General features: G+C 38.1%; 52 protein-coding genes. 22 read left to right on the forward strand and 30 right to left on the reverse strand.

The features are described 5' to 3' along the window. Positions 1-370: 370 nt before the first annotated feature. Positions 371-2,545 (reverse strand): BspA family leucine-rich repeat surface protein, encoded by a 2,175-nt coding sequence (locus tag FD29_RS07670; RefSeq protein WP_057888358.1) that lies wholly within the window; start codon positions 2,543-2,545, stop codon positions 371-373. A gap of 265 nt (positions 2,546-2,810) precedes the next feature. Between FD29_RS07670 and FD29_RS07675 the strand changes: the two genes are divergently transcribed. Then, positions 2,811-3,488, forward strand: coding sequence for a TVP38/TMEM64 family protein (locus tag FD29_RS07675; RefSeq protein WP_057888359.1), 678 nt, complete (start codon positions 2,811-2,813; stop codon positions 3,486-3,488). An 18-nt stretch (positions 3,489-3,506) separates the two neighbouring features. Further along, positions 3,507-4,376 carry an NFACT RNA binding domain-containing protein gene (locus FD29_RS07680; protein ID WP_083477816.1) on the forward strand — a complete coding sequence of 290 codons (870 nt, stop codon included), beginning with the start codon at positions 3,507-3,509 and terminating at the stop codon, positions 4,374-4,376. Positions 4,377-4,649: 273 nt separating this feature from the next. On the opposite strand, the gene FD29_RS07685 is transcribed toward FD29_RS07680, so the two are convergent. The 10 genes from FD29_RS07685 to FD29_RS07730 all read right to left on the reverse strand — a co-directional run bounded on the left by FD29_RS07685 (position 4,650) and on the right by FD29_RS07730 (position 13,523). Then, entirely contained in the window at positions 4,650-5,060 is a 411-nt protein-coding gene (locus tag FD29_RS07685) for a GtrA family protein (protein WP_057888360.1), read from the reverse strand. Between the two features lie 12 nt (positions 5,061-5,072). Next, positions 5,073-5,870, reverse strand: coding sequence for a metal ABC transporter permease (locus FD29_RS07690; protein ID WP_057888361.1), 798 nt, complete (start codon positions 5,868-5,870; stop codon positions 5,073-5,075). Between the two features lie 2 nt (positions 5,871-5,872). Beyond that, positions 5,873-6,541 (reverse strand): metal ABC transporter ATP-binding protein, encoded by a 669-nt coding sequence (locus FD29_RS07695; protein ID WP_057888362.1) that lies wholly within the window; start codon positions 6,539-6,541, stop codon positions 5,873-5,875. A gap of 2 nt (positions 6,542-6,543) precedes the next feature. Next, positions 6,544-7,416 (reverse strand): metal ABC transporter solute-binding protein, Zn/Mn family, encoded by an 873-nt coding sequence (locus FD29_RS07700; protein ID WP_057888363.1) that lies wholly within the window; start codon positions 7,414-7,416, stop codon positions 6,544-6,546. Positions 7,417-7,534: 118 nt separating this feature from the next. Then, the gene (locus FD29_RS07705) at positions 7,535-8,125 is read right to left on the reverse strand and encodes a hypothetical protein (protein WP_057888364.1); all 591 of its coding nucleotides are present in this window, start codon (positions 8,123-8,125) and stop codon (positions 7,535-7,537) included. Between the two features lie 73 nt (positions 8,126-8,198). Next, positions 8,199-8,936, reverse strand: a complete 738-nt coding sequence (locus FD29_RS07710) for an aspartate/glutamate racemase family protein (protein WP_057888365.1) — start codon at positions 8,934-8,936, stop codon at positions 8,199-8,201. Between the two features lie 4 nt (positions 8,937-8,940). Beyond that, positions 8,941-10,470 (reverse strand): UDP-N-acetylmuramoyl-L-alanyl-D-glutamate--2,6-diaminopimelate ligase, encoded by a 1,530-nt coding sequence (locus FD29_RS07715; RefSeq protein ID WP_057888366.1) that lies wholly within the window; start codon positions 10,468-10,470, stop codon positions 8,941-8,943. A 12-nt stretch (positions 10,471-10,482) separates the two neighbouring features. Then, a complete protein-coding gene (locus tag FD29_RS07720) occupies positions 10,483-11,718 on the reverse strand; it encodes a D-alanyl-D-alanine carboxypeptidase family protein (protein ID WP_057888367.1) in 1,236 nt (411 codons plus the stop codon). A 15-nt stretch (positions 11,719-11,733) separates the two neighbouring features. Next, positions 11,734-12,867, reverse strand: a complete 1,134-nt coding sequence (locus tag FD29_RS07725; protein ID WP_476728477.1) for a sensor histidine kinase — start codon at positions 12,865-12,867, stop codon at positions 11,734-11,736. Beyond that, positions 12,837-13,523 (reverse strand): response regulator transcription factor, encoded by a 687-nt coding sequence (locus FD29_RS07730; RefSeq protein ID WP_057888369.1) that lies wholly within the window; start codon positions 13,521-13,523, stop codon positions 12,837-12,839. The genes FD29_RS07725 and FD29_RS07730 overlap by 31 nt, the downstream gene beginning before the upstream one ends. A gap of 104 nt (positions 13,524-13,627) precedes the next feature. Here FD29_RS07730 and FD29_RS07735 point away from each other — a divergent pair, with 104 nt between their 5' ends. Then, entirely contained in the window at positions 13,628-13,825 is a 198-nt protein-coding gene (locus FD29_RS07735; protein WP_057888370.1) for a hypothetical protein, read from the forward strand. A 273-nt stretch (positions 13,826-14,098) separates the two neighbouring features. Here the strand turns inward: FD29_RS07735 and FD29_RS07740 are convergent, their stop codons facing one another. The 6 genes from FD29_RS07740 to rsmG form a co-directional block, all read right to left on the reverse strand. Beyond that, positions 14,099-14,854 (reverse strand): DUF1129 family protein, encoded by a 756-nt coding sequence (locus FD29_RS07740; protein WP_057888371.1) that lies wholly within the window; start codon positions 14,852-14,854, stop codon positions 14,099-14,101. Between the two features lie 15 nt (positions 14,855-14,869). Then, positions 14,870-15,973 carry a redox-regulated ATPase YchF gene (ychF, locus tag FD29_RS07745; protein ID WP_057888372.1) on the reverse strand — a complete coding sequence of 368 codons (1,104 nt, stop codon included), beginning with the start codon at positions 15,971-15,973 and terminating at the stop codon, positions 14,870-14,872. A 3-nt stretch (positions 15,974-15,976) separates the two neighbouring features. Continuing rightward, positions 15,977-16,240, reverse strand: coding sequence for a DUF951 domain-containing protein (locus FD29_RS07750; protein WP_057888373.1), 264 nt, complete (start codon positions 16,238-16,240; stop codon positions 15,977-15,979). A 9-nt stretch (positions 16,241-16,249) separates the two neighbouring features. Next, entirely contained in the window at positions 16,250-17,119 is an 870-nt protein-coding gene (locus tag FD29_RS07755) for a ParB/RepB/Spo0J family partition protein (RefSeq protein WP_057888374.1), read from the reverse strand. Then, positions 17,100-17,876, reverse strand: a complete 777-nt coding sequence (locus FD29_RS07760; protein ID WP_057888375.1) for a ParA family protein — start codon at positions 17,874-17,876, stop codon at positions 17,100-17,102. Before FD29_RS07760 ends, FD29_RS07755 begins: the two co-directional genes overlap by 20 nt. A 130-nt stretch (positions 17,877-18,006) precedes the next feature. Then, on the reverse strand, positions 18,007-18,732 hold the full coding sequence (rsmG, locus tag FD29_RS07765) for a 16S rRNA (guanine(527)-N(7))-methyltransferase RsmG (RefSeq protein WP_057888376.1): 726 nt from the start codon (positions 18,730-18,732) through the stop codon (positions 18,007-18,009). 167 nt (positions 18,733-18,899) lie between these two features. On the opposite strand from rsmG, the gene FD29_RS07770 reads away from it, so the two are divergent. Next, positions 18,900-19,331, forward strand: coding sequence for a GNAT family N-acetyltransferase (locus FD29_RS07770; RefSeq protein ID WP_057888377.1), 432 nt, complete (start codon positions 18,900-18,902; stop codon positions 19,329-19,331). Between the two features lie 15 nt (positions 19,332-19,346). After that, positions 19,347-19,871 (forward strand): GNAT family N-acetyltransferase, encoded by a 525-nt coding sequence (locus FD29_RS07775; protein WP_057888378.1) that lies wholly within the window; start codon positions 19,347-19,349, stop codon positions 19,869-19,871. 73 nt (positions 19,872-19,944) lie between these two features. Here FD29_RS07775 and FD29_RS07780 read toward each other — a convergent pair whose 3' ends face one another. Continuing rightward, positions 19,945-20,397 carry a CopY/TcrY family copper transport repressor gene (locus FD29_RS07780; RefSeq protein WP_057888379.1) on the reverse strand — a complete coding sequence of 151 codons (453 nt, stop codon included), beginning with the start codon at positions 20,395-20,397 and terminating at the stop codon, positions 19,945-19,947. Between the two features lie 45 nt (positions 20,398-20,442). Then, positions 20,443-21,183 (reverse strand): MerR family transcriptional regulator, encoded by a 741-nt coding sequence (locus FD29_RS07785; RefSeq protein ID WP_057888380.1) that lies wholly within the window; start codon positions 21,181-21,183, stop codon positions 20,443-20,445. 208 nt (positions 21,184-21,391) lie between these two features. Here FD29_RS07785 and FD29_RS07790 point away from each other — a divergent pair, with 208 nt between their 5' ends. Next, positions 21,392-22,045: an EAL domain-containing protein gene (locus FD29_RS07790; protein ID WP_057888381.1), complete on the forward strand. Its 654-nt coding sequence runs from the start codon at positions 21,392-21,394 to the stop codon at positions 22,043-22,045. Positions 22,046-22,133: 88 nt separating this feature from the next. On the opposite strand, the gene FD29_RS07795 is transcribed toward FD29_RS07790, so the two are convergent. Beyond that, the gene (locus FD29_RS07795; RefSeq protein WP_057888382.1) at positions 22,134-23,456 is read right to left on the reverse strand and encodes a C1 family peptidase; all 1,323 of its coding nucleotides are present in this window, start codon (positions 23,454-23,456) and stop codon (positions 22,134-22,136) included. Between the two features lie 59 nt (positions 23,457-23,515). Here FD29_RS07795 and FD29_RS07800 point away from each other — a divergent pair, with 59 nt between their 5' ends. Further along, positions 23,516-24,190, forward strand: a complete 675-nt coding sequence (locus FD29_RS07800) for a type 1 glutamine amidotransferase (RefSeq protein ID WP_057888383.1) — start codon at positions 23,516-23,518, stop codon at positions 24,188-24,190. A 708-nt stretch (positions 24,191-24,898) separates the two neighbouring features. Here FD29_RS07800 and FD29_RS07805 read toward each other — a convergent pair. From FD29_RS07805 to proC, 3 genes are all read right to left on the reverse strand, one after another. Continuing rightward, complete coding sequence (locus FD29_RS07805; RefSeq protein ID WP_057888384.1) at positions 24,899-26,083, reverse strand: acetate/propionate family kinase; 1,185 nt, start codon at positions 26,081-26,083, stop codon at positions 24,899-24,901. Positions 26,084-26,165: 82 nt separating this feature from the next. Next, positions 26,166-26,759, reverse strand: coding sequence for an ECF transporter S component (locus tag FD29_RS07810; RefSeq protein WP_057888385.1), 594 nt, complete (start codon positions 26,757-26,759; stop codon positions 26,166-26,168). A 94-nt stretch (positions 26,760-26,853) separates the two neighbouring features. After that, positions 26,854-27,621, reverse strand: coding sequence for a pyrroline-5-carboxylate reductase (gene proC / locus FD29_RS07815; RefSeq protein ID WP_057888386.1), 768 nt, complete (start codon positions 27,619-27,621; stop codon positions 26,854-26,856). Between the two features lie 118 nt (positions 27,622-27,739). Here proC and FD29_RS07820 point away from each other — a divergent pair, with 118 nt between their 5' ends. After that, positions 27,740-28,444: a DUF975 family protein gene (locus tag FD29_RS07820; protein ID WP_057888387.1), complete on the forward strand. Its 705-nt coding sequence runs from the start codon at positions 27,740-27,742 to the stop codon at positions 28,442-28,444. Positions 28,445-28,499: 55 nt separating this feature from the next. On the opposite strand, the gene FD29_RS07825 is transcribed toward FD29_RS07820, so the two are convergent. Further along, the gene (locus tag FD29_RS07825) at positions 28,500-29,027 is read right to left on the reverse strand and encodes a GNAT family N-acetyltransferase (RefSeq protein WP_057888388.1); all 528 of its coding nucleotides are present in this window, start codon (positions 29,025-29,027) and stop codon (positions 28,500-28,502) included. Between the two features lie 15 nt (positions 29,028-29,042). Next, entirely contained in the window at positions 29,043-29,801 is a 759-nt protein-coding gene (locus tag FD29_RS07830) for a MerR family transcriptional regulator (protein ID WP_057888389.1), read from the reverse strand. Positions 29,802-29,932: 131 nt separating this feature from the next. Between FD29_RS07830 and thiD the strand changes: the two genes are divergently transcribed. Further along, positions 29,933-30,745, forward strand: coding sequence for a bifunctional hydroxymethylpyrimidine kinase/phosphomethylpyrimidine kinase (thiD, locus tag FD29_RS07835; RefSeq protein ID WP_057888409.1), 813 nt, complete (start codon positions 29,933-29,935; stop codon positions 30,743-30,745). A 29-nt stretch (positions 30,746-30,774) separates the two neighbouring features. Beyond that, positions 30,775-31,842 carry a hypothetical protein gene (locus FD29_RS07840; RefSeq protein ID WP_057888390.1) on the forward strand — a complete coding sequence of 356 codons (1,068 nt, stop codon included), beginning with the start codon at positions 30,775-30,777 and terminating at the stop codon, positions 31,840-31,842. A 66-nt stretch (positions 31,843-31,908) separates the two neighbouring features. On the opposite strand, the gene FD29_RS07845 is transcribed toward FD29_RS07840, so the two are convergent. Beyond that, a complete protein-coding gene (locus FD29_RS07845) occupies positions 31,909-32,637 on the reverse strand; it encodes a DUF554 domain-containing protein (protein WP_057888391.1) in 729 nt (242 codons plus the stop codon). Between the two features lie 118 nt (positions 32,638-32,755). Here FD29_RS07845 and FD29_RS07850 point away from each other — a divergent pair, with 118 nt between their 5' ends. Then, positions 32,756-33,664 (forward strand): LysR family transcriptional regulator, encoded by a 909-nt coding sequence (locus FD29_RS07850; protein ID WP_057888392.1) that lies wholly within the window; start codon positions 32,756-32,758, stop codon positions 33,662-33,664. A 49-nt stretch (positions 33,665-33,713) separates the two neighbouring features. Here the strand turns inward: FD29_RS07850 and FD29_RS07855 are convergent, their stop codons facing one another. Continuing rightward, complete coding sequence (locus FD29_RS07855) at positions 33,714-34,235, reverse strand: helix-turn-helix transcriptional regulator (RefSeq protein ID WP_057888393.1); 522 nt, start codon at positions 34,233-34,235, stop codon at positions 33,714-33,716. A 449-nt stretch (positions 34,236-34,684) separates the two neighbouring features. Between FD29_RS07855 and FD29_RS07860 the strand changes: the two genes are divergently transcribed. From FD29_RS07860 to cydC, 4 genes are read left to right on the forward strand one after another with little or no spacing between them, the layout of a single operon-like run. Continuing rightward, positions 34,685-36,127: a cytochrome ubiquinol oxidase subunit I gene (locus FD29_RS07860; protein ID WP_057888394.1), complete on the forward strand. Its 1,443-nt coding sequence runs from the start codon at positions 34,685-34,687 to the stop codon at positions 36,125-36,127. Then, positions 36,124-37,137, forward strand: a complete 1,014-nt coding sequence (cydB, locus tag FD29_RS07865; protein WP_057888395.1) for a cytochrome d ubiquinol oxidase subunit II — start codon at positions 36,124-36,126, stop codon at positions 37,135-37,137. Before FD29_RS07860 ends, cydB begins: the two co-directional genes overlap by 4 nt. Continuing rightward, a complete protein-coding gene (gene cydD / locus FD29_RS07870; protein ID WP_057888396.1) occupies positions 37,137-38,870 on the forward strand; it encodes a thiol reductant ABC exporter subunit CydD in 1,734 nt (577 codons plus the stop codon). Before cydB ends, cydD begins: the two co-directional genes overlap by 1 nt. After that, entirely contained in the window at positions 38,867-40,606 is a 1,740-nt protein-coding gene (gene cydC / locus FD29_RS07875) for a thiol reductant ABC exporter subunit CydC (protein ID WP_057888397.1), read from the forward strand. The genes cydD and cydC overlap by 4 nt, the downstream gene beginning before the upstream one ends. A gap of 80 nt (positions 40,607-40,686) precedes the next feature. Here cydC and FD29_RS07880 read toward each other — a convergent pair whose 3' ends face one another. Both FD29_RS07880 and FD29_RS07885 read right to left on the reverse strand, forming a co-directional pair. After that, the gene (locus FD29_RS07880; RefSeq protein WP_057888398.1) at positions 40,687-41,013 is read right to left on the reverse strand and encodes a hypothetical protein; all 327 of its coding nucleotides are present in this window, start codon (positions 41,011-41,013) and stop codon (positions 40,687-40,689) included. Positions 41,014-41,028: 15 nt separating this feature from the next. Further along, positions 41,029-42,000, reverse strand: a complete 972-nt coding sequence (locus FD29_RS07885; protein ID WP_057888399.1) for a polyprenyl synthetase family protein — start codon at positions 41,998-42,000, stop codon at positions 41,029-41,031. An 85-nt stretch (positions 42,001-42,085) separates the two neighbouring features. Here FD29_RS07885 and FD29_RS07890 point away from each other — a divergent pair, with 85 nt between their 5' ends. After that, positions 42,086-43,000, forward strand: coding sequence for a 1,4-dihydroxy-2-naphthoate polyprenyltransferase (locus tag FD29_RS07890; protein WP_147007917.1), 915 nt, complete (start codon positions 42,086-42,088; stop codon positions 42,998-43,000). 1 nt (position 43,001) lies between these two features. Here FD29_RS07890 and FD29_RS07895 read toward each other — a convergent pair whose 3' ends face one another. Next, a complete protein-coding gene (locus tag FD29_RS07895; protein WP_057888401.1) occupies positions 43,002-44,198 on the reverse strand; it encodes an acetate/propionate family kinase in 1,197 nt (398 codons plus the stop codon). Between the two features lie 125 nt (positions 44,199-44,323). Here FD29_RS07895 and FD29_RS07900 point away from each other — a divergent pair, with 125 nt between their 5' ends. The 6 genes from FD29_RS07900 (at position 44,324) to FD29_RS07925 (ending at position 51,316) form a co-directional block, all read left to right on the forward strand. Next, on the forward strand, positions 44,324-46,243 hold the full coding sequence (locus FD29_RS07900) for a coiled-coil domain-containing protein (protein WP_057888402.1): 1,920 nt from the start codon (positions 44,324-44,326) through the stop codon (positions 46,241-46,243). Between the two features lie 62 nt (positions 46,244-46,305). Next, entirely contained in the window at positions 46,306-47,238 is a 933-nt protein-coding gene (locus tag FD29_RS07905; protein WP_057888403.1) for a glycosyltransferase family 2 protein, read from the forward strand. A 151-nt stretch (positions 47,239-47,389) separates the two neighbouring features. Then, a complete protein-coding gene (locus FD29_RS07910; protein WP_057888404.1) occupies positions 47,390-47,977 on the forward strand; it encodes a TetR/AcrR family transcriptional regulator in 588 nt (195 codons plus the stop codon). A 9-nt stretch (positions 47,978-47,986) separates the two neighbouring features. Next, a complete protein-coding gene (locus FD29_RS07915) occupies positions 47,987-49,135 on the forward strand; it encodes a cation:proton antiporter (RefSeq protein WP_057888405.1) in 1,149 nt (382 codons plus the stop codon). 82 nt (positions 49,136-49,217) lie between these two features. After that, the gene (locus FD29_RS07920) at positions 49,218-50,405 is read left to right on the forward strand and encodes an NAD(P)/FAD-dependent oxidoreductase (RefSeq protein ID WP_057888406.1); all 1,188 of its coding nucleotides are present in this window, start codon (positions 49,218-49,220) and stop codon (positions 50,403-50,405) included. A gap of 152 nt (positions 50,406-50,557) precedes the next feature. Continuing rightward, positions 50,558-51,316: a DUF1003 domain-containing protein gene (locus FD29_RS07925; protein ID WP_057888407.1), complete on the forward strand. Its 759-nt coding sequence runs from the start codon at positions 50,558-50,560 to the stop codon at positions 51,314-51,316. Positions 51,317-51,382: the final 66 nt, after the last annotated feature.

A 51,382-nucleotide genomic window follows, 5' to 3' on the forward strand; every position in this document is an offset into this window, starting at 1 on the left:
ATGCCGGGCGCACTACACTAATAGGTCATCCAAAAATCAGCTGGATGACCTATTTTTAGTACTGTTTTAAATAAAATATAAAATCATTAGATTTAAAGTTTTAATACTACTAATGTAAAACAAATAAAAAACCGTTTAGTCTGGAATGGAATCCCGGCGGATGCTCAGCCGTGGTAGTCTCTTGGCTGGCGTACTTTGCCAGGTTAGAGACAGACAAACTTAGAGACAATTTGAACCGTAATTGGCTCTAAGTTGCTCTCACAGCGTTCCAGCAATCCGCCGGGATTTCATGGAAGACGGCAGTGAACAACCAAATTTGAAAAAGAACCGAAATACTGAATCAGAAACGATTTTTTGTTTTTTAGTTCAATTATTTAATGTCATCGATTGATGCAAATTCATTTGTAGCGACACGATAATATGTTTTGTTATTGAATTTAGTGACACGATCTGATTTCCAACTGGAGTTGCTTCCTAAAGCCCGATTACCGATCAAATCATCTTGAGCATCCTTTAAACGTGCTGTTCGATCATTTTTAATCGTTACAACGCGGTTGCTTGGAATATAAACATAAACATCATTAGCTTTGATCCATTCGTTTGTAGCAACACGATAGTATTCTTCCCCATCAACTGATGTTATTTCGTCAGAGAACCAGTCGGTTCCTTTAGCCAAAGCACGAGTTCCTGATTTTACCATAGTGTTATCTTCAAGTTTGTATAAATTGAAGTAATTTTGATTAAAGTGAGTTGAAACCAAATTTGGTTCATGAACAATCGTTGGTTTATCAACATATTGAACTACGTCATGGTTCACAACTACTGTGTGCGTAGTGTTTCCAGAATTACCGTTGCTACTGTTACCAATCTTTGTATATTCAGCTTTATCAAGTGCCGTAATCGTTCCGTCATCATTGACCTTGGCTCTGACTTTTTTAGTATCAGTCGTATAACCTGGTTTATCTGGAACATTGACAAAGATAATTTGGCCTTCTTTGCCAGTTGTTGGTTCGGATTGCACATCGCCAATATTCGAACTGATTGTTACCGGTTTAGTAACTGAAGGTGTATCTAATGTATAAGTTCCTTGGACAGAATCAGTAGCTGAGATTCCATCTGGACTAATTTTTTTACTCTTATCACCTTCATTTAGCCATTCTGCATTGCTGGAACCATTTGTTGGTAGTGTGACTGTTGAATTAGATAACTTAAAGTTAGCGCCAAAGTTGATTTTGGTAAGACTGTTATCACCTTTAAAGACATCATCCGATGTATCAACTTTACCAGTATTCAATGACGAAAGATCAACGTCATTTAGAATTGGATCATTGGCAAACATTTCGCTAATATCTGTCATTGCGTTAGCATTTTTCAAAGAACTCAAATCAACCTTTTCAAGATTTGCGTTGTTACTCAAAAGGCCAGAAATATCTTTAGCACTAGCAAGGTCCCAATTTAAACCGGAAACGTTATTCAAGTTAGTGTTGGAGAGCATGCCATAGATTGATTCCACTTTGCTTGTATCCCAATTGGCAATTGGCGTTACATCATTAACTTTGGTGTGGGCAAACATGTTAGACATATCAGTTGCCGCACTTGTATTCCATTTAGATATTGGCGTTAGATTCGAAACATTTGTTCCAGCAAATAAACCAGTCATTGATTGAGCTTGAGATACGTTCCAATTTGAAACAGGAGACAAGTCGCTGATCTTATCGTTATAAAACATTGCTGTCATATCGTTGAGATTATTTGGTTGCCAATTTTGTAAGCCATCTAAGCTCGTAATCGGTGTGGAACTGAACATTTCTTCCCCATTGTTCAAGCTTGTTGGTTGCCAATTTGATAATGGTTTAAGTGAAGTAATCTTCGAACCAGAGAACATGCCGTTCGCTGAAGTTACTTTTGAAACATTCCATCCAGAAATTGGTGTTAGGTCTGTGATTGGTGTATTTGCAAACATTGCATCCATCTTGGTTACATTATCAACGTTTAATTTGCCAACTTGAGATAAGTCCTTCAAACCAGTGTTATCAAACATTCCCGACATATCGGTTACCTTTGAAGTATCAAAATTTTCTGGATTAGCAATATTCTCTAAATACTTCAGTCCTTTAAAAAGACTTCTAGAATTAGAATCTGCCGTTGTTTTTCCATCGAATGAAACAGTTTTAATGCTATCGGCATATTTACTAAATGGTGAGGTGATAGAATTTTCATCCATTGCAGGCAATTGGCCGCCTTGGATATGTAGGACACCGTCATTCGTCAAATTCCATTCAACATCTCCGAGTTTTCCTGAAGCAGTTGCAGTACTAGGAGCGCCAACCGAACCATCAGTGTCGTCAGTATTCAAACTTGTATTAAAATCGTTAGCCTCACCAGCTTTAGCTAATCTTGCTTTATCTTGCGCAGTTAACTGTGAATCAGCATTATCAGATAATTCGTCAGCCTTTACGGTTAATTCTTGCGTAGCTATTGGAGCCGCTAATAACAATACATTTAGTATGGCTACTGAGATCATTTTCCCTTTTCTATACATCATAAAAATCTCCCTCCGATTTTTACTTCCATTAATTAAAATAATATTTATAAATATTATAATTTCAATGGTGGTTGACATATAGTCAAATATTATAATCAAGTTTATCAAAACCGAGTAATAATTATTCAATACAATGTGTTTTTAAATATTAGTTCCTGCAATTTTGGAATAAATAATAATCTTCAATTATATTGTTCATTTTCAGGTTACTTTATATGTCAATTATGCTAACTTGAAACTAAGAATTCTTTTTGGAGGTATCTTTATGAAACTCCGACATAAAATATTTTTCATTACCGTTGGAATCTTAGGATTGATTGGGCTTTTCTACGCCATTTGGATCAACTACAAAGCAGTTGTCGAAACTTTTACGGCATACGCATTTGACCGACAAACTTTGATCAATCTTTTACGCCATCAAGGTAAACACAATGCAATTTTATTCATGGCCGTTATAGCGATTGGTTCGGCCATTCCTGGTATGCCTATTGGAGCAGTGGCAGTCCTTTCGGGAGTCTGTTTCGGAAACTGGCTCGGCTTTGGTATTAATATTTTTGGAATCGTCATTGGTAATTTATTGGCTATCTTCATCTTGGGAAGCTTTCCCCACAAGGCACGTCCCAGCAAATTCCGTCCCATCGCCGATCATTTGAAAAACATGCATCACCCACGGATCGGTTTGAGTATCGGCTATACGGTCCCAATGTTGCCAACCCTATTAGTTAATTATGCCGCCATTGAAATGCACCTTAATCTGAAAAATAAAGCTCTCTGCATCTTCTTAGGGTCTTTACCAGTTTCATTTCTCTATGCTTTCGGTGGCAATGAATTGCTTTTTGGAAACACTAAAGCAGTGATTATCACCGTCATCTTAGTGATCTTATTAGTTGGCCTTTACGAGATTGTCCGTAGAGACCAACGTATCAAAAATCAAATCGATTAAACAAAGCGAGGCCTTTTCATGGAATCAGAACCAACTATCACTGAACAAGTTATTGAAGCAATGCAATTTCAAATACATCACACTAAAAAACAAATCGAATCATTGAACAAAGCCCTAAAACACGTCAGTGATGCTAGTGAATTACAGACTAAAGGGATTCTTTTGAAGACTTATGTGAAAAAAATCAAGCCCAAGTCTTCCAGCGTAACGTTACCTGATTATCATAACGCCGGTCAAAGTCTTACCATTCGCCTAGATCCAACAAAGAGCATCATGAAAAATGCCGACAATTATTTCCATCGTTATCATCGTGAAAAACACGGTTTGGAAACCATTCAAACTAACTTAGTTAAGGCCAAAGAAGCTTTGCAAGCTCAACTAGAACGCCAACAAAACATTGACCTCCAAAATCTTGAAATGGTCCAAAAGATCCGCCAACAATTAATCGACGAAGGGGCTTTAAAGACCAAGGTTCTCCACTCGTCCAAGGCTCCCGAACCTGCCCATCCAAGACGTTTCTATACAACTGATAATGTATTAGTTGAAGTTGGGAAGAACAGTGTTCAAAATGATCATTTAACATTAACTGCCAAAAAGGATTACTACTGGATGCACGTCAGCGATTTGGCCGGTTCCCACGTAGTCATTCACAGTGTCGATCCATCTGAACAGACGTTACTAGAAGCGGCCAGTTTAGCAGCCTATTACAGTAAAGGCCGTGGTTTAAAGAGCGTTCCTGTCGATGTCTTGAAAGTTCGTCAATTGCACAAGCCTAAGGGCGCCAAAGCCGGTTTAGTCATGTTTACCGGTAAATCTGATACTTTAACCGTCTATCCAGATGGTGAAATGGCGAAACGTTTAGCTGAAAAAAATAAATCTGACTCATAATTTCTCAAAAAAAGACCAACATTTTTATCAAAGAAGTTCTTTCTGAATTTTGGTTACATACGATTATTTAGACACACTTAATAGGCCATCCTCAAAATTGGATGACTTATTTTTAATATACTTTTCATTATTAGCATTTCCTCCCTAATACTACCAATGTAAAACAAATTCGTGTATCCTTCTTTCAATCTCCGATTCTGCAAAGGTTCTAAGCGTGCAAAAAAGCAGTGTGACTGGTGAAGTCAGCACTGCTTAATGATACCGTTATAACGGTTATTTACGTTTCCTAAAAATAATAAACTTACTAAAAATATAGTTCAAAGCAATAACTACTACATTATCAAAGACCTTAACAATCAAAGCATTAATGCCGAACAATGAAACACCAATCGTCATGATACCTTGATCCATGACCCAAGAAGCTCCTCTGAATAGGAAAAATGAAATCATCTCTGTCCAAAAGGCTTTCCAGGTAGTCGTATGCGAATTGAATACCCACAATTTATTAGTTACGTAGGCAAACAGAACTGACAACCAATAAGCTAGGAAATTCGCAATTTGATAATTCCAGTGGAGAGTGTGCCACAACAAGCCGAAGGCACCGATATTTACTAATGTTGTCAAAACTCCAAAAAATACATAAGGAATTGCATCTTTATATTTATTCCATAATTCTTTTATCATTTAAACATGTCCTTAATGGTTTAATTTCCAATTTTTGTAGCTTAATCCTAAGAAATATGCGATAACCTCGAAGGTTGAGATGAAGAAAGTCACTGGCCAATTAGTAACGAAGGCCAAATACAATCCCAACCAAACTCCAGCTAATGACAAGCCTACCGATACCATGATCAATTTAGGCACCGTGTGAACGACATATTTAGCAGTAGCTCCTGGCAATGTCAAAAGAACAAAGACCAACAGCGAACCTACGATCTGGGCCCCAATACTGACACTCAGAGCCAAAGTTACCAAAAAGGCAATCGACAGTAGTCGAGTCTTCAAACCGGCCGCACGGGCGCCAATATGGTCAAATGAATCAAATGCCAATGGCTTATAGAAAATAATAAAAACAAAAATCACGAATAAGGCCAAAATCATCAATTGATTAACTTCTTTAGAACTGATGCCGACAATACTTCCGAACAAGATATTCGTCGCATAGCTGCTAGATTCAGAAGATAACGACAAGAACAAGATACCCAAACCAATAAATAACGATGATATCGCACTGATCGAGGCCTCTCTTCTGGATGATTCCGAACTCAAACTACCGACGGCAATCGAGCTGACCAAAGTAAACAGGATCATCCCTGCCAATGGCGAAATTCCTACTAAGATACCAAACGATGCTCCCGCAAAACCAATTTCTGACAGTGTATGCGAAAGAAAAGACATATTTCTCGATACTACGAATACACCGACTAACCCAGCCGTTATCGCAATAAAGGTACTGGCAATAAAGGCTTCTCTCATAAATTCATATCCAAACATAATTAACCACCCATCTCAAACATATCTTCTGAAACATCGCTCACATGAACTTCTTCTAGCGTCTTATTCTTGAAAAATAAAGCTCGGCTAGTGTATTTCTTCGTCAATTCATAGTCGTGAGTGATGAAGATGACAGTTAAATTATATTTTTCATTCAATTCTTGCACTAGATCCATCAGTTGCATCTTAACTTCAACATCCAAACTGGCCGTCGATTCATCCAAAATCAAAATCTTAGGATCATTCAACAACGACTGTGCCAAGTAAGCTTTTTGTTTCTCACCACCTGAAGCTAGTCCTAAAGGACGGTCCTTGAGTTGAGTCAGCTTGGTCTTTTCCAGGATTCGTTTGATCGTCTCATTATCTTGTTTACGTTTAGCAGGACTAAGCGTGAACTTCAAGTTCAAACGGACGAACTGTTCAATGTTCAATGGGTAGTCGAGATCAATATTGCGAAATTGGGGAACATATCCAATATTTTGTTTCTTATCGATCAGCAATTTACCACTAGTTTCCTTCTCCAACCCCATCATAATCTTGACTAGGGTCGTCTTTCCGGAACCGTTGGGACCGATCAAACTGATAAAGTCGCCATCATTGATCTTAAAATTAACATTTTCAAATACCAGTTGCTTGCCGAAGCGCTTGGTTAAATTCTTTGCCTCAATCACAGTTATTTCTCCAATATCCTTTCAATCTGAGTAATATTGCCATTCATCCAATCATAATAGCCTAAATCGCTAGGCAGTGTTTCCGTAAAGTAAACGATGGGAACATGGTACTTCTTAGCTAGACTTGTCATCTTGGTAATAATACCGCTAGTTACTTGTTTATTGACAACTAAAAAACTGACCTCGTGATGCTTGAGTCCATTTTCCATATTCTTAACATCATCGATTGAAGGATCAGTATCGTCCTCAATCGCTTTAGCAAAGTGTGGATTAGCAATCGTTACTCCGAGATTATTCAAAAGATAGTAAGGTAAAGGTTCCGTGACGTAGGCTTTTTTGCCATTGGTATATTTCTTCAACGCACGTTCTCTTTGGATTAAACTATCTAATTTTAAATCGTATTTCTTAAAATTAGCTTGATAATAAGCTTTATTTTTGGGGTCTACCTTGGCCATACGTTGATAGACGTTATAGCTTAGACGTTGAACATTTTTAACGCTAAACCAAATATGTTCGTTGGCCCCATCTTTTTTGCCTAAAATATTTCCAAAATCAATCAAATTTTTATTTTGACTATTGGCCGTAACAATTTTTTCGACCCAATCGTCGTAACCCAAGCCACTAGAAACGATCAAACGTGAATCAGCAATCAACTTGGCATCGTTACTAGAAGGTGAAAAACTGTGGGGATCAACGTTGACCGACTTGATTATCGATTTGACTTCATATTTGTTACCCACAACGCTTTTGATCGGTTCAATATATGTATTCACCGTTGTTGTGATGATTTTTTGAGATGTAGGCTTTTGACTGCATCCCCCTATAAATATCAGTAGCGAAAATAAAACAAATAAAAATACTTTCCTTTTCCGCATTTATTATCCTCTATTCAATAATTACTTAACTAAAATAGAGGCCCGCACAAAACATTTGTCTTGTACTGACCTCCTAAAAATATAACTAATTATTATTGTAAAGGCAAGTTATCGCCTATTACCAGATTTGGAAATATTGTCCATTAGTAGGAACTAAATAGCTTCCAACTGGTGTATCTGAATCTTTGCTATAAACATTGATTTGGTAGCCACTCACATTATTCCAAGTGACTTTACCGTTGGCAACGTATTGCGTTGTCGTCTTATCATACGTCGAGCTCAACTTGTTAGCTAAGAAATCAACGGCTTGATCTGAAGTCGTCAAGTTAGTGCCTTGAGTTGTTTGATCTGTTTGATTTTGAGACGTACTTTGATTGTCGTTTGTTTGGGTACTAGAATTGTTGCTATTAGTATTGCCATTATTGTTAGTTTGGCCCGTTGTCGTACCAGCAGCATTTTGACTACTGTCAGTATTAGTATTTGAACCAGACTTAGCATTATCATCATTTTTAGTTGTGCTGTCAGCAGTGGCCGAGTCATCAGATACTGTCGCTTTTTTAGTTGTGGATTTAGTGGCCTTCTTAGGGCTCTTCTTTTGAGTTTGTTCAGTATTAGCAGCTGATTGCGTGCTTGCCGATTGTTGGTTTGCACAACCAGCCAAAAGGATACCTGACAAGATAACTGTGAAAATCGATAATCTCTTAAACATGTGGAAGTACCTCCTTATACACTTCGTATTATATCGGAAGTACCTAAATCACCGCAATGTTTCACGAGAAACATTAATAAATCTTAGTAAAATCGATTTTTTCACCTCGACGAATCTTTTCGCCAAATTCAATCGACTTGTCGACGATGATGCTCTGACCATCAATTACTTGATAAGGATGATCTGGTGATTTTTCTTGAGCAAAGGATAATTCTGTACAGCCCAAAACAATCACATCACAGTCAAACTTCTCGTGCATCGTCTGCAAGATTTTGTGATACTTAGGCGTATTCATCTTCCCTTTGATCTTGATATCATCGTAGATCAAACTCTCAACTTCATCTTGAACCTCTTGGTCACCCAAACTGTATTCAAAGCCGGCTGCTTTGATCTCATTTTCATACACGTGATCAGCAATCGTACCTTTAGTGGCAATCAAACCGATACGTTTGGCATTAGGATATTTCTTCTTCATCACGCTTACTGCCATGTGGGGCATGTGAATGATAGGAATATCTGTGGCAGCTTGCAACTCTTTATAGTAATAGTGGGCCGTGTTACAAATTATTACCATGAATTCTGGCTTTAATAAGCTCTGTTGCTTAATATCTTCCGTCAAAGGAGGTAAAAAGCTTGGTTTACTGTGGTCCAAGATATGTGCTGTCCGATCGGGAACAGTTGAATGATTGACTAGGATATAATCCAAATAGTCTTGATCCTTCGTCGTAGGTGTTCGTTCATTCAACAAATGCACATAACTCTCAGTGGCCAAACTCCCCATACCACCAATTACTGTAAAGAATTTCTTCATGTTTCTAATCCCCAATATCCTTCAAAATTTTCTTAGCAACTACCGGATCGCTGGCATAAGGTACGTCAACGCCTTTAGTCTTTTGGTAAGGATCGTTACCTTTGGCAGCCAAAACGACAATATCGTCATTGCTACTGGATTTTATCATTTCGCTAATTGCTTTTTCACGATCTAAGACTGTCTTAACTTTAACTTTCGTGTGATCGATCTGGTCGTCGATTTGTTTACAAATATCGGCTGGATCTTCAAATCCAGGATCATCAGTCGTCAAAATAGCTTCATCAGCTAATTCGGTTAAAACTTTAGCAAAACCAGCTCGTCTGGAAACACCTTTGTCGCCAGGGCTTCCGACAACAACTTTAACTTTAGAAGCTGGATACTCACGTTTGAGAAAGCTCAGTAAAGCCTTCATACTAGCATAATTGTGGGCGTAGTCTACGAAAATCGTTCCGTGAGAGTTGGTATTAATGTGTTCCATTCTCCCCGGGACGAACGCTGATTTTAAACTATCAGCAATCACCTCGTTTTTGACACCCAAAATCTTAGCAGCAGTAATAGCTGCACCAGCATTGAGTTCGTTGAAGTCACCAACTAGGCCCAAACGATAAGTGTACTCGCTGTGGTCTTGCAAGTCTTCGGCTTTGTCACTCTCAGCTGTATATGTGAAGACAGAATCATTCAAGTTTGATTCCTTGTTACGAATACTAAAGTCAGTATCAGCGACTTCATCTTTGGCAAAACGATAAATGTCTTTATCGTCGCTTGTTTGTTTAGCAGCTGCATAAACTGTATCGTAATCATTTGTCTGACGGTTGATAATGTTGACTTTAGAATTGATCATCAATTGCTTCTTGCAGTTCAAATAGTCGGCATATGTTGGATGCTCATTAGGTCCAATGTGATCAGGGGTGATATTCAAGAAACCACCGATATCAAATTGTAAGCCATATACTCGGTTCTTCTTATATGCTTGTGAAGAAACTTCCATTACCAAATACTTGAAACCATTGTCGACGCATTTTCTCATGTCGTGGAATAAGTCCATTGACTCTGGAGTCGTTAGATCCGACTTGAATTCATCTTCAGGTTTAGGTCCAATGATCCGATCAACAGTTGAAAATAGTCCAACTTGTTTAGGGTAAGCTCTCTTCAAAATGTCATAAAGGAAATATGAAGTCGTTGTCTTTCCTTTGGTTCCGGTAAAGGCAATGATGAAGAGATCATTTTGCGGATTTCCATAAAACTCAGCACTCAATAGTGACAAAGCTTTGGAAGCATTCTTAACGATCAAACGATCGATGTCTTGACTGTATTCTTTTTCGGAAACATAAAATTTGGCACCATTTTTAATGGCTTGATCCAAATATTCAGCCTTAAAATTATTGCCTTTGCAGAAGAAGACCCCATTAGTTTGGTCTTCCTTAGAGTTGTAACTGATGTGCGTTACTTCTAGGTTTTCATCGCTAACTGAACTAGAAACCAGCAAATCATGCTTTTTCAAAATCTCTATAGCGTTACTTATTTTTAAACTCATTTTTTCACACTCCTAAAATAAATGGTTAAAAAATTCTACGATTTGATCCCACCAAGATTTCTGGTCTATCTTCTTATGTATCACTTTTTTAACTTCGGCCTTCTTTTTAAACGGAAGATAACCATTGCCAGTGTTCGTGACTATCAATTTTACCGTTTGCGTATTGTGGACCGCGGCAAAACCTAAATCATCACTACTTACATTATAACGTAATTCTTCAATATTAAAGTTTTTAGGCAACCAACTATAAATTGGTTCGTAAGTTTTATATTCTTTTTTATTAATTTTTATTTTTTGATTTTTCTTGAGAATTTCTTTGCGCTCGTAATTTTCTTTCAAATAACTGACCAAATGTTGGGTACTGCGGAAACGTTTATCAAGGTCAGTTTTCTCACCTTGAGCATTCAAAACTATCGTTACGATCCTAGTACCATCCAGTGGCAAAGTTCCTACGAAGGACTCCCCTGCTTGCTCAGTCGTACCAGTCTTTAGACCATCAAATTCATTGCCATCTTGATAGTCCCGATTACCCTTTAAAAGCAGATTTAATGAATTATATGTCTTAGTTTCATTGCCATCGGGAAAGGTCAATTTGGCCTGTGAAGTTGTCTGTAAAATTTCAGGATATTCATCCAAAACGTGTTTTACGACCACACCAATATCGTTGGCTGAAAGTTTATTTTCACCATCTTGACTCCCTAAATACATATCAGGTTCCAAATCAGAGTTGTTCAAACCAGACACATTGTATATTTCAGCGCCCTTGATACCCCAACTTTTTAATGTTTTACGCATCAATCTAACGAATTTTTCCTGACTGCCTGAAACTTTTCCCGCCAACATCATTGCTGCTGAATTGGATGAAACTATCCAAGCAGCATTGTACAGATCCTTGACCGTATAATCTTTATCAGCATCTAGTCTGACGTTGGTCAATTCGGATTTTTGGGTCATTGAAGCTTGAGCTTCGGTCGGTCTGATGGTGTCTTTTTCGGTAAATTTACCTTCTTTGATCGCCTTCGTTACCAAATACAACGTAATGATCTTAGTGATCGAACCGATGGCTACTTTTTCATCAGCATTTTTTTGATAAATGATCTGGCCAGTATGTTCATCGAAAATCATCCCTGCGGTAGCATTTATCTCTGGTTCAGTTCCTGATTCGGCTTGAACCGTCGATGTAAAAATTGGTAACGTCAATATTACGACTGACATTACCAATACTATTTTTTTTACAAAACTTTTCATTGTTAACCTCACAAATCAATCTTGGGATTCAGCTATTGGAAAATGGCTAATGAAAGCTGTTTTAGTTTTATCAGATGTAACAGCAATCGTGCCACCATGTAATTGAACCATACTTTGAGCGATAGCCAAACCCAAACCAGTTCCACCCGTCTTCTTGGAACGAGAATCTTCCACTCGATAAAAGCGGTCAAAGACATGTTTCAAGGAATCTTCCGGAATTGGTTGACCATTGTTAGCCACCGTCACGACCACTTCTTTGTCTTTCTTTTCAGCTGTGAGCCAAATATGGGTGGCACCTTTACCGTATTTCAACGCATTCATGATCAAGTTATTGAAGACACGACCTAACTTTTCAGTGTCGCCTTTCATCATGATCTTGTCTGGGATTGAATTGACCATGATCTCCATGCCCCGCTTGTTAGCTTCCAATTCGAAATCAGCTGACAGTTGGTCAAGCATCTGGGCCATATCAAATTGAGTCATATTCAAACGACTTGTGGCGTGTTGTACGTTAGCGTATTCGAACAATGAATTGACCAAATTTTGCATTTCCAGCGACTTTTTGTAAGCAATGTGGGTATACTTTAAAATTTGTCCTAAATCATTGAAACTCTTGCTTTCGATCAGACCCAAATAACCAATGACTGAGGTCAAGGGCGTTCTAATATCGTGACTGACGTTACTGATAAGTTCATCTTTGCTCTCTTCAGATTGACGTTGTTCTTCCGAATGACGGTTCATATTCAAGATCAACTGATTAAAGCTATCAACGATATTTTGTAAATTAGGATTGACCTTTAAGTTGACTGGTTTAGCCAAATTATCGTTAGCTACACCTTTTAAGACGAGCTTAATATGAGCCAATTCCATGTGGTGATAAGTACTGATGACGATAAAATATGCCACCAATAGCTCCACTATCCAGACGATAAGAAGCACCCACAGTTTAGCCTTCCATAAATTTTCAAAATTTACTTGCAGATTAGCCCACATGCTTTGTGTGCCGATACTGCCGATCAATATAGCATTTATTACCTGAAATAAAAGAAAGGTGCCTATTCCCTCAAAAAGGAGGACACCTTTTTCTCTTACGTTCAGTTTGATTCGTTTGCTCAAAATCAAACCTCCACTTTGTAGCCTACGCCCCAAACGGTTTCGATAACTTTTTCACCGTTAGTGGCATCTTCTAATTTATCACGCAAGTGACTGACGTGGACCATAACAGTTTTAGCTGAAACGACACTCTCTTGTTTCCAAACTCGTTCAAAAATTTCATCGGCTGAAAATACTCGATTAGGGTGGCTGGCCAATAAGTAAAGCACACCAAACTCAAGTGCAGTCAACTGTACTTTTTGTCCAGAATCAGTTACGACTTCGTGTGAATCCTTATAGATCGTAATTGGTCCTACTTCTAATTTATCGGGAACGTTCTTAGATGTCTGTTGCGTGCTGCGACGCAATAATGAACGGATTCGAGCCATGATTTCCAAAGGATTGAATGGTTTCGTTACATAATCGTCAGCGCCAGTAATAAGACCTTGTATCTTATCCATATCAGTCGTTTTAGCCGAAACGATAATGATTGGGATCTGCGAATTCTTCCGCACTCGCTTTACAACCTCAATTCCATCGATTCCCGGCATCATAATATCCAAAACCATCAAGGCAATATCGCTATGTGCTGACAGTTGATCCAATGCTTCTTGTCCCGAATTAGCCGCAATTGGTTCATAGCCTTCATTTTTTATGTAGATACTAAGTAATTCTACAATTTCCTTATCATCATCCACCACTAAGATTTTCATTTAATAAACCTCTCAAGCGTACATATATTTACAAGCTTACAACTAGTTAGTATTATACAATAAGAAGTAAGTAGATTACTAATTAGACATGAAAGTAGGCCTCAATGGAATATTTAAGAAAACGAATGAAATTCTTATTGATAATCACCTTCTCAGTAGCTGTTATTTTATTCGTACAATTTGAATTGCATAACGACCACAACCTTGATTTGAAAAAAGTCGGTATTTACATGACTTTATTGAAGATTTTTGCCGGTGGCTATGGAATCTATGGTTTGATTCAATTCTTCAGAGTCAAATAGATTTTTGCCAAGATAAAAAGCCTGTACTAATTGGAAATTTCCAATTAGTACAGGCTTTATTTTTTTTGAAAAGAGTTGCAAAATCGGCAAGCAATTCGTGCGATTAGGCAAATACTCAGAAGTTACCCGGTTTGTTTCGCTCTCTAGTTGAAACGAGCTACTCAAGCCAGATTCCTGTGCATTGCTACGTCCTAAAAATCATCTGACAAAACCGGTCAGATAATTTCTAGGACTAGGCAATTGCTCGGAGTCTAACCGGCTTGCTTCGCTCTCTTAGAAAAAGGCTCTTTCTTTGATACCTGTCATTTGACGGAAACCAAAGCGAAGTCCGAAGGCAATAATTGCAGCGATGAAGTAACCTACGGCATTAAGCGTTGGATTGATCGAAGCTGGAATCAATGTCATTGCAGACAAGAAGACAAACATCAAAACTAATCCGACAACTAGATAACCAATTGTCATTCCCCAACCTGGACGTTGGTCTTTTGGTTTCTTCATTTGATTGTTGAACCATGATAACAAACCACCCCACATTGCTGAAAGAATGATCAATGTGATAATACCAGTTTGGTTATTAGGATTACTCTTAGCACCAGTCTTGCTTGTTAAAGCAACGATTCCGTACAAGGCACCGAACAAGGCAAAGAATAATAGAGATGTGTCAAGCCATGAAGCCCAGAATGGCGTTGGCTTAACTGGTTTCTTTGGATGAGCAATATCTTGGGCCTTTTGAGTTACTGGTCCATAAAGTTGATTAGCTGGAATACCTTTGATTTGGTTATCGACAACTTCTGGAAGCATGCCATCAATAGCCTCTTTGGCCTCAGCTTCGGCGAAACCATTGTCCATCAAATACTTGTTAAGTTTAAAAATGTATTCAGCATTCTTATTACTCAACTTTTTGCGCAAATCATCAACGTTGGCACTGTAAATTTCGCTTGTTATTTCTTCTTTTTTTGTGTTCTTAGCTGAAGCAGCTTTTTGCTTTTCAGCAGCTTGCTTATTCTTATCTCTCAAATCCTCTGACATTTCAATCCCCCTGATTTAGACGTTGAAGCGGAATTCAATGATGTCGCCATCTTGAACTTCGTAATCTTTACCTTCAACACGTAATTTACCGGCTTCTTTAACAGCCTTTTCACTACCTAATTCATCTAAATCGCTAAATGCCATTACTTCGGCACGAATGAATCCACGTTCAAAATCAGAGTGAATAATTCCGGCAACTTGTGGTGCTTTCATGCCTTCGTGGAATGTCCAGGCACGTGTTTCTTTACCACCAGCTGTGAAGAAGGTTCTAAGACCTAACAACTTGTAGCTGGCACGGATCAATTTATCAAGACCTGATTCAGTAACGCCTTCTGCTTCAAGGAATTCTTTTCTTTCGTCATCATCGAGTTCAGCAATTTCTTCTTCAGTCTTAGCTGAAACACCGATAACTTGAGCGTTTTCCTTCTTAGCGTAATCTTCAATGATCTTGTAGTACTTAGAATTTTCTGGATCAGCCATGTCGTCTTCGGCGATGTTAGCAACATACAAGACTGGCTTTGAAGTTAATAGGAACAAGCCCTTAACGATTTTTTCTTCATCTTCGTCAAAGTCGATTGATCTAACGGCTCCACCAGCTTCAAGGACTGGCTTGATCTTTTCAAGCACAGCGAATTCAGCTTTAGCTTCTTTATCCTTAGCACTCTTGGCAGCTTTTTCAACTCGTGTATAACGCTTGTTGATACTGTCTAGATCGGCGATACCTAATTCCAAATTGATAGTTTCGATATCATCCAATGGATCAACTTTACCAGTAACACTTGTAATATCATCATCATCAAAAGCACGAACTACGTGAACGATAGCATCAACTTGACGAATGTTTTCCAAGAACTTGTTACCAAGTCCTTCACCCTTACTAGCACCTTTAACGATACCCGCGATATCAGTAAATTCAAAAGTTGTGTGGATCAATTTCTTGGCAGGAATCAATGAGTCGATTCTTGAAAGACGTTTGTCTGGAACTTCAACCATTCCGACGTTGGGGTCGATAGTAGCGAAAGGATAGTTAGCCATTTCGGCACCAGCCTTTGTAATAGCATTAAATAAAGTTGACTTACCAACGTTTGGTAGTCCGACGATTCCGGCAGTTAAAGCCATTTGTTATTCCTCATTTCTCTTCATAATATTTGGTGGCATTAGTTGAGATTTACTCAAATAATGTTGCTCGTTTTCCGTTTTTACCTGGTCAGCTTGAGTTAAAACCTTTTTGAATTTTTTCGCAAATTCAGCCCGTGGGATCATAACGATATGACCACAGCCTAGGCATTTAACTTTGATATCCGCACCCATTCGGATAACTTCCCAGCGGTTTTCCCCACAAGCATGGGGTTTTTTCATCGTAATAATATCTCCAAGTTTAAACATACAGTCCCTCTAATCTAAATGGATTCCTAATATGTCTAAAATACGGTTCAATTCATCCGTATTCGTGAAGTCGATCTCCAATTTTCCGTGACCGCTACGTGTCTCTTTAACGGAAACTGGCGTGTCGAATCTTTCGACCAACTTCTCTTCAGTTGCTCTGATATATGGTGATTTTTGAGCGACTTTCTTTTTCTTCTTGCTGTCGTGTTTGGATTCAGTAGCTAATTGTTCTAGTTGACGAACCGTTAAATCTTCACTGACCGCACGTTTAGCAAGTTTATCAATTTGTTCTTTATCTTTCAAACTGAGTAAAGTTCTAGCTTGACCCATTGATAGATCGCCATTTTGAACTAATTTCTTCGTTGCGTCCGGTAAATTCAACAGACGCAAGTAGTTAGCAATATATGGACGACTCTTACCGAGTCTTTGAGAAACTTGTTCCTGTGTCAAATTCAACTTTGTAATTAGAGTTTGATAAGCATCAGCCTCTTCCAAAGGAGTCAAATCTTCACGTTGTAAATTTTCCAAAACGGCAATTTCCATCATCCCGGACTCGCTCAATGGGCGAACGATAGCTGGAATCGTTGTTTTCTTAGCAATTTTACTTGCACGATAACGTCTTTCACCAGCAATGATCTCAAAACCATTGACACTTTCACGGACAATAATTGGTTGGAAGACACCATTTTGTTCGATTGAATGTGCTAATTCGTTTAAGGCATGTTCTTCGAAGGTCTTTCTTGGTTGATATGGATTAGGACGAATATCATCAATGGCTAGATCAACGACTGTTTCACTATTTTCATCGATAGCTTCGAATTCAGAGAAAATTGCGTCAATTCCTCTTCCTAAACCTTTTTTATTTTTGCTTGATGCCATTACGCTTTAACACCTCCTTGGCAAGGTCACGATAAGCTTTAGCACCTCTTGATCTGTCATCGAAATCAACGATTGGTAAACCGTAACTGGGAGCTTCAGCTAAACGTGTATTTCTTGGTACGATCGATTTGTAAACTGACTCGCCAAAATATGACTTAACTTCATCGACAACTTGCGCACCCAAGTTAGTTCTAGCATCGAGCATAGTGATCAAAACACCCTCGATAGCCAAATTAGTGTTGAAATGCTTTTGAACCAAACGGATCGTGTTGAGCAACTGACTCAAACCTTCCAATGCATAGTATTCACTCTGAACTGGAATAATGATCGAATCGCTGGCCGTAAAGGCATTAGTTGAAAGTTGACCTAATGAAGGCGGACAGTCGATCAAAATAATATCGTATTGATCGTCAACTTCTTCAACTGCTGAGCGCAGACGAGTTTCTCGAGCCATCATCGTGGTCAATTCCATCTCGGCACCAGCTAATTGAATCGTTGCTGGCACAATATCAAGATTTTTATGTTCAGTATGAATAATCGTCTTGCTGAGTGGATATTCATTGACTAAAACGTCGTAAACATCTTTCTCAACATTGGCTTTTTTAATACCCAATCCACTGGTTGCATTACCTTGAGGGTCAGTATCGATGATCAATACTTTTTGGCCAAGGTCAGTTAAACATGCTCCCAAATTAATGGTGGTCGTGGTTTTTCCTACACCACCTTTTTGATTTGCAACAGATATTTTTCGTGCCATTTTATTCCCCAATCTCTAGAAATTGTTTGAACAATCTCACAAAATATTTATCTATGGTAATCACTTTTTGGCGCTTTTGCCATAACTATATAATCTTATCATTTTTGGGATATTATTTAATCCCTAGTGATTATTTCACGAGTGGTTTTTTGGCCGGCGTTCCTGGTTTGCGAGGATACTTTTTCGGAGTCTTCGCAATCTTCTTAACAAAAATAAAATTACGAATTCCAGCATCATTAGGCAATTCAACAGACTCTTGATGCTTGATCTCGCCACCCAAAGTTTCAATCGCATATTGAGCCGTCTTCAATTCTTCGGGAGCTTTCTCAGATTTCATAGCGACAAATTGTCCATCAACTTTGACTAATGGCAAGCAAAATTCAGTCAAAACATTCATTGCGGCTACGGCACGAGCTGTAACGACATCGAATGATTCACGGAATTGTGGATTCTTGCCTACTTCTTCAGCCCGACCATGAACTAAACTGACACTATCTAAGCCTAATTTTTCAACTAGACTATCTAAGAATTTGATCCGTTTATTCAATGAATCAACAATAGTTACGTGTAGTTTAGGATTGATGATCTTGAGGGGCAAAGATGGGAATCCTGCACCTGAACCAACATCGCACAAAGTTAATTCCTCGTGCAATAATTTGTCATCTACGAATCCTAACACGATCGAATCGTAAAAATGTTTCAAATAAACTTGGTCTTCTTCAGTGATCGAAGTCAAATTCATAACTTTATTGGTTTCAACTAATTCGTGAAAATAAGTCGCAAACTGTTCTTTTTGAGTTTCATTTAACTCAACGCCTTGTTTGGCTAAGGCTTCAAAAAATTCTTCCGGTTTCATTACATACCTCCACTCGTGAAACACATGTTTCACACTCTTTTATCCTATATTATTGAAGTCTTTAATTCAATGCTGATTTGAAGTTGTTACATTTATTAATTGTTGTATTTACAACAAAAAAGTTCTATGATTACCATCAATATTTATTTACTCAGGGGGGTCTCCTTATGATTAGCGTCAAGCACACCAATGAACTCAGTTCTAAAGAATTGATCGACATTTTAAAAACCCGCGTGGCAGTTTTTGTAGTCGAACAAAATTGTCCTTATCAAGAAGTGGACGAAGATGATTATGATGATTTACACGTTCGTCTGATTGAAGATGGCCATTTAAAAGCGTATACCAGAATTATCAATAAGGGCGATCACATTACTTTCGGACGAGTATTCGTGGTCAAAGAATATCGGAAGGCTGGCTTAGGTGCTAAAATCGTTCAAAGTACCATCGATGAAATCAAACAACGTTTCCCTAAACAACCAATTCAAATCCAAGCTCAAGCTTACTTGCAAGAATTCTACGCGGGTTTTGGTTTCAAAGCTATTTCCGATGTTTATTTGGAAGATAACATCCCTCATTTAGATATGTTAATGGAAATTTAAAAGGAGTCTTAGCCTATGGCATTTAACATCCTACCTATCAGTATTGAAGAGATCACTTACCCTGACTTACCGCAATTGCAGAAATTGAGCGTTAATACCTTTAATGACTCATTCCGGAACGTCCGTGGCGATCTTTCCGATTATATCAAACAGAATTATAATTACGGCAAATTAGCCAGTGAAATGATCAATCCTCAATCACATTTCTATTTCATTTATTACAACCACAAATTAGCTGGTTATCTCAAACTCAATCTTGATCAAGCTCAATCCAAAGATATGGGCAGTGACGCTTTGGAAATCGACCGTATCTACTTACGTCAAAACTTCGGTTACATGGGACTAGAGAACAAATTGATTGAATTTGCCTTCAAACAAGCCAAAAAATTTCACAAGCATGATGTTTGGAGCAACATTTGGGAACACGATCAACCCATCGTCTATTCCTATCATCAATTCGGTTTCAAAGCTATTGGCAGTCAAAAATTCAAACTAGCCGGTCATACTCAAAAAGATCTAGTCATGCTTACAAGCGTCTAAAATACAAAAGAGACCAACTTCACGAAATGTGAATTGGTCTCTTTTTTTAATGCCCCTGCCAAGGAACTTTATTTTAACACATATCTTGACAGCCATCTGGTAAACAGTCGCACTTGACGTGTTCTGGAGCATTTTTGGCTTTCTTAGCCAATGTTTGTTGCAACATTTCGATATCTGTTCGGCTGATTTCCATCGAGTCGATCAGTTCATTTAACACCGAACCCGATTTGTGAGCACAGAAGTCATTGAAAAGACTATTGGCATATTCATCCATCGTTGCTTGTTCTTCAACGGTTGTTGAATAAATGTAACGGCCATTTTCCTTCTCACGACTGAGAAATTCTTTTTTGGTCAAACGAGTTATCAAAGTTTTGATTGTCGAATCCGACCAATTTTGTTTCTTTTGCATCAAATTAATTATTTCGGAGCTAGTCACATGTTTCAAAGTCCAAACGATGCGCATAATTTGCCATTCAGCTGAAGAAATTTCAACTTTTTTTGATTCCCTTTTTGCCACGGTATCCATCAAAAACTTCCTCTCTCTAACTGTACTGGCATTAATTATATAACATTATTTGGCTAATCCCATATTACGTTTTTCATCATAAACTTCCACGCAGTAATTTTTCTGGTGACAGTTGGGACAAACTAGCTTACGAGCATGTATGTTATGGCCACTCCAGAAGGCAGCCCAAAACTTTGGTTTGAATTCATAATTACAATTAGGACAAATATAATTGACCTCTCGGAAGTAATAGCGAGTGATTCCAATTGCAAAAATAACCGCGATCAGCATTGCAATTATAAATGGCTGCCATTGATTTTTGGTAATTCCCCAAACTAAGGAACCAATTTCAACTACATCCATCAGTAGTCCATAAACTACCATTTTGATGTGAACTTTTCGTAATGATTTTTTATTACTCATAAGATTATCTATGTCATCGATTGTTTTGATCGGCGTTTGGCTTATTTGAGGCAAATTTTTTCGCAAATCTTCCATCTGTTTGATCTGACCTTTAGTGATCCTAACTTGGTCTTTAGCAGCTTTTAGTTGTTGATCTAAAAGTAGATCTAAAACAGCTGTCGAATTTTGACTATCCAAAATCTCGGTAATGGCTTTTAATGAAAGGCCTAAATTCTTCAATAGTAAGATAAGTTTCAAACGACTGACTTCAGTATCAGTATAAATTCGACTGCCTCCGCTTGAAATTTGATGGGGCTTGAGAATGTTCTTTTTATCATAATATTGAATCGTCCTGATTGAAACATTCGTCATCTTAGCCAATTCGCCAGTTGTATATTCTGACATAGATTTCACCTCCTTAATGTTATTTATAGACTATAACCTTAGGTCGCCTGCAAGGGTTTTTATAAAAAATAGGTCGTAACGCCGTTATATTGTTAATATTATAACCACTTTCTCATGTGATTTACATAACTTGTTTATACGATTGCTATAACTATTAAAGTGGCTTATCATGGTCAGATAAAGTACTTTCGATTAGGGGGACAATCATATGAAGTATAGTTTTTTTGCTCAACCACAAATAAATAAATGTGACGATTCCATTTTCGGCTACGAAGTCCTGCTTCGCAAAGAAGACAATGGAGCTTGGCATTTACCACAAGATTTCACGGAACTTTCGATTGCGGACCAAGTTAAATTAGTTGAAAAGACGGCTATGTCACTCAACCAACACTTTGGCAAAAAGCAAGTTATCTCATTTAATTTGAATCAATCACAGGCCAGCGATCCTTTGACCTTAGGGGAAATCATTGCTCTGAAAAAGAGAATCTCACCAATTTCACTAATGATCGAATTAACTGAAGCCATGTCTTTAAAGGATATCAAATGCTTCAGTCTCTTGTTGCATCAATATGATATTTCATTAGTTATCGATGATGTCGGCACTGGTTCTAACACTTTCAAAAACGTACGAGATCTATTGCCTTATGTGGATCGCATTAAATTCGCTATGCAAAATCTTCGTATGGATGGCGAAGCGGACAAGATCCCTGAATGTTTAAGTTTCTGGGTTGAACAAGCCAAGAAATATAGCTTAGACATGGTTCTTGAAGGCGTTGAAGATGCTAAGGATCAAATCTTAGCTAAAAAGTTTGGTATCAATATTCAACAAGGCTACCTTTACGGTAAACCTGCTCATGTCTAAAAAAAATAGGCCATCCAAAAATTGGATGGCCTATTAGTTTATCTAAAACCAGAATTCAGAGAAAAGTTGTGCTTGTTTAATCCACTCTCTATGCGATTGGGTCCCAAGCTGGTAAGACAACTGGTTCTTGTTCATATTCAGCAAGTTCTTCCTTAGTTAGGTATTTCTTATCGATCACGAGGTCGTAAACGTAGTCTTCAAACCACTTCTGATCCATTACGAAATAACCATCGACACCGACATCCTCACCCCAGGAATTTTCAACTTTCCAACGATTTGGTTGGCCGTTGACTAAGTTAACTCCAGTGATCGTCATTGCGTGTGACAAGTGAGCTTGTTGATAATCGAGACGTACGCCTTTATCCATTTGTGAATCAATGCCAAACATCTTGTCATATTGATAAAGATTACCCATCAAATAGCCTTTTTTACGGTCAGAATCTTCCAAAACGTCATTGCCGAACCAAATTGGACTATTGGATTTCAATTGTTCGATGGCCAATTCTTGTAGACGTTCCATTGGCAAGTTCAAAAACTTAGTTGTATCTCCACCGACGACATTTTCAGCCGTATCAATAGCGTAAACTTGGTGATACTTCTTGCTTTCTTGTGGAGAATTGATCACATCGGCATAGTTATCGACGTTCATAGTAAAGTAACGTTTCAAGAATTCCTTAGGTGTGATCTTGCTTTCTTCGATCAACTTATCATTGTCTGTGTGTAATGACAATTCAAATTCTGTTGGTGGAACTCCGAATGAGTAGACACATAATTTGTAAACTTCAGCTAACATTGCTTGAACACGTTGATCTATTTGATCTTCACTTGCTTTATCAGCCTTCATTTTACGGAGTTCAATTCCGTTTTTGCGCAACAATTTACCCAAAACATCGTCGAATTCAGTCGTATTGTCGGAAACAGCCGTTTCTGGCATTACATAATTAGGAACGACACCATATTTCTTAATCAAGTTGGCAGCAAATTGCCAATAGCCGCCGTCGCCATTAGGACCTGCAAACAAATAATTTACTGTTCGGTCTTCAACTGGTAAATCAGCCGTTCTTAAAATATCTTGATAAAAGTTGTTAGCTTTTTCCAAACGGTCCCAGAATGATAAATAATTTTGTGACAATTCAAAATCCTTCAAATTGTTTTTTACGGCAAATTCAGTTCTCAAAGTATTCAAAGCTGAAAATAGCCAGCAACGACCAGAGTGCTTTTGGTTAGATACCTTTCCCGTATCAACAGTCACGTTGAACGATGGATTCAAAATTGTCTTAGCTTCGGGATTTTCACTAGCTTTGAAGATCCCGACTTGTGCTACAGAGTTTTTCAGAACATTATTAGTTGCATCTTGATTTAAGTTCTTGTTAAAATCTGCTAAAATCTCTTTATTGATTTCTTTTGTCAATTCAATCACCTCGTTATTTAACTATATTACAATATTTCTAATTATATTGGAGAAAAATTATGTCTGAAGTTATAAAAATTGCTTATTTGTATGAAGATCTGATGAACACTTACGGAGATAGTGGCGATGTTAAAATCCTCAGTTTCCTCCTCAAACAAAAAGGTTACGATACTCAAGTCGACAATATCAGCCTGGGTATGAAGTTCAATGCCTTTGACTATGACTTCGTTTTCTTCGGTGGTGGCCAAGATTTCGAACAATCAGTCGTAGCTCCCGATCTACAAAAGCACCGTCAAACGATCAAAGAGTATATTGAAGCTGACATGCCAATGCTTTGCATCTGTGGTGGCTATCAATTCCTTGGTAAATATTACGAAACAAGCAGTGGTCAAACTATCGAAGGTCTCAATATTCTTCCTTTCCACACTATCTACAAAGCCGACAGTCGTATGATTGGCGATACAGAATACAAGACTGAATGGGGTACCGTCAGAGCCTTTGAAAACCACAGTGGCCGGACATACTTCGACGACAAGTCTGAACTCAAACCTTTCGGCGAAATGATTGAAGGCTACGGCAACAATCCCGATGAAAAGCAAGAAGGTATGCGTTATAAGAACGTTATAGGTAGCTATTCTCATGGACCTGTGCTTAAAAACGAAAACGTTGCGGATGCTATTGCGGACAAAATTGTTGTTGCACATAAGAAACGAATGGCTAACGCTGTTAAATAATGCTCCATCTTTTTCCAATTCAAAAGATGGAGTAGTAGAAATATTCCGCCTTCCGATCAAAAGCTGATTGGGCTGGAACGTAGTGAGCACGACTTGGAGCCAATTTAAAAATTGTCTTCAAGCTCGGCAGTAATCTAAGCCAGCACAAAACGCTGACTAAGATTAAACCACTACTGAGCCCATCAGCTTTTGCTCTCCAGGCTAGGGTTTTCGTTGTTTAGTTGGTATATATAATATTTGAATAAAAATCATTAGTAATATAAATGTAGTTTTAAACATAAGAAGACCGTAATTCCTAAGTTAATTAAGAATTACGGTCTATTTTTTAAATTTTTACTGATAAATAATTACTACTTTGATATTTAATTAAATTGCCGATATTAATATCTCAAACCCCAAAATTCTTAACCCCTCTAGTCTGGAATGGAATTCTGGTGGATGCTCAGCCGTGGTAGTATCTTAGCTGGCGTTCTTTGCCAGGTTAGATACAGACAAGCTTAGAGACAATTTGAACTGTAATTGGCTCTAAGTTGCTCTCACAGCGTTCCAGCAATCCACCAGAATTTCATGGAAGACGGCAGTGAACCAATTCCCCAAAAAGTTAACATTGCCTTTTTGTCTGGTATTTTATGCTGTAAATCTTTATTCTTAATCAAAAAAATCCTCTGATTCTAACTTCGGAATCAGAGGATTTTTAGTTCAATTAATTTATTTTATAGCGTCCACTTGGCGAACCATGGCTAATTCTTCATCAGTTGGAATCAACAACACTTTGATTGCTGAATCAGCACTACTGATCAAGCCTTCTTTACCCGCAGCGTTCAAATCCGCATCCAATTTGACGTTGAAGATAGCCAATTTATCAATGATTTCTTGACGCAATTCGACGTTATGTTCACCGATACCACCAGCAAAGACTAAGGCGTCAGCACCATCTAACTCGGTCAAATAGCTTCCGGCATATTTAACGATCCGGTTAACGAAAATATCGACAGCTAATTTGGCACGAGGGTTAGTTTTTTCTTGAGCTTTGATCTCACGCATATCAGGTGAAATGCCTGAAACGCCCAATAACCCTGATTTTTGATTCAATAGCATCATGATTTCATTTGGATCTGAAACCTGCAATTCTTGCATCAAATAAGGTACCAAGGCAGGATCAAGGTCTCCGGCTCTCGTTCCCATCGTTACACCAGTTAATGGTGTGAATCCCATTGAAGTATCAAAAGCTTTGCCGTCTTTTACAGCAGCTAATGAAGCACCACTACCTAGGTGCATAGTTACTAAATCGATATCTTTTTTATCTTTATGCAATAATTCTGCAGCACGTCCGGTCAAATAACCATGGGAAATACCGTGTTCACCATAACGGTGAATTTGATATTTCTGAGTTATTTCATAAGGCAAACTGTAAATCGCATTCATTTCTGGGAGGTCTGTAAAGAATTGACTGTCAAATACGGCATATTGCTTTACGTTTGGCAATGTCTTGGCCATTGTAGCGATTCCTTGGGCTTCCATTGGATTATGAAGTGGTGCAAAGTTGCTCAATGCTTTGATCTGTTCTAGAACTTCTGGTGTTACTTCTACCGCTGACTTGAAAACTTGACCACCAGCAACTACTCGGTGTGCTACCGCTGTAATTTCTGATAAGTCTTGAATAATATCTAATCTTTGTAATTCATCAAAAACCATCTTGGCAGCATCTGCTTGATCCAAGTTGTCGATTGTCGTTTCGAATTTTTGATGATCACCATATTTAACTGTAAAGATCGAACCAGGCATACTGATCCGTTCTACCAAACCGCTAGCTAAAACCGTCTCAGCCGGCATCTCAAATAATTTCCATTTTAATGATGAACTACCAGCGTTAATAACTAATGTCTTTTGCATCGATAATCACTCTCCTAATTAATAGAATACCCAATTTTCAGAAAATATGCAGTCAATTTTGATTTTCTTGCAATGCTTTTGCCTATTTGTCTAAAAATTTATTGGATTTCAAAATTGCCGTGGAAATTGCTGGTGCAATGATAATTGCCGCAATCATTTCTGGAACGCCATTAGTTCCCACAATGACTAATAATAATTTGTTCAATAAATCAGTTTGAGTCGCATACGCTTGCGCCATAGCATTAGAATACATCACTCGCATCAGGCCTAAAACCAGAACCGTATTCGTCAAAGAACCAATTCCTGAAGCTACCGCCATCCCCAAAACTCTTTTTTTAGTGTGATCTCTAAACCACAAGTAGATCCAGCCAGCCACTAGACCTACGATGACTCTTGGCAAAATCGCTACGATTGGATTTGTGAAAACAGTTGTATCAATGATTGATGTTGGACTGGTAAAGGCTCGGATAATCGTACCAATTCCCCAAACTAATCCAACGATTGCACCATCCTTAGGACCTAGGACGATGGCAGCTACGATCACCGTAATGTGGATGATGGTAATATTGATAAATCCCGTGGGAATGAACCCCAAGAACGGAACCATCGACTGTACAAATATAATTGCAATCAACACACCTAAAATTGCGGTGCGATAGGCTTTCCGTCTTTGCAAATTTGTTTACCCCTCAATTTGAATTTTCTTAATTTTAACTGATAACTTAATAAAAACCAAAAAAATAAAGCTGAATTAATTCAGCTTTATTAAATTAGTCATTTTCTGCAGCATCAACGGCCTTAATAACTGCGTTTCGGAATCCATATTCTTCCAAAGCGGCCACGCCACGAATAGTTGAACCACCTGGTGAAGTAACTTCATCTTTCAAGGCTGACACGTTCAAATCAGATTGCTTAGCTAACTTACCAGCACCGATTGCCATGCCGATAGCCGCCTCATAAGCTAATTTTCTGTTCAAGCCATGTTTTACACCTGCATCGCTCAAAGCTTCAATGAAGACGTCAAGAAAGGCTGGAGAACATCCGGCTACGGTTCCGATGATTCCTAATTGATCTTCAGGGACTTCCACTAATTGACCTGTGTAACCCATGATTGAAGCAACTTTTTTCTTATCTTCATCAGTAAAGTCATCTGAATAAGTAATTCCTGTAAAGCCAGCACCAACTTTGACCGGCGTATTAGGAATAGCATGGGCCACTTTAACTTTGCCCAAATCTTGTTTCAAAAGAGCCACTGAAGCACTGCCTGTAAAGGCAACGATCAATTTGTCAGATGCAATTTCCTTCAATTCAGTCAAGACGCTCTCTAAAGCATTTGCACCCACGGCGATAAAAATCACTTCAGCATCATCCAACTGCTTTACTTTTTTAACGACCTTGAATCCTAATTGTTCAGCCAAAAGACTCGTACGGTTAGAATGACCGCCTTTAACGACGATTTCGTCTGCATCGTAACCATTTTTAATTAGACCCGTTATAACGGCTCCACCAATACTACCAGCACCAATAAATCCAATCATGACATCTGCTCCTTTGTAAAATCTATACTTTATATTATATTAAATAGCCAATTATGAAACAAATTAAAAGCAAACATTATCCGATACGTGTATTCTTATTTTCTGGGAGGGATAAATCATGAATACATATCGCACACGGGCCCAATTAAAGGGTGAGGTTAAAAATCTTTTATCAGGTCGTTGGAAAAGTGCCATCGCACTCTATATCATTCCATTGATCTTAGCTGTTGTAACGAATGGCTACGGCAATTCTAATTCTGGAGTACATTTCGAATATGATATCTCCAATTTTGACATTGCTAGAATTTCTAGATACGCCGCTTCTTCAGGTATCATCAGTTTTATTTTAAGTGCCATCTTTCTAATCATTACCCTGTCAGCTTCGTTTAGAGGCTTGGATTGGTTGGAGGATCCAGATCTGACTTTCGATCCATGGAAGAGTAATTTCACTTACTTCCGCAGTCCAGATTGGTGGCAACTGATCTTTATTTACGTCATTATCGGTATTTTTACTTTCTTATGGGCGCTTCTCTTAGTTATTCCAGGAATCATTAAATCTATTGCCTATTCACAAACTTATTTTGTTTACAAAGACTACAATGACCGTGGTTTAGCTGATAACTACAATCTGACTGATTACATCACTCGCAGTCGTAAACTAATGGTCGGCAACAAGTGGCGTTACTTCGTATTACAACTTAGTTTTATCGGTTGGTGGATCTTAGGATGCATTACCATCGGTATCGGCTTCATCTGGATCTATCCATATTACAAATTGACTATGGCTAATTTCTATCGTGATCTAGTCGCTAATGAAAAATAACTAGAAATTGAAAATAAAGCCCCTGATTCGTTTTAGAATCAGGGGCTTTTCTTTATCACTTCACTAAACCATACAAATTAGCATCATGAAATTTTCCATCTGAGTATATTTCATCTTTGAGTTGGCCTTCTAAAACAAAGCCAGCTTTTTGAGCCACCGCATTGCTAGCTTCATTAACTTTTTCAGCTAACAATTTTATTTTATGGAGTTTCATTTCTTCAAATCCAATTGCCAATACTCGTTTCAAGCAGTCAGTCATAACGCCGTTACCTTGATACTCGCCACCTAACCAATATCCTACTTCTGCGTGGCTATTGTCTAAATCGATATTGTGCAGATCAATCATTCCAACCGGTTTTCCATCAACTAAGATACTCGTGATCCAGAGTTTCTTATCCTTCATGCGGCCTTGGCAGTATTCCAAAAAATCCTTTTCATCTTCCACCGAGTGCATCGCATCGCCCCAGGGCATGAACTTGGCTAATTGGGGACGTGTTTTTTCGATCTGATCATACAGACTAGCTGCATCATCAGGACTAACGAGTTTCACTTTAACATTTTCTCGAACTGACCACTCATTCATGATTTCACCCTCTAATTATTTTGTATATCGGTATACCACATCATGAAGTAACTGTGCAACTGGTGTTTGAGCCTTTTTATCGTAGTATTGTTGGAATCTTGAATCCATCAAGTACATATCGACTAATCCGCGATGCGAAGACTTAGTGTATTTGGGCCAAGTGAATTCCAACCACTGTCTATGTTCTTGATATATTTGTTGGGCCAACGATGAGTCAAGATCGGGATGCTTTTTCAGAGCCACCAAATCCGTTATTAGCTTGCTTTCAATATCACTCATTTCTTTAAATTCTTTCTCAGTCAACTGGCTGTATTTTTGATTAGCCTGTTTGATTGTATCCGCGTCGTATTTTTGTTGCAGTTCTGAACCGTAGGTTGCCTCATTTTGTGCTAATTGTTCTTTCTTGAAAGCGGCAAATTTTTCTGTATCGGCCATCTTTTTTTCTCCTTTGTAATTTTCTATCGTCAGATCAATATTGGTTAGGAGTTTATTTACTTCTTTTTGTTTATTCAGTAACAATCTTCGTTGCTCTTTTAAGGCTTCCAATTGCGAAAAATCAGGATCATCCATTAAACGTTTGATTTTACTTAAAGGAAAGTCTAACGAGCGGTAAAACATAATTTGTTGTAATTTATTTACATTTTTTTCATCATAAATTCTGTAATTACTTTTATTTATTTCATTCGGTTTCAACAGGTCGATCTGATCGTAGTATCTGAGGGTTCTTGTACTAATACCAGCTAATTCAGCTAATTTTTTGATTGTATATTTCATAAATAAATCTCCTAACAAAATAAATACTAATGGTTTACGTTACGTCAAGGTCAAGAACTAATCATAAAAAGTGACCACATTTTTCAAGATTCCTGTTAAGATAGGGTTTAACAATTATTAGGTGGGTGACTATATTGAATGAATTTACTCAAGTATTAACTATCGCAGGTTCCGACTCTGATGGAAGTGCCGGTGCTCAAGCTGATTTGAAAACTTTTATGGCTTGTGGAACTTATGGAATGTCCGTACTAACTGCAGCTGTTGCTGGTAATTCATACGGAATACATGACAGTATCAATATGCCAACTAGTTTTATCGAAAGCCAAATCAAAGATATCAAGGATGACTTCAAAGTCTCAGCTTTCAAAACAGGTATGCTCTCTGACTCAGAGATTATCCATACTGTCGCTGAAGCTGTCAAAGATAAGCCTTTCGGTACTTTTGTCCTCGATCCAGTTATTATCACTAAGCATGGGGCAATGTTGCTTGAAGAAGAAGCTTACCAAACTTTGATCGACGAATTATTCCCTTTGGCTGATTTGATTACACCAAACTTCTACGAAGCCAAGAAACTTTCTGGCTCTAATTTGGAAAATAAAGAAGAAATTGTTAAGGCTGCACAAAAATTGCGCAATTTAGGTCCAAAAAATATTATGATTAAGGGTGAACATAGCGATGACTCTATTTCTGAAGTTGAAGACTATGTTCTACTAGAAGATGGTAGTTCCTTCTGGATCTCTGAACCATATGTAAAAACTGAACACATCAATGGTACTGGCGACACATTGTCATCATGTATCGTTGCTGAAGTTGCTAAGGGTCAAAGTATGGAAGACGCCATCAAGACTGCTAAAACATTCACTTACAATGCTATCAAAAATGAAATTGCCGTAGGCCACAAATATGGTCCTATTAACCATTTTATAAAGGATGATATACAATAGTATTTGTCAGTGAAATTGGAGGTTTATTTATGGTAAGAATAACAAAAATTTCTGCCGGTATTTTATTGCTTATACTATCGATCATTTTAATGATCAAAGCTGGCTTTGAAGGATTTATCGCTGCTTTGGTCGGAACTGGTGCTATTGGTGGCGCTGCAGGTATTTTGATGGCGATCACGTACATCATCTCCGCTGCCATTTACATTTTGACTAATCGCACATACAGTATCGTTCCCGATATTGTTGGATTTGTCATCCTTATCCTCGGTGGTTTGATGGGGTTATTCAATGCTAATATGCCTGGGGACGGATTCTTGAAGATCTGGGCTTGGGTCGGCATTATTATTGGTGCGATCGACTTGATCATCGTCATTGTCGATATGATTTTGAACCCTGCTCCTGAAGAGGAACCGGGAGATAATCAATATAACAACAATGGTGGCAATCAATTTAACAATCAGCAGCCAAACCAATATTACAATCCACAACAACAGTTCAATCAACCAAGCAGTCTGAATCAACAACAGAATTATAACTATAATTCTTATCAAAATAATCAGGGCGTATATCAACCCAATCCTCAACAATCTCCACAGTTAAATGGGCGATATAACCCTCAACAAGTTCCAGAATATAATCCTAATCAAACGAATCAAATGAACAACAATAATTACAACAACAGTGCTTATAACCAACCTCAACCGATGAATAACCAAAATCAGATGAATAATGGCTATAACAATCAAGCACAATATCCAAATCAACCAATGAACAATAACCAAATGAACCGTCCAATGAATCAAAATCAACCGGGTAACAATTTCCAACAACCGCAAAATTTTGGTAATCAAAATCAAGGCCAATTTGGCAATGGTCAACAAGGACAGTTCAATAATCAAAATCAAAGCTACAATCCGAACCAAAACTATGCTCAAAACAATCAAGGTGGATTCAATCAACAACCCCAAAACTTTGGCAACAATCAAAATGGCAATCAGCAATTTGACCCTAACAATCAAATGCGTTTGAATGCCCCTCAAAGTCGCGGTCAAATGAATCCTAACAACATGAGCCGTAGCGGTCGCAATAACCGTTAGATCACAAAAAGAGCCATTCTCAAATGAGGATGGCTCTTTTTGTGGGTAGGCTTTTTTTCAAAACCCTTAATGAATCAAAGGAACTATCACATTAGTCCACAACCACGAAACTGGCAAAACAACTGCCATTATTGGAATCATATCTGCAGTAGGAAACATTTTGATTTTAACGATTCTAAAACCACTAGCTAGCATCAAAACTCCCCCAGCGGCTTTAAAATCGAGGATCATATTAGGCGTAGTCAATGGGAAAATAATCCTAGCCAATGAATATATCAACATCAGTACAACAAATTGTGGCACTGCAATCAATGCGACGACTGCACCCAAATTAGCTCCAAAAATTACGGCACAGAAGAAATCAAGAATGGATTTTGATATCAAAATCGTCGCGTCTCCGTTCATACCTTCTGTTAAAGTTCCATAAATCCCCGTTCCACTAGCACAAAATAGGACGATAAGCGTTACTAAAGTAGCCTCAAATTCCATCTGACTAAGTTCTGACGGTGCACTGACAAAACGAGAGATAAATCGTTGCATACCTCTAGCTCCCTTGTTGATAGCGTCGCCTAAGTGAAATATAATTCCAATGCTTGTCCCGATAATAACTGAAAAAACAACAGCTGCTAAATTCTTCATGGGGGCAATTGCGTAAATACCCATACAAATCGAACTGATGCTAAAAGTCATGTTCAGACCACTTTTGAACTCATCTGACATCTTTTTACCAGCCAATGACCCAACAATTCCACCAAAAAAAATAGCACAAACATTCGTTATGATACCGATTGGCATAAAAATCCCCCTTTGATCACTAAAAAACTACAAAGAAAAGTCTAATCACTGTCCAAATAAAGAACAATTCTATTTCTGTGTTAAACTATTCGAATTAATAATAGTTAGAGGGTAAAAATTGGATACAAAAAAATTAGCGGTCTTTGTCGACTTAGCTAAGACTCAAAATTACAGTTGTAGCGCCGAACGATTATTTTTATCTCAATCAACCATTTCCAAGTACATCATCATGCTCGAAAAAGAGTGGCAGGTTAAACTGTTCATCAGAGCGCATCGTCAAGTTAAATTGACTCGTGAAGGTAAACTGATTTTGCCAAAAGTTGAGGAGATTTTACGAAAAGAAGATGAATTCAATTACTTTTTGATCAATCAAGTTTGGCAAAAAGAACGCCCCTTAATAATCAAGGGATTACCGTCCTTATCGCAATATGAGGCCTTCAATATTATCACTGAATTTACTAAGCAGTATCCTGAGGTCAATTTGAAATTTAGTGAAGAAAACGTTGATAAATTAAATTACGCTTTAGATGAAAAGAACGTCGATATTGTTTTCACCCGAGCTTTTGACACGAGTTTTCCATCTTATGACGTTATAACGAATGAATCCGATCAATTAGTTGTCTTAGTGCCTCAAAATAATCCCTTAGCTAAACAAAGGACATTAACACTGGATATGTTAAAAAATGAATCTCTATTGGTTTTGAGCGACACGATGAGCAAAATTAATCCGCTATACGAGGCCTTTAAAAATAAAAGCCTACAACCTCACATTACTTATGAAGGCCAAAGAATCGATTTGATTCTAGCAATGATCAACCAAGGTTCAGGAATTTCCGTTGTCATGAATAAGTCATTTGATCTGACCAAATTTAAAAATATTGCCGTAGTCCCACTGAAACCAAGAATCACCAGCCATTTGGTATTGATGAAGCAGCATGACAATACTACTGCCGTGGTCGAACTCTTTTGGAAATTTGCCCTTAAAGAAAGCCAAAAGTGGGCCAGAACAAGGTCTTTAAAACATTAAAAATACCCCATTGATTCAGATTTGGAATCAATGGGGTATTTTGAAATGATTAGTGTTTTGTTAAATAGCCAAAGAGCATCGCTCCCAAAAATAGAACCACAAACAACAAGAAACCTTGCGTCCTCTTACTGGGGTGAATTGAAATTCCACTGAGCTGCTCTTCTTGTTTGACCTCTCGATTGAAAAAACTCAAGACAATGACATTCAAGGCAATACTTACGAGCAACAAAATTGTCGTTATTGTTGGCAGTTTACCGAATATTCCTTGTTGAGAAACTATCATGATCAAAATAATATTTAATACACTCGGAAACCACATGAATTTTTTCAAAGTATTCAATCTTGTTTTACGTTCAATATCCTTCACGACATCAGATCCTTCCGTCAATAAATTATCTAAGGAAAGATGATAGAGTTTAGCAATTCTAATTAAGCTTTCGATATCCGGGAACGTTTTACCAGTCTCCCAATTTGAAACTGTTTTTGAGGTGACCAATAATTCTTCAGCTAATTTTTCTTGTGTCCAACCAATTTGCTTGCGTTTATCTTTCAAGATCTCTTTCAATTCCATAATCTATCATCCTTATTTATTTTCCTTGATTTCTTTATAACCTGATTATCATTAAAAGAACATCCAAGCCCTTTCTAATTCCTATGAAATGTCCATAACGTCGTTATGATTATTTATCATGCCATTTCATCAATTCTAACAGTAGCAAAAGATAGTGCTTTCACATTAGTAAAGATTTCTTTATCAAAGATGATAAGAATAAAAGCCTAAAAGGTTTATATTTTAGATATACAAATGTTATTGCATAAATTTATTACTGAATAATTAAATATTCATTTAATGACTAATTACATTCTTGTGCAACGTGGTCATAGTTGTCGCAACCGGAGTTTAATCACATTGGAAGCGATTTTTTCACAAGCTTAATTTATTGCTTAAAAAGTTAATTAATCATATGATAAATTTGTGTATATTAGGGATTATAAATTTGTTTTAAGGAGGTTATTACCATGCTAAATGTTGGCTTGAGCATTGTCTCTCTTGCGCGTTTTCAGTTCGCAATGACAACTGTCTTCCACTTCTTCTTCGTTCCGTTTTCAATTGGGATGGGCTTTCTCGTTGCTGTTATGGAAACAATTTATGCCGTTAAGAAAGACAAAGTTTACTTAGATATGGCAAAATTCTGGGGAAAAATTTTCCTACTAAGTTTTGCCGTTGGTATTGTTACAGGTATTATTCAAGAATTCCAATTCGGTATGAATTGGTCTGAATACTCACGTTTCATGGGTGATGTATTCGGTGCTCCACTTGCTATTGAAGCTTTGTTAGCATTCTTTATTGAATCCGTCTTTATTGGTATTTGGATGTTCACTTGGGATCGTTTCAGACCCGGTGTGCACGCTTTTATGATCTGGATGACTTCAATTGGTACAATGCTTTCCGCTATTTGGATTCTAGCTGCTAATAGTTTCATGCAAGCTCCTACAGGTTTCAAGATCAATAACGCCACAGGTCGGATTCAATTGACCGATTTTGGTGCCGTTATCAGTAACCCTCAACTCTGGAGAGCCTTTCCCCACGTTATTCTAGCTGCTTTCATGACTGCCGGTGTTGTTATTACAGGTATGAGTGCTTGGGGTCTATTGCGTAAGAAGAAAAATGAGAATCACTTCTTCAAAACTTCTCTACGTTTTGGACTTTGGGCAAGTTTAATTTTCGCTATTTTATCCGCTGGTGCCGGAGACCTTCAAACACAACAAATTATCACTGATCAACCAATGAAATTTGCTGCTACCGAAGGTGTTTACGAAGACACCAAAGATCCTGCTCCTTGGACAGTTGTTGAATTGATCGATGCTAAGAATCATAAAGCCAGTGGTCAAGTTGATGTACCCGGTGTTTTGAGTATTTTGGCTTATCACAAACTAAGTGGCTCGGTTAAGGGTATGAATACGATCAACAAAGAGCTACATGCTAAATATGATAAGAAATTTGGCAAGGATATGAACTACTATGTTCCACCTAAGACCCTATTCTGGAGTTTTAGAGTTATGACCGGTTTCGATGCCTTGATCATGTTAACTTCTATTGTTGGTTTGGTCTTCTCAAGAAAGAAGAAAGATACCATCGAAAGTCACAAGTGGATGTTAGTTGTGTTAGGAATCTGTATTTGGGTTCCATTTATCGCTAACTCTGCTGGTTGGTTCATCACTGAATTTGGTCGTTACCCTTGGATCGTTTATGGACTATTTACGATTGCCCAAGCCGTTTCACCAACTTCAACCGTGGCCAGTCTATTATTCAGTAATATTGTTTACTTCTTGCTCTTCACACTATTGGGTGGCGTTATGGTTGTTTACAGTCGTCGTACTCTTCATCATGGTCCTTATTATGAAGAAGCTGACTCCAAACAAAACGTTGATCCATTTGCAAAGGAGGCCTTTGGAAAATGACACTAAGCACACTCTGGTTTATCGTAATTGGGCTTCTGTTTTCAATCTTTCTCTTCCTTGAAGGTTTCGATTTTGGTGTCGGAATGTCAACCAGATTTCTGGCTAGAAACGATCAAGAAAGAAGTGCCATCATGTCATCTATCGGTCCTCATTGGGACGGTAATGAAACATGGTTAGTTACAGCTGGTGGTGCAATGTTTGCCTCACTTCCAATGTGGTATGCTTCATTGTTCTCCGGTTATTACATCTTGTTCCTTTTGGTATTAGTTGGTTTGATCCTTCGTGGAGTTTCCTTTGAATTCCACAAGCACGCTGAATCTGATACTGAAAAAAATATTTGGATGTGGACTTTCTTCTGTGGAAGTCTTATCGCCCCATTCTTTCTCTGCATGATTCTTTTGAGCATGGTTCAAGGTATTCCAATCGATGCCAAAGGTAACGCTACCCCTTCATTCTTCCAAGTAGTTAACCTACTTTCAATTGTTGGTGGTGTCGCTGGTGTTCTACTTTCACTCGTTCACGGTTTGAATTTCATCAGATTAAGACTAGATGGTCCGCTTCGTGATCGTGCTCGCAATTTAAATAAAATCCTTTATCCAATTCTTTTCCTTGGTGAAGTAGTCTTCGCATTGTTGGTATTTTTCCAAACTGACTTCTTTACTAAGAGATTTGCTTCATCACTCATCATCACGGCCTTAATTGTTTTATTCTCACTATTAGGCTACTATGGAGTCCTAAAGAATAGAGAAGGTTGGAGCTTTATTGGTAGCGGTCTATCACTAAGTATGGTCATCGTTCTATTATTCAATGGACTATTCCCACGTGTCATGATTGCTACAGATCCAGCTCACAGTATCTTGATCAAAAATGCCGCTAACTCACAATACACGTTGACGATCATGACGATCGTTGCCTGCATCTTGGTACCAATTGTGGCTATTTACTTCATTTGGTCATACTCTCTATTTACGAAGAGAATAAATCCAAGAGAGAATACGGTGAAATACTAATGATAGATAAGCGTTTATTTCGCTTACCTGGAACAAAAAAACTACTCTTAATGCTTGCAGGATTAACTCTCTTGCAAGCATTTGTTGTCTTATTCCAAGGTAAGTATTTAGCAGAAGCACTCGTAAATTCATGGGAACAAAAATCATTGCAGACTATCGTTATGCCAATGATTCTGTTTGCTGTTGCCTTTATTTTTAGACACGTCTTCAACTTGATCAATACTAAAATCGTTGAAAGCTATGCTGGTAAAACTTCGGAAAACATCCGGTCTCAATTATTGGACAAAGTTTACAATGCCGGGCCAGAAATAATTTCTGAAGAAGGAACTGGTAATTTAGTTACTTCTTCACTCGACGGTATTGACTTGGTTGAAAATTATTTCAAATTGATTTTTACAAAATTAATGAATATGTCGATCATTCCGCCAGTTCTATTGATCTACATTTATACCCAAAATATCGCTTCAGGCATTACTTTGACAGTTATCGTACCACTGGTCATTTTATTCATGATCATCTTAGGTTTAGCTGCCCAGTCAAAAGCTGATTCACAATATGCACAATACACGATCCTTTCCAATCACTTTCTCGACGCTTTGCGTGGCTTGCCTACTTTGAAAATGCTTGGTCTCAGCAAGCGTTATGCCAAAAATATTTACACTGTCAGCGACGAATATCGCCGTAGAACGATGAATACTTTACGGATAGCTATTCTATCAACTTTCGCGTTAGATTGGCTGACAACCCTTGGAATTGCCATTCTGGCCGTTTTCTTGGGTCTTGGTTTGATCAATAATAGTTTTCCTCTCTTTCCAGCCTTAGTTACTTTGATTTTGGCTCCTGAATACTTTTTGCCATTACGTGATTTCTCTAACGACTACCACGCTACCTTGAATGGTAAAAATGCTTTGAATTCTATCTTCGAAATTCTCGACCGCCCTACAACTGACCAAGCTGATGACCTAGACGACTTCACTTGGGATAAAGATTCTACGGTTGAAGTCAACAACTTACAATTCACCTACAAAGGCGTTGGTACTGATGATGTCAGCCTTGATATTGATCACTTGAAACTATCAGGCTATCAAAGAATCGGCGTCATCGGAAAATCTGGTTCTGGTAAAACAACTTTGATTCGTGCTATTGGCGGATTCTTAATACCTGACCATGCTAACATCAAAATCAATCAACAATCAGTCGCTAATTTCAAACAAGCCAACTGGCAAAAGAAATTGACCTTCTTACCACAATCGCCCTACTTATTTGCCGGATCGATTGCTGAAAACATCGCCTTCTATCGTCCAAAAGCCAGTTTAGATGATATTAAAAAAGCCGCTGATGCGGCGGGTTTACAAGATTTTATCAATACTTTGGAAAATGGTTATGAGACTCAAATCGGTGAGGGCGGCCGAGGTATCTCTGGTGGTCAGCAACAAAGAATCATGTTGGCTCGAGCCTTTTTGGCTGACGATCGTCACGTTTTGATTTTTGACGAACCGACTGCCCATTTGGATATCGAAACCGAATACGCCTTAAAACAACCAATGGAAAAACTCTTCCAAAATCACCTAGTTATTTTTGCAACGCATCGACTTCACTGGATCAAAGAAATGGATTACGTCATCGTTATGGATAATGGCAAAATTGCCGAACAAGGTACACCAGACGAGCTTTCTAGCCATAACGGTGCTTATTCGAAATTAATTGCCAACATGCGAGGTGATCAACTATGAACTTCTTTAAAACCTTCAAACATGACACTTGGGTCAAACCTTACATCAAACAATACAAAGGTCTGTTGATCACTGCCCTTATTTTAGGTTTGCTCACTTCATTCTGTGCAGCCGCTTTGATGTTTACTTCCGGCTATACGATCGACAAAGCCGCTACTCATCCGGTCAATATTCTCTTGATCTACGTTCCAATTCTTTTAACTAGAGCCTTTGGTATCGGCCGTCCTGTATTCAAATACATCGAACGGCTCAAGAGTCACAACTGGGTTCTACGGGTCACTTCTGACTTACGAACTCGTTTGTACAAAACACTGGAAAGCGATGCTTCTTTCTTTACGGAACATCACAAAACTGGCGACATCATGGGACTTTTATCCGAAGATATTAGCCACTTACAAAATTTATATTTACGAACTATTTTTCCAGCCGTGATCTCATATCTCTTGACGCTCATTGGCTCAATCGCCTTGGGAGTTTTCAATCCTTCCTTTGGTTTCTTCGTCTTTTTACTATTGTTCCTAGAAGTTTTCGTTGTTCCTTTAATCTCAGTCTCAGTTGAAAGTGCTCGTCGGGCTTATCAAAAATCGGTCAAAAGTGACTTATACGTTCAATTGACTGACAATATCTTGGGCGTTGACGACTGGGTTATTTCTGGACGCAAGAACGACTTCAAGAACTTAACTGCACAAAATATTACCAATTTGGACACTTCACAAAATAAGTCAAAAGCTTTCCGTCGCAACCGGGACTTCGTCTTGCAATTGATTTTTGCAATCATGATCATTTGTTTTTTGATCTTCACTAATCTCACGATGACTCATGACCAAGAACAAGCTAACTTTGTTGCTGCCGTTGTTCTAGCTGTCTTTCCACTTTCTGATGCAATTATTCCGGTCAGCCAAGGATTCGAAGAATGGCCACTCTACAAGGATTCTATCGATCGCTTGAATTCGATCAAACCGGTTCCTAATACATTGCCTAAACAAGTGGAATTAAACCCTGCAGATTTCGAATCGCTCAAGATAAATAACATTACCTTCGAGTACGATAGTAATTCACCCATCTTGATCAAAAACTTTTCACAGGATATCCACAGAGGTGAAAAATTAGCCCTATTAGGTCCTAGTGGTATCGGTAAAACCACCATTTTACAATTGATTCTCGGTGATTTACGTCCACAACAAGGCCAAATTTCCATCAATGGTTTTGATATTTCACAAGTTCAGGCCAATCGCGAACAATTATTCTCAGTTTTGAATCAAAAACCATTTCTTTTCAACACGACTTTGATAAACAACGTCCGGCTCGGTAACGAAAAGAAGTCCGACGCTGAAGTCAAAAAAGCTTTAGAACGTGTCGGTCTCAAGGACTTAGTCGAATCCTTACCTGACAAATATGAAACCCTTGTTGGTGAAAATGGTTCACGCTTCTCTGGTGGTGAACAAGAAAGAATTGCTTTGGCTCGTATCCTCTTGCAAGACGCTCCAATCGTCTTACTCGATGAACCTACGGTTGGTTTGGATCCTATCACGGAAAATGATTTACTAGAAACCTTCTTCAATGTCCTCAGCGACAAGACTATCATCTGGGTCACACACCATCTTCAAGGCATCAAACACGTTGACCATGTAGTCTTCATGAACAGTGACAAGATTGAAATGGAAGGTGCTCCTAAAGAGCTTTATCAAACTAACAAACATTTCAAGGAACTTTATCAAATGGATCAAGGTTTATAGGACGTTATAACGATATTCACCAAAAAAACCTCATTAATTTCAAAAATGAAATTAATGAGGTTTTTTTACTTTTTGCTAGTTTACCAAGCCATTGGATTAATCGTACCAATACCACTCTGTAACATTGACTCTTTGGTTTGTTCTTTTAATTCATTAATCAATTTATCCTGTTCGGGATTGAAATGATACTCTTTACGCAAAGCAATTTGTTGAAATTGATAGTTCATATCACTGATTGCTTTATGTAATTGATCGTATTGTTTATCAATCTTTTCAAGCTTATTGATGGAATTATAGGCCTTTTTAATCTCAGTTTTAACTTGATTATCTTCAGTAACTGAACTATTCAGCTCGTTCAGCAATTCATTAATTTGAGCTACTTTGGCTTCTTTTTGGGCTTGTTTCATTCTGTTCCACCTAACCTACTTTATTCGATTGACCAAACGTTGAACTATCGCACGCAATACTTTTTGATTTTTGTTTTTAGGTAACTTTTCAATCTCTTCAACTGCATGTTCAGTGAAAGTTTTGGCTATATCTTTTGCTTTATTTAAGTATCCATAATCTATCACAATATCAGTTGCTAAAGAATCATCTTCAGCGGTTAAATCAGCTTTTGACAATATGTCAATTAATTGTCGATTTCCTGCTTCCAGTCCTAAAATATAAGGCAATGAATAGACGCCATTTTTCAAATCTTCATGGACTGGTTTGCCTGTCTGAGCTGAATTACTGAAATCTAAAATATCATCAATAATTTGAAAAGCCATACCGATATCATGGCCGATCTCCTTACAACGAGTAATTAATTCGGCGCTGCCATCACTGACAACTGCTCCCATTGCGGCGCTCAAACTGAACAATTCAGCGGTTTTACCAGATATTTCTTTCATGTACATATCAGTCGTTGATTTGACGTTGAAGTTGATCAACATTTGATCCAATTCCCCAATTAGGATCTTTTTCATGCTCAAAGCGTTACGTAAAATGTCAGTATTGGACTCTAAGTTTTTAGAAATCAGCTCAAAATACAAGGTAAATAAGTAGTCCCCCGCATAGATAGCATTTCTGCGACCATACTTAGTATGAATAGTTGGATACGACCGGCGTAACGGTGAATCGTCGATCACATCATCATGGATCAAGGTTGCAACGTGAAGGATTTCAAGCGATGCAGCCAGCGGAATCAAGTCTTTAGTGGAACGTTTTTTCTCGCCAAATTCACTGAACAGCAAGAAGAAAGCTGGACGTAGCATTTTACCACTTGAAGTTAAATCTATGATCATTGAACTGATATCCAGATTGTTGATCTTCACAATTTCATGAATGTAATCTGTCGTTAAGTCCAATTTCTCCCCTAGTTGAGGATAACTTTTCCAAATTGAGTTCGCCATAAAATATCTCTTACCCCTGTATCACTTTGTTGTATTCGATTTTAATTCTATAATAGAACTTATCAAATCCAAAGGAATGATTTTTGTGAAACCTTCTGTATTTTTTGAACTTGTAGAAATAAAAGCTAAAACTGCCAGTGTCTTTCCATTTCTGATGGGTACGTTGTACTCATATTATCACTGGCACTCTATTAACGCTCTTGATTTGATTCTCTTTTTCATCGCGATGTTCTTGTTCAATATGGCTGTCGACATCAACGACAATTACTGGGATTACAAGAACGCAACTGGTGATGAAAGCTTCCGTCGAGAAACTAACGTCATCGGTGTTAATCATCTAAATATTCACATGATCGGCTGGTTAGATTTTTCTTTCACAGCTATCGCCGGTATTATCGGTCTCTTCATCGTCTCAAGAACAGGCTTACCATTACTTTATCTTGGTATTTTTTCATTCGCAGTCGGTTTTTTCTATGCCGGTGGCCCTTGGCCCATCAATCGCGGACCTTTAGGTGAATTTTTCTCAGGTTTCACAATGGGGTACGTCATTTACTTGATTGCTATTTACATCAACGTCGTTCATAACCCAATGGTCACTTTAGACTTCAAATTCTACGGTGATGCCTTGTTATCAGCATTGTTGACTGTTTTTGCCATTTCCAATTTACTACTGGCCAACAATATTGCTGACCAAAAGGAAGATATCGGTTTAGGGCGCAAAACATTAGTTTATTACTTAGGTAAAAGCAATTCGATCTTCATTCTAAAATCGCTTTACGTACTCGGCTACTTAGCTTTGCTCTGCTCAGTGATCTTGGGAATATTGCCTAAATTGATGTTGTTGGCGTTCTTGATCACACCCGTAGTATATAAAAATGCCAAAGCATTCAGCAATAATCCGATCAAGAAGCAAACATTCCCCTTGATCATCAAAAATCTTTTACTGATCACTTTGACAGAGACGGTAACTTTTATTCTAGGTGTTATTTTTAATTTCTAACTTATTTATTCAATAGACCCGCATACTTGTAAGTATCTTGGGCAATCATCAATTCCTCATTGGTAGGGATCGTATAGGCGGCAATCTTTGAATCATCAGTCGTGATCTTAATCTCTTTGCCACGAACTTGATTGTTGTCATGGTCGATCTTAATGCCCATGAATTTGAATGATTCCAAAATGTCTTCACGAACTTCAGCTGAATTTTCACCTACGCCGGCGGTAAAGGCAATGGCATCGACGCCACCCATTTCAGCAATGTAAGAACCGACGAATTTAACGATCCGGTTGCGATACATTTCCAAAGCTAATTTGGCACGTTGATTAGTATCTTCGTTGGCTTCAATATCACGCATATCGGCCGAAATACCTGAAATACCCAACAAACCAGATTTGTGATTCAAAATATCGATCATATCTTGAATATCAGTTAGGCCGAGTTTTCTCATTAAATATGGCAAAATCGAAAAGTCGATGTCGCCACTTCTAGAACTCATCATAATTCCGGCTAATGGTGTGAAGCCCATTGAGATATCAAAAGCTTTGCCATGCTTGATTGCACTGATTGAGGCACCGCTTCCTAAATGCAAAACGATAACGTTCTTATCTTTAATTCCACCATCAATGATTGCATCCAATCGTTGAGCGATATAACGATGACTCGTACCATGGGCGCCATAACGGCGAACGTGGTATTTTTTATAGTCTTCCATATCAATGCTGTACATATAATTTTCCATTGGCATGTCCACAAAAAAGGAAGTATCGAAAACGGCTACTTGAATAGCTTTAGGTACTAATTTCTTAAAGACATTTATGTAATATGCTTCGATCTTGTTGTGCAAAGGAGCATATTCTGATAAAGCTTCAATCTTCTCTAAGTTTTCTGCTGTAACGATTTCGGATTTCTTGAACTCTTCACCACCAGCGACTACCCGGTGACCAAAGGCAACGATATCCTCAAATCGGTCGATGATGTGCATGTCCTTTAAGGCATCTAAGATAGACAATACGGCGACATCATTAGACTCTACGGCTTCTTCACGCTCAATCTTTTGACCGTTATACTTCAATTTAAAGACGGCCTTAGGACTACCCAAGCGATCAATCATGCCAGAAGCGATTGTGATTTTTTCAGGCATTTCAAAAAGTTTCCATTTTAACGTTGAACTACCTGCATTTATAGCCATTATCTTCATACAAAAACTCTCCTTTTTTGGGTCTAGATATTCTCTTGAAAGAGCATAGTAGCAAACTTTACACCATTATAAAAAAATGCTACTCTTTAGTAACTATTATAAGTCTTTTATGGGGGAATTCATTCGTGAAATTTTTAGACATGCTACGCAAAATTGATGAGAAACCAGAGCAACCATCTACACCCGCTCCTGATTCTCCTAAAAAGGACGAAAACCCAGATAAAAGCGCTACCAACTCTGATAATAACCAAAATCAAGTTGCGACTCAACCTGAAAAAGAAGAAGAAACTCTTCCCATGTCAGTTCATGATAAGCGCCTAAACATTGAAGAGCAAATGAACGGTCTCTCACACCAATATGCTCAATTAAGAAATGACCTCAAAACGAATCTTTTCACTGAAAAAGATGATTTTGAAGTAAAAAAAGACACACTCGACAAATATCTCAAAACTTTGAAGCGTGACGAAAAAGAATCTAACGAAAAATTAGCTGATACTAAGGCTCAAAACGACGATGCTGCTAAAGAACATCTCGCTAGTGTCAATGCTGACCGCAAGGAACAAGAAGAAAACCTTGCTAAGCTGCAAGAAGAATTAAACGAATTGAATTCCGAAATCAATACTAAGACAGCTAAATTGGAATCACTTCAAAACGATTTGGCTAAGAACGAACAATCTGAAGCTGACATGTCAACTTCGATCAAAGAAGAGACCAACTTACAAAAGATGCTTTCCCTCATGGAAGACCAAAAGAATTCCATCAACACGCTTTACGATCAAAGAAAAGACCTCAAGGGTCAAATCAACGATGCCCAAGAAAATATCACTAAACTAAATGGTCAAGCTGACGATTTGAATACTAATATCAAAAACGTCAACGACCAAATCAACGATTTCAAGAAGAAAGCCAACGAAATCGAAGATAAAATGAAGAGTGACCACAACTTCCGTATCGAAACGATTGCCGGTTTGGAACGCCACATTCAAAGTCTTGGCGAAGAGCACTCTAAAATCGATGGCGAACTCGGTGAAATCAACGACAACATCGCCTACATCAGTAAATACATCAAGGATGTTTTCCACTCAGCCTACTTGGTTCGTGATGTTTATCTCGACAAAGACAAAGAATATTACGTTGCTGCCGATGACTTTGATTCAGATGCTGCTAAAAACGACTTGTTTGGCATGGTCAACTATTTGGAAACAAAACTTCAAAAGCCCGTTACGATCGTTTCAACTTTCTATAACAACCACATCCACGAAATCATCGATGACAAAGCTAAATCTGATCACTTACCAATTCCAAACGTAGTCAACATCTTCGATCAACTACAAACAAGTCCTAATCCAACTGACAAAAAGGTTGCTATTCCAGCTAACGACAGTTGGGTAACTAGAACTGACGTTGAATCCCAAGATACTTTCATCTACGATCAAAAACAAACTTTGCTTATGACTGTAGCTTATTTCAACAAGACGATTGACAGAATCAACTATTACAAGAACGACCAAATCGTAAAGACTAATATTTATAACGGTGATGGTCAGTTATCATCAACTCAAAACTTCAATAAGAACAAACAATTGTCAGAACAAAACTTCTATCGCACAGATGGTTCAATTGTTTTAACTGTGATCTTTGAAAAGGATGCCGCTATCAGTTATCAACTATTCGACAAGAATGGTTTACTCGAACACGACTTCAACGAAAAGTCAGAGCTTATCACATGGTGGTTGAAGAGTATCTCACCAAATACTGAAAATTCTGTCTTCGTTGGAAATAATTCCGATCTTCTCTATCAATTAATTATGAGTGTCAACAGCATTTCTAGCGACGATTCAATTCGTTTATTGCAAGACGTCGTTAAGAATATCGATGCTGTGATCGATCTCTTGGATAAACACGAAGATATCAAAGATCTCTTTGTTCAAACGGATGATGACCTTCATGCTATCGAGAATAAGACCAACCGTGATATCAGCGTTAGTGTAATTAATACTGCAAGTAATGGTATGTTATCTCTTCCAGAATCATTAAAAATTTAGATTAATTGAAAACGCTCATTCATGAGTGTTTTTTTCTAATTATTGTGAAAGTGAAAAAAATTATGAAAACAATATCTATTATCGTGCCGTGTTTCAACGAAGAAGAAACTATTAATATTTACTACGATGCCATGACTAAGCTCAAGGAAGATACTAATAAATTCAAATTTGAATATTGGTTCGTTGATGATGGTTCCAAAGACCGTACTTATTCTATTTTAAAAGAGCTTCAAAAAGAACACAGTGATGAAGTCCATTTCATCTCCTTCTCACGTAATTTTGGTAAAGAATCTGCTTTATATGCGGGATTAAACGAAGTAACTGGTGACTACGTTGCTGTTATGGATGTTGACCTCCAAGATCCACCCGAAATGCTTCCCGAAATGTTTGATCTATTGGAAGATGGCGAATATGACTGCGTTGGAACGGCCCGTGCGGATCGTGAAGGCGAAAATAAAATTATTTCCTTCTTTTCTAATGGCTTTTATAAAGTTATCAACAAAATGTCCCAAACAAAAATTATTCCTGGTGCCAGAGATTATCGTTTAATGACTAGACAAATGGTCGAAGCTATCAAATCAATGACCGAATACAACCGTTTTTCAAAAGGTATCTTCAGTTGGGTCGGTTTTAAGACCAAATATCTACCTTACAAGAACCGCGAACGTTCAGCTGGGTCTACTTCATGGAATTTCTGGAAATTGTTCAAGTATGCCGTAACTGGTATCGTTGACTTTTCAGAAGGTCCATTAATGTTTGCTACATGGATGGGAACTATCTTCTCTATCACTTCGATTGTTGCGATTATTGCCATTATTATTCGCAAGTTCATCAATCCACTTAGCAGTGTCAATGGCTGGGCTTCAATCGTATCAATCATCCTTTTGATTGGTGGTATTCAATTGCTCAGTATTGGTATTCTCGGAGAATATATCGGTAAGATCTTCTTGGAAGTTAAGAAGCGTCCAATTTATATCGTAAAAGATAAAAAATAATAGCAGAGCTGCTTAGTCACTGTTTCATTGAAAACCGGGCTGAGCTCTCTGCTTTTTTATTACTAAATCGAACCAATTAGTTATCACATGATAGACGATACACATTAAGATATAATGTTAATGAATAGATCAAGGGATGGATTAAATAAAAATGAATGTACGTGATCAACAAGCAGAGAATACTAAGAACGCTATTTTGAAAGTCGCAGCGGAGATGTTTCTCTCTCAAGGGTATCAAGCAACTTCAACTCGCAAAATCGCTCAAGAACTAAACATAACGCAGCCTAATATGTACCACTATTATAAAAACAAAAAGGTCCTTTATATAAAGTCGATCGAATATGCTGTCAGTGGTTTCAGTTCCAAGTTATTGCAAGCTTATAACGATAAAAAAGATTTGCCTTTTGAGGAACTATTGCTCTATATGTCGCAATTCATGATAGAAAATTTTCGGATCAATTACTTCGTTATGCGTAACGACATCGAGAATTTTTTCACTGATGAAGAACGCAAAAACCTCAGTAAAAACTGGGACGGCGGCTATTATAAAGTCCTCTTTAATATTTTTCAAGCTCACAAAAGTGAACTCCGTTCTGACCTCGCCATTCCAGTCCAAGTTGGAACTTTTTTGACAATGTTACTCCCTTACATTGAATATAATGATGCCAAAAGGAAGCGCAATATTGCTAATCTCAAGACGGTTATCAATATTTTCATCAATGGCATTCAAAAAAATTAGGAGTATGCCATGAAATTTATAACCCTGTTAGCTTTAATGCTCTTTTTGACTCTTATCGTCAGTCACCTTTTCAATCGCCTCAATTTACCAGCCGTCGTTGGCCAATTGATCTTGGGTGTTATTTTAGGAAAAGGCGTTTTAGACATCGTCAAACCAACCGCTGAGGTCGAACTATTTGCCGACATCGGCGTTATACTGTTGATGTTTTTAGCCGGTTTGGAAAGTGATCTGAAGCTTTTGCGCAAGCACCTCCTTCCCAGTATCAATGTAGCTATCTGTGGGGTGATCTTGCCAGTTGCTTTGACGTTAGGTACGGCCTTGATATTTGGTATAAACGTCAAAGAGAGTATCTTTATGTCCGTCGTATTTGCTGCCACATCCGTTTCAATTTCCGTGGAAGTTTTGAAAAGTCTCAACTACTTGTCCAGCACTTCCGGAACAGTTATCTTAGGTGCTGCCGTGGCAGATGACATTTTGGCAATCACTATTTTGAGCGTTATGTCCGGTACATTGACAGGAAGTTTCTCGCTCAATAAATTGCTGATGCTTCTGGGATTATGGATTTTCTTTGGCGTACTCATCGTCGTCTTTCACAAATGGGTCATCCCTGAGTTAATGAAATTATCAGAATATGTCGATGCGACACACGCCCCCACTATCTTCGCTTTGGTCATTTGTTTCATCATGGCTTTTATCGCCGATAAAGTTCAATTGGACTCCGTATTAGGTGCCTTTGTCGCTGGAATTGCTGTTTCTAATTCCAAGGATTACAACGAAAAAATCAATCAAAATATCGAATTGATTGGCTACTCTGTCTTTATTCCTATCTTCTTCATCAGTATCGGACTCAACTTGGAATTCAGTAGCTTTATTCACGATTTCTGGTTGATTGCTCTCTTCACGATCACTGGTATTCTCGGTAAATTATTCGGAGCTGGTTTTGGAGCCAGATTATCAGGTTTCGACATGAAAGATTCTTACGTCATCGGTTCAGGAATGATCTCTCGTGGTGAAATGGCCTTAATCGTTGCTCAAGTAGGTTACGGCGTACACTTGCTCTCTGATGAATACTACTCAACAGTCATTATTAGTGTCATTTTAATTACAATTATTGCGCCATTTTTCTTAAAGCACTCAATTAGTAAAAATCCTTTATAGCAAATGATTTCTCCTAACTCCCGCAAGGTTATATAATGGTAACGTAAACATTTAATTTCGGTACAGAAGGAGAAGGTTAATTATGGCACACATTTTAGTACTTGGCGCTGGTTATGGTGGTTTAAGAGCTGCTCGTGACTTAGCCAAAAACACACCAGCAGGAACACAAATTGATTTGATTGATAAAAATGAAAAGCATGTTGAAAAAACAGCTTTGCACACTATTGCAGCAGGAACCAACCGGGCCGATGCAGTAAGTTTTGACGTCCGTTCAGTTCTTCCTTCAAATGTTAACTTCATCAAGGCAACTGTCTCCAAACTCGATCTCGACAACAAGACAGTTGAATTCTCTGACCACGATGACATCACTTATGATTACATCGTTGTTTCACTTGGTTTCCGTTCTGAAGACTTTGGACTCGAAGGCGCAAGTGAAAATGCCTTGATTCTTCAAGATCTTGAGACAGCTCAAAATATTTACAAGAATATAAACAAAAACATTGCTAACTATAAGAAATCACAAGATCCAGCCGACCTCTCTATCATTGTCTGTGGTGCCGGATTTACTGGTGTTGAAATTCTTGGCGAATTAGTAGATACCGTTAAGATTCTAAAAGCTAAATATGATGTACCTGAAATTAAAGTTACTTGTCTCGAAATGGCTACAAGAATCCTACCTATGTTCGATGAAAACCTTGCTAGCTATGCCGTTGACTATCTTGACAAGAACGGTATCAAACTCTTAACTGGTGCTAAGATCAAGAAGATCGAACCAAAAGATGTTGTCTACATGGATGGCGATACTGAAAAGAAAGTCGCTGGTAGTACAATTATTTGGACTGTTGGTGTCAGTGGTTCTGACGTCATCAAGGACTCCGGTATCGAAGCACGTAGAAACCGTGTTATGACTACTGAATTCTTGAATCTCGAAGCACACCCTGAAGCATACTTTATCGGTGATGATTCGGCTATTATTCCTAAGGGTGCTGAACGTCCATACCCAACAACTGGTCAATTAGCTACATCCGAAGGTAGTGGTGCCGCATTCAACATCGCTGCTGCATTGAATGGCAAAGACTTGAAGCCATACACATATCACTCAATGGGTACCGTTGCTTCACTTGGTCAAAATCATGGTATTGCTGAAATTACTGACAAGAATCTTAAATTCAAGGGCCCTATTGCCTCACTACTCAAGCACCTATCTGCTGACCGTGGAATCATGGAAATTGCCGGCATTAAGACAGCTATTAAAAAAGGAACTATTTAAACTTAATAATTAATTTAAAAACCTCTGATTCGTTCCCTAGAATCAGAGGTTTTTATTGTTAAGCCCAAATAACAACTTTGCGAAATTCATTCATTTTGATTTAAAAATCCCCCTATTCTATACTTACTTTGTAAATATAAGGGGTGTAAACTATGGCAATTAAAAAGAATCAAATCTGTGCAATTTGTGGTAATCGTTTTACTTTAACGGAAGGTCTTTTCTTACGAGATCTCAGTGACCTACTAAAGGAGCAGGTTCTAAAAACCAACAGTTACGCCAAGGACTCTTCATTTATTTGTCTAAAGGATATGCAAAGACTGCGCATCGATCACATGCAAACGATTATTGACCAAGACTTAAATATCGACCATGAAATGAGCGACCATCTCAAGAAAGAACTTGCCAAGGATACTTACGTTATTACTAATATCAACGACACCGTCTATGGCAAAAGAACTCGTGGTCAAAAACTAGCTGATGCCGTCGCCAAATTTGGTGGTAGCTGGGGCTTTATCATTACTTTCGTAATTATTCTAGTCGGATGGATGGCTCTTAACGTCTTGCATCTCTTTGGCATTCATTTTGACCCCTATCCATTCATCCTCTTAAACCTCTTCTTGAGTTGTGTGGCCGCTATACAGGCTCCTATCATCATGATGAGTCAGAACCGGGCAGCTGACCGTGACCGTTTCGATTCTGAAAACGACTATAAGACTAATAAAAAATCAGAAATGGAGATTCGTATTCTCCACCAAAAACTCGACCAACTGATCGAAGTTCAATGGCCTCATATTCTCGATATTCAAAAAATGCAGATCGAAGTTCTCAGTGAAATCGAAAATGAGATTCAATCATTGAAAATCGACAATGAACCCAAACGCGAACGCAACACGCGCCATCCTAACAAGTAATTTAAACAATGAAACAACCTAAGATTAGTTCTAAGTAAAGATTAAACTCTTTACTTAGAACTTTTT

It is taken from the genome of Companilactobacillus mindensis DSM 14500, from assembly GCF_001434275.1.
In the GTDB taxonomy this organism is placed as follows: Bacteria; Bacillota; Bacilli; order Lactobacillales; family Lactobacillaceae; genus Companilactobacillus; species Companilactobacillus mindensis.

Excerpts from the sequence above, each read along its gene's own strand:
- cydC (WP_057888397.1), top strand. The coding sequence starts at position 38,867 with ATGAACTTCTTTAAAACCTTCAAACATGACACTTGGGTCAAACCTTAC.
- FD29_RS07750 (WP_057888373.1), bottom strand. The coding sequence starts at position 16,240 with ATGTTTAAACTTGGAGATATTATTACGATGAAAAAACCCCATGCTTGT.
- FD29_RS07910 (WP_057888404.1), top strand. The coding sequence starts at position 47,390 with ATGAATGTACGTGATCAACAAGCAGAGAATACTAAGAACGCTATTTTG.
- FD29_RS07800 (WP_057888383.1), top strand. The coding sequence starts at position 23,516 with ATGTCTGAAGTTATAAAAATTGCTTATTTGTATGAAGATCTGATGAAC.
- FD29_RS07845 (WP_057888391.1), bottom strand. The coding sequence starts at position 32,637 with ATGCCAATCGGTATCATAACGAATGTTTGTGCTATTTTTTTTGGTGGA.
- FD29_RS07840 (WP_057888390.1), top strand. The coding sequence starts at position 30,775 with ATGGTAAGAATAACAAAAATTTCTGCCGGTATTTTATTGCTTATACTA.
- FD29_RS07825 (WP_057888388.1), bottom strand. The coding sequence starts at position 29,027 with ATGAATGAGTGGTCAGTTCGAGAAAATGTTAAAGTGAAACTCGTTAGT.
- FD29_RS07905 (WP_057888403.1), top strand. The coding sequence starts at position 46,306 with ATGAAAACAATATCTATTATCGTGCCGTGTTTCAACGAAGAAGAAACT.
- FD29_RS07730 (WP_057888369.1), bottom strand. The coding sequence starts at position 13,523 with ATGAAAATCTTAGTGGTGGATGATGATAAGGAAATTGTAGAATTACTT.
- FD29_RS07790 (WP_057888381.1), top strand. The coding sequence starts at position 21,392 with ATGAAGTATAGTTTTTTTGCTCAACCACAAATAAATAAATGTGACGAT.
- FD29_RS07675 (WP_057888359.1), top strand. The coding sequence starts at position 2,811 with ATGAAACTCCGACATAAAATATTTTTCATTACCGTTGGAATCTTAGGA.
- FD29_RS07740 (WP_057888371.1), bottom strand. The coding sequence starts at position 14,854 with ATGTCAGAGGATTTGAGAGATAAGAATAAGCAAGCTGCTGAAAAGCAA.
- FD29_RS07690 (WP_057888361.1), bottom strand. The coding sequence starts at position 5,870 with ATGTTTGGATATGAATTTATGAGAGAAGCCTTTATTGCCAGTACCTTT.
- FD29_RS07775 (WP_057888378.1), top strand. The coding sequence starts at position 19,347 with ATGGCATTTAACATCCTACCTATCAGTATTGAAGAGATCACTTACCCT.
- FD29_RS07915 (WP_057888405.1), top strand. The coding sequence starts at position 47,987 with ATGAAATTTATAACCCTGTTAGCTTTAATGCTCTTTTTGACTCTTATC.
- FD29_RS07705 (WP_057888364.1), bottom strand. The coding sequence starts at position 8,125 with ATGTTTAAGAGATTATCGATTTTCACAGTTATCTTGTCAGGTATCCTT.
- FD29_RS07720 (WP_057888367.1), bottom strand. The coding sequence starts at position 11,718 with ATGAAAAGTTTTGTAAAAAAAATAGTATTGGTAATGTCAGTCGTAATA.
- FD29_RS07925 (WP_057888407.1), top strand. The coding sequence starts at position 50,558 with ATGGCAATTAAAAAGAATCAAATCTGTGCAATTTGTGGTAATCGTTTT.
- FD29_RS07785 (WP_057888380.1), bottom strand. The coding sequence starts at position 21,183 with ATGTCAGAATATACAACTGGCGAATTGGCTAAGATGACGAATGTTTCA.
- FD29_RS07830 (WP_057888389.1), bottom strand. The coding sequence starts at position 29,801 with ATGAAATATACAATCAAAAAATTAGCTGAATTAGCTGGTATTAGTACA.
- FD29_RS07700 (WP_057888363.1), bottom strand. The coding sequence starts at position 7,416 with ATGCGGAAAAGGAAAGTATTTTTATTTGTTTTATTTTCGCTACTGATA.
- FD29_RS07710 (WP_057888365.1), bottom strand. The coding sequence starts at position 8,936 with ATGAAGAAATTCTTTACAGTAATTGGTGGTATGGGGAGTTTGGCCACT.
- FD29_RS07770 (WP_057888377.1), top strand. The coding sequence starts at position 18,900 with ATGATTAGCGTCAAGCACACCAATGAACTCAGTTCTAAAGAATTGATC.
- FD29_RS07860 (WP_057888394.1), top strand. The coding sequence starts at position 34,685 with ATGCTAAATGTTGGCTTGAGCATTGTCTCTCTTGCGCGTTTTCAGTTC.
- cydD (WP_057888396.1), top strand. The coding sequence starts at position 37,137 with ATGATAGATAAGCGTTTATTTCGCTTACCTGGAACAAAAAAACTACTC.
- FD29_RS07820 (WP_057888387.1), top strand. The coding sequence starts at position 27,740 with ATGAATACATATCGCACACGGGCCCAATTAAAGGGTGAGGTTAAAAAT.
- rsmG (WP_057888376.1), bottom strand. The coding sequence starts at position 18,732 with ATGAAACCGGAAGAATTTTTTGAAGCCTTAGCCAAACAAGGCGTTGAG.
- FD29_RS07760 (WP_057888375.1), bottom strand. The coding sequence starts at position 17,876 with ATGGCACGAAAAATATCTGTTGCAAATCAAAAAGGTGGTGTAGGAAAA.
- FD29_RS07805 (WP_057888384.1), bottom strand. The coding sequence starts at position 26,083 with ATGCAAAAGACATTAGTTATTAACGCTGGTAGTTCATCATTAAAATGG.
- FD29_RS07885 (WP_057888399.1), bottom strand. The coding sequence starts at position 42,000 with ATGGCGAACTCAATTTGGAAAAGTTATCCTCAACTAGGGGAGAAATTG.
- FD29_RS07780 (WP_057888379.1), bottom strand. The coding sequence starts at position 20,397 with ATGGATACCGTGGCAAAAAGGGAATCAAAAAAAGTTGAAATTTCTTCA.
- proC (WP_057888386.1), bottom strand. The coding sequence starts at position 27,621 with ATGATTGGATTTATTGGTGCTGGTAGTATTGGTGGAGCCGTTATAACG.
- FD29_RS07920 (WP_057888406.1), top strand. The coding sequence starts at position 49,218 with ATGGCACACATTTTAGTACTTGGCGCTGGTTATGGTGGTTTAAGAGCT.
- FD29_RS07880 (WP_057888398.1), bottom strand. The coding sequence starts at position 41,013 with ATGAAACAAGCCCAAAAAGAAGCCAAAGTAGCTCAAATTAATGAATTG.
- FD29_RS07670 (WP_057888358.1), bottom strand. The coding sequence starts at position 2,545 with ATGATGTATAGAAAAGGGAAAATGATCTCAGTAGCCATACTAAATGTA.
- FD29_RS07755 (WP_057888374.1), bottom strand. The coding sequence starts at position 17,119 with ATGGCATCAAGCAAAAATAAAAAAGGTTTAGGAAGAGGAATTGACGCA.
- FD29_RS07680 (WP_083477816.1), top strand. The coding sequence starts at position 3,507 with ATGGAATCAGAACCAACTATCACTGAACAAGTTATTGAAGCAATGCAA.
- FD29_RS07895 (WP_057888401.1), bottom strand. The coding sequence starts at position 44,198 with ATGAAGATAATGGCTATAAATGCAGGTAGTTCAACGTTAAAATGGAAA.
- cydB (WP_057888395.1), top strand. The coding sequence starts at position 36,124 with ATGACACTAAGCACACTCTGGTTTATCGTAATTGGGCTTCTGTTTTCA.
- FD29_RS07735 (WP_057888370.1), top strand. The coding sequence starts at position 13,628 with ATGGAATATTTAAGAAAACGAATGAAATTCTTATTGATAATCACCTTC.
- FD29_RS07855 (WP_057888393.1), bottom strand. The coding sequence starts at position 34,235 with ATGGAATTGAAAGAGATCTTGAAAGATAAACGCAAGCAAATTGGTTGG.
- ychF (WP_057888372.1), bottom strand. The coding sequence starts at position 15,973 with ATGGCTTTAACTGCCGGAATCGTCGGACTACCAAACGTTGGTAAGTCA.
- FD29_RS07715 (WP_057888366.1), bottom strand. The coding sequence starts at position 10,470 with ATGAGTTTAAAAATAAGTAACGCTATAGAGATTTTGAAAAAGCATGAT.
- FD29_RS07685 (WP_057888360.1), bottom strand. The coding sequence starts at position 5,060 with ATGATAAAAGAATTATGGAATAAATATAAAGATGCAATTCCTTATGTA.